At 65.7% G+C, this 45,623-nt stretch carries 40 protein-coding genes and 1 tRNA gene (1 of these 41 only partly in view); 20 read left to right on the top strand and 21 right to left on the bottom strand.

From position 1 onward, the window contains the following. The 3 genes in view from CXQ90_RS18260 to CXQ90_RS18270 are tightly spaced (at most 54 nt apart) and all read left to right on the top strand, a layout consistent with a single transcriptional unit that may run on beyond the window. On the top strand, positions 1–39 hold the end of the coding sequence (locus CXQ90_RS18260) for a carbohydrate ABC transporter permease (RefSeq protein WP_104140772.1). 933 nt of this gene lie to the left of the window's left edge; 39 of the gene's 972 nt are visible here — the last part of the coding sequence; its start codon lies beyond the left edge, outside the window; it ends in the stop codon at positions 37–39. Beyond that, positions 36–947, top strand: a complete 912-nt coding sequence (locus tag CXQ90_RS18265; RefSeq protein WP_104140773.1) for a carbohydrate ABC transporter permease — start codon at positions 36–38, stop codon at positions 945–947. Before CXQ90_RS18260 ends, CXQ90_RS18265 begins: the two co-directional genes overlap by 4 nt. 54 nt (positions 948–1,001) lie before the next feature. Further along, entirely contained in the window at positions 1,002–1,784 is a 783-nt protein-coding gene (locus CXQ90_RS18270; RefSeq protein ID WP_104140774.1) for a DeoR/GlpR family DNA-binding transcription regulator, read from the top strand. A gap of 6 nt (positions 1,785–1,790) precedes the next feature. Here CXQ90_RS18270 and CXQ90_RS18275 read toward each other — a convergent pair whose 3' ends face one another. Beyond that, complete coding sequence (locus CXQ90_RS18275; RefSeq protein WP_104140775.1) at positions 1,791–2,819, bottom strand: LacI family DNA-binding transcriptional regulator; 1,029 nt, start codon at positions 2,817–2,819, stop codon at positions 1,791–1,793. A gap of 5 nt (positions 2,820–2,824) precedes the next feature. Beyond that, on the bottom strand, positions 2,825–4,027 hold the full coding sequence (locus tag CXQ90_RS18280; protein WP_104140776.1) for a Gfo/Idh/MocA family protein: 1,203 nt from the start codon (positions 4,025–4,027) through the stop codon (positions 2,825–2,827). A gap of 234 nt (positions 4,028–4,261) precedes the next feature. On the opposite strand from CXQ90_RS18280, the gene CXQ90_RS18285 reads away from it, so the two are divergent. The 6 genes from CXQ90_RS18285 (at position 4,262) to CXQ90_RS18310 (ending at position 11,524) form a co-directional block, all read left to right on the top strand. Further along, a complete protein-coding gene (locus tag CXQ90_RS18285) occupies positions 4,262–5,209 on the top strand; it encodes a carbohydrate ABC transporter permease (RefSeq protein ID WP_104140777.1) in 948 nt (315 codons plus the stop codon). Positions 5,210–5,219: 10 nt separating this feature from the next. Beyond that, positions 5,220–6,146: a carbohydrate ABC transporter permease gene (locus CXQ90_RS18290; RefSeq protein WP_104140778.1), complete on the top strand. Its 927-nt coding sequence runs from the start codon at positions 5,220–5,222 to the stop codon at positions 6,144–6,146. Between the two features lie 54 nt (positions 6,147–6,200). Continuing rightward, positions 6,201–7,544 (top strand): sugar ABC transporter substrate-binding protein, encoded by a 1,344-nt coding sequence (locus CXQ90_RS18295; protein WP_104140779.1) that lies wholly within the window; start codon positions 6,201–6,203, stop codon positions 7,542–7,544. 144 nt (positions 7,545–7,688) lie between these two features. Then, positions 7,689–9,869, top strand: a complete 2,181-nt coding sequence (locus CXQ90_RS18300; RefSeq protein WP_104140780.1) for an alpha-galactosidase — start codon at positions 7,689–7,691, stop codon at positions 9,867–9,869. A gap of 138 nt (positions 9,870–10,007) precedes the next feature. Next, complete coding sequence (gene aroQ, locus CXQ90_RS18305) at positions 10,008–10,484, top strand: type II 3-dehydroquinate dehydratase (protein ID WP_104140781.1); 477 nt, start codon at positions 10,008–10,010, stop codon at positions 10,482–10,484. A 2-nt stretch (positions 10,485–10,486) separates the two neighbouring features. Beyond that, positions 10,487–11,524: a DUF2332 domain-containing protein gene (locus tag CXQ90_RS18310; protein WP_104140782.1), complete on the top strand. Its 1,038-nt coding sequence runs from the start codon at positions 10,487–10,489 to the stop codon at positions 11,522–11,524. 77 nt (positions 11,525–11,601) lie between these two features. Here the strand turns inward: CXQ90_RS18310 and CXQ90_RS18315 are convergent, their stop codons facing one another. Beyond that, the gene (locus tag CXQ90_RS18315) at positions 11,602–12,786 is read right to left on the bottom strand and encodes a MarP family serine protease (RefSeq protein WP_104140783.1); all 1,185 of its coding nucleotides are present in this window, start codon (positions 12,784–12,786) and stop codon (positions 11,602–11,604) included. Positions 12,787–12,977: 191 nt separating this feature from the next. Here CXQ90_RS18315 and CXQ90_RS18320 point away from each other — a divergent pair, with 191 nt between their 5' ends. Next, positions 12,978–13,655, top strand: coding sequence for a Crp/Fnr family transcriptional regulator (locus CXQ90_RS18320; protein WP_056634704.1), 678 nt, complete (start codon positions 12,978–12,980; stop codon positions 13,653–13,655). Positions 13,656–13,951: 296 nt separating this feature from the next. Here the strand turns inward: CXQ90_RS18320 and CXQ90_RS18325 are convergent, their stop codons facing one another. From CXQ90_RS18325 to CXQ90_RS18335, 3 genes are read right to left on the bottom strand one after another with little or no spacing between them, the layout of a single operon-like run. Then, positions 13,952–14,863, bottom strand: a complete 912-nt coding sequence (locus CXQ90_RS18325; protein WP_104140784.1) for an NUDIX hydrolase — start codon at positions 14,861–14,863, stop codon at positions 13,952–13,954. 16 nt (positions 14,864–14,879) lie between these two features. Next, positions 14,880–15,413, bottom strand: a complete 534-nt coding sequence (locus CXQ90_RS18330) for a RidA family protein (protein ID WP_104140785.1) — start codon at positions 15,411–15,413, stop codon at positions 14,880–14,882. 1 nt (position 15,414) lies between these two features. Further along, the gene (locus tag CXQ90_RS18335; protein WP_009359196.1) at positions 15,415–15,570 is read right to left on the bottom strand and encodes a DUF4177 domain-containing protein; all 156 of its coding nucleotides are present in this window, start codon (positions 15,568–15,570) and stop codon (positions 15,415–15,417) included. Positions 15,571–15,607: 37 nt separating this feature from the next. Here CXQ90_RS18335 and CXQ90_RS18340 point away from each other — a divergent pair, with 37 nt between their 5' ends. The 5 genes from CXQ90_RS18340 (at position 15,608) to CXQ90_RS18360 (ending at position 23,541) form a co-directional block, all read left to right on the top strand. Next, positions 15,608–17,929 (top strand): transglycosylase domain-containing protein, encoded by a 2,322-nt coding sequence (locus tag CXQ90_RS18340; protein ID WP_104140786.1) that lies wholly within the window; start codon positions 15,608–15,610, stop codon positions 17,927–17,929. A gap of 2 nt (positions 17,930–17,931) precedes the next feature. Then, a complete protein-coding gene (locus CXQ90_RS18345) occupies positions 17,932–18,879 on the top strand; it encodes a metallophosphoesterase (protein WP_104140787.1) in 948 nt (315 codons plus the stop codon). A gap of 83 nt (positions 18,880–18,962) precedes the next feature. Further along, the gene (locus CXQ90_RS18350) at positions 18,963–20,843 is read left to right on the top strand and encodes an ABC transporter ATP-binding protein (protein ID WP_104140788.1); all 1,881 of its coding nucleotides are present in this window, start codon (positions 18,963–18,965) and stop codon (positions 20,841–20,843) included. After that, a complete protein-coding gene (locus tag CXQ90_RS18355) occupies positions 20,840–22,714 on the top strand; it encodes an ABC transporter ATP-binding protein (protein ID WP_104140789.1) in 1,875 nt (624 codons plus the stop codon). Before CXQ90_RS18350 ends, CXQ90_RS18355 begins: the two co-directional genes overlap by 4 nt. Positions 22,715–23,277: 563 nt before the next feature. Continuing rightward, a complete protein-coding gene (locus CXQ90_RS18360) occupies positions 23,278–23,541 on the top strand; it encodes a hypothetical protein (protein ID WP_104140813.1) in 264 nt (87 codons plus the stop codon). Between the two features lie 172 nt (positions 23,542–23,713). Here the strand turns inward: CXQ90_RS18360 and CXQ90_RS18365 are convergent, their stop codons facing one another. The 3 genes from CXQ90_RS18365 to CXQ90_RS18375 form a co-directional block, all read right to left on the bottom strand. Continuing rightward, entirely contained in the window at positions 23,714–24,280 is a 567-nt protein-coding gene (locus CXQ90_RS18365) for a hypothetical protein (RefSeq protein ID WP_104140790.1), read from the bottom strand. A 14-nt stretch (positions 24,281–24,294) separates the two neighbouring features. Then, positions 24,295–25,443, bottom strand: coding sequence for a zinc-dependent alcohol dehydrogenase (locus tag CXQ90_RS18370; RefSeq protein WP_104140814.1), 1,149 nt, complete (start codon positions 25,441–25,443; stop codon positions 24,295–24,297). A gap of 155 nt (positions 25,444–25,598) precedes the next feature. Further along, the gene (locus CXQ90_RS18375) at positions 25,599–26,099 is read right to left on the bottom strand and encodes a DUF2243 domain-containing protein (RefSeq protein WP_104140791.1); all 501 of its coding nucleotides are present in this window, start codon (positions 26,097–26,099) and stop codon (positions 25,599–25,601) included. 130 nt (positions 26,100–26,229) lie between these two features. Here CXQ90_RS18375 and CXQ90_RS18380 point away from each other — a divergent pair. Then, positions 26,230–26,306: transfer RNA gene (locus CXQ90_RS18380), tRNA-Pro, on the top strand. Between the two features lie 57 nt (positions 26,307–26,363). On the opposite strand, the gene CXQ90_RS18385 is transcribed toward CXQ90_RS18380, so the two are convergent. Both CXQ90_RS18385 and CXQ90_RS18390 read right to left on the bottom strand, forming a co-directional pair. Beyond that, the gene (locus CXQ90_RS18385; RefSeq protein ID WP_104140792.1) at positions 26,364–26,708 is read right to left on the bottom strand and encodes a hypothetical protein; all 345 of its coding nucleotides are present in this window, start codon (positions 26,706–26,708) and stop codon (positions 26,364–26,366) included. A gap of 129 nt (positions 26,709–26,837) precedes the next feature. Continuing rightward, complete coding sequence (locus tag CXQ90_RS18390; protein ID WP_104140793.1) at positions 26,838–27,023, bottom strand: hypothetical protein; 186 nt, start codon at positions 27,021–27,023, stop codon at positions 26,838–26,840. A 130-nt stretch (positions 27,024–27,153) separates the two neighbouring features. Here CXQ90_RS18390 and CXQ90_RS18395 point away from each other — a divergent pair, with 130 nt between their 5' ends. Then, positions 27,154–28,416: a helix-turn-helix transcriptional regulator gene (locus CXQ90_RS18395; RefSeq protein ID WP_104140794.1), complete on the top strand. Its 1,263-nt coding sequence runs from the start codon at positions 27,154–27,156 to the stop codon at positions 28,414–28,416. 79 nt (positions 28,417–28,495) lie between these two features. Here the strand turns inward: CXQ90_RS18395 and CXQ90_RS18400 are convergent, their stop codons facing one another. After that, positions 28,496–29,407, bottom strand: coding sequence for a phosphoribosylaminoimidazolesuccinocarboxamide synthase (locus CXQ90_RS18400; RefSeq protein WP_104140815.1), 912 nt, complete (start codon positions 29,405–29,407; stop codon positions 28,496–28,498). 44 nt (positions 29,408–29,451) lie between these two features. After that, positions 29,452–30,783, bottom strand: coding sequence for a phosphoribosylamine--glycine ligase (gene purD / locus CXQ90_RS18405; RefSeq protein ID WP_104140795.1), 1,332 nt, complete (start codon positions 30,781–30,783; stop codon positions 29,452–29,454). A gap of 168 nt (positions 30,784–30,951) precedes the next feature. On the opposite strand from purD, the gene CXQ90_RS18410 reads away from it, so the two are divergent. Both CXQ90_RS18410 and CXQ90_RS18415 read left to right on the top strand, forming a co-directional pair. After that, positions 30,952–32,529: a molybdopterin-dependent oxidoreductase gene (locus CXQ90_RS18410; RefSeq protein ID WP_104140796.1), complete on the top strand. Its 1,578-nt coding sequence runs from the start codon at positions 30,952–30,954 to the stop codon at positions 32,527–32,529. Between the two features lie 58 nt (positions 32,530–32,587). Continuing rightward, a complete protein-coding gene (locus tag CXQ90_RS18415) occupies positions 32,588–33,604 on the top strand; it encodes an asparaginase (RefSeq protein ID WP_104140797.1) in 1,017 nt (338 codons plus the stop codon). 91 nt (positions 33,605–33,695) lie between these two features. Here CXQ90_RS18415 and CXQ90_RS18420 read toward each other — a convergent pair whose 3' ends face one another. The 4 genes from CXQ90_RS18420 to CXQ90_RS18435 are packed head-to-tail and all read right to left on the bottom strand — an operon-like array spanning position 33,696 to position 39,487. Continuing rightward, positions 33,696–35,126, bottom strand: a complete 1,431-nt coding sequence (locus tag CXQ90_RS18420) for a UDP-glucose/GDP-mannose dehydrogenase family protein (protein WP_104140798.1) — start codon at positions 35,124–35,126, stop codon at positions 33,696–33,698. A 58-nt stretch (positions 35,127–35,184) separates the two neighbouring features. After that, positions 35,185–36,300, bottom strand: coding sequence for a nitrous oxide reductase family maturation protein NosD (locus CXQ90_RS18425; protein WP_258064594.1), 1,116 nt, complete (start codon positions 36,298–36,300; stop codon positions 35,185–35,187). Between the two features lie 8 nt (positions 36,301–36,308). Next, positions 36,309–38,165: a right-handed parallel beta-helix repeat-containing protein gene (locus tag CXQ90_RS18430; RefSeq protein ID WP_181038620.1), complete on the bottom strand. Its 1,857-nt coding sequence runs from the start codon at positions 38,163–38,165 to the stop codon at positions 36,309–36,311. Then, complete coding sequence (locus tag CXQ90_RS18435) at positions 38,162–39,487, bottom strand: glycosyltransferase (protein WP_104140817.1); 1,326 nt, start codon at positions 39,485–39,487, stop codon at positions 38,162–38,164. Before CXQ90_RS18435 ends, CXQ90_RS18430 begins: the two co-directional genes overlap by 4 nt. Positions 39,488–39,884: 397 nt before the next feature. Here CXQ90_RS18435 and CXQ90_RS18440 point away from each other — a divergent pair, with 397 nt between their 5' ends. Further along, the gene (locus tag CXQ90_RS18440) at positions 39,885–40,274 is read left to right on the top strand and encodes a sterol carrier family protein (RefSeq protein ID WP_104140800.1); all 390 of its coding nucleotides are present in this window, start codon (positions 39,885–39,887) and stop codon (positions 40,272–40,274) included. Positions 40,275–40,403: 129 nt separating this feature from the next. Here CXQ90_RS18440 and CXQ90_RS18445 read toward each other — a convergent pair whose 3' ends face one another. From CXQ90_RS18445 to CXQ90_RS18460, 4 genes are all read right to left on the bottom strand, one after another. Then, positions 40,404–41,882 (bottom strand): cation:dicarboxylase symporter family transporter, encoded by a 1,479-nt coding sequence (locus tag CXQ90_RS18445; protein ID WP_104140801.1) that lies wholly within the window; start codon positions 41,880–41,882, stop codon positions 40,404–40,406. 224 nt (positions 41,883–42,106) lie between these two features. Then, on the bottom strand, positions 42,107–42,868 hold the full coding sequence (locus tag CXQ90_RS18450) for an SDR family oxidoreductase (protein ID WP_104140802.1): 762 nt from the start codon (positions 42,866–42,868) through the stop codon (positions 42,107–42,109). A gap of 25 nt (positions 42,869–42,893) precedes the next feature. Beyond that, positions 42,894–43,637, bottom strand: a complete 744-nt coding sequence (locus CXQ90_RS18455; protein ID WP_104140803.1) for an aspartate/glutamate racemase family protein — start codon at positions 43,635–43,637, stop codon at positions 42,894–42,896. Between the two features lie 30 nt (positions 43,638–43,667). Continuing rightward, a complete protein-coding gene (locus tag CXQ90_RS18460; RefSeq protein WP_104140804.1) occupies positions 43,668–45,236 on the bottom strand; it encodes an NCS1 family nucleobase:cation symporter-1 in 1,569 nt (522 codons plus the stop codon). Positions 45,237–45,623: the final 387 nt, after the last annotated feature.

Raw genomic sequence — 45,623 nt, forward strand, 5'->3', positions numbered from 1 at the left:
TACCTCAGCCGCACCTTCGGCAAGGAGAACAAAGCATGAGCACCACGGCAACGCGCGCAGGCTTTCCCACCGCAGAGCGGCACCGTTCCGGCAGCAGGCCGAAACGTCACTACGGAACGCACATCTTCCTCACGGCCATGGCGGTCATGTGGCTCATCCCGTTGGGATGGGCGCTCTTCACGGCCCTGCGGCCCATCGCCTCCACCAATGAACACGGCTACTTCAGCATCGCCGGCGAGTTCAACTTCGACAACTTCGTCCAGGCCTGGACGCAGGGCGGCATCGCCAAGTACTTCTGGAACTCGGTGATCATCTCCGTTCCGGCCGTCCTTCTCGTGCTCTTTCTTTCGTCCATGATGGCGTTCGCCGTCAGCCGGGTGAGCTGGAAGTTCAATGTCACGCTGCTCATCATGTTCACGGCCGGCAACCTGCTGCCGCCCCAGGTTCTGGCGGCCCCGCTGTTCGAGATGGCCAAGCACTTCGAGGTGCCGTATGCCTTCAGCGATTCGGGCAACATGCTCAACACCTACATTGTGGTCATCGCCGTGAACACCGCCTTCCAGATGGGCTTCTGCACGTTCGTCCTTTCCAATTACATGAAGGCGCTGTCCCCGGACCTGACCGAGGCCGCGCTGGTGGACGGGGCGGGCATCTGGCGCCAGTACCGGGAGATCATCATGCCGCTGTGCCGGCCGGCCTTTGCCGCCCTCGGCACGCTGGAAGTCATCTTCATCTACAACGACTATTTCTGGCCGCTTATTTTCATCCAGAGCGGCGACAGGCTCCCGGTCACCACGGCCATCAACAACCTCCAGGGCGAATTCCTGAACGACTACAACCTGCTGGCCGCCGGAGCCGTCATCACCGTGATTCCGACGCTGATTGTCTACCTGCTCCTGCAGCGGCAGTTTGTTGCCGGGCTGACTCTCGGTTCCAGCAAGGGGTAGGCGAAGATGGTAGGAGCAGCCACACCGCCGCCGTCACCGCTTGAGAGGATTCCCATGCTTCCCGCAGCCCGCCACCAGTCCATCGTGGATGCCGTCCAGCGCGAGCGCGTGGTCCGGGTCTCTGACCTCGCCCAGCATCTGGGCGTCTCCCTCATGACCGTGCGCCGGGACATCGAGATGCTGGAGGAAAGCGGGCAGGTGGAGCGGATCCACGGCGGCGCCAAGCTGCCCGGGGACGCGAGCACCCACGAGCCCGGGTTCGAGCTCAAGTCCACCCAGCTGACCCTCCAGAAACGCGCCATTGCCGTGGAGGCCGCCACCATGGTTCATGAGGGCATGGCAGTGGCCTTGAGCGCCGGTACCACCACCTGGGCGCTGGCCAAGGAACTGGTGAACGGGCCGCGGATCACCGTGGTGACCAACTCGATCCGGATCGCCGACCTCTTCCATCACGGGGCAGCGTCAGGCGGCCCGCGGCACAGCTCGACGGTGATCCTCATCGGCGGCGAGCGCACGCCGTCGGACGCCTTGGTGGGACCCATCGCCACCGCGGCGCTCAGGCAGCTGCACCTGGACCTGCTGTTCCTCGGCGTGCACGGCATGGACGCCGAGGCCGGCTACACAACCCCCAACCTGCTGGAGGCTGAAACCGACCGCGCCTTCGTTGCCGCTTCCCGCAAGGTGGTGGTCCTGGCCGACCACAGCAAGTGGGGCACTCAGGGCATCAGCACCATCGCGAAACTCGAGGAAGCCGACGAGGTAATCAGTGATGCCGGCCTGTCCGGCGAAGCCCAGCGGCTCCTCAGCGACCGGGTGAGCCGGCTCCGGCTCGTCTAGAAGCCCTCAGCCGCAGCCGCAGGACTGCCTGACCAGCAGCTGCGTCGGAAAGACGCGGTGCTGCGGGGGTTCGGCACGGTCGGCGCCGACAAGCGCGCGCACTGCGGCCTCCGCCATTGCGCGCACGGGCTGTTCCACGGTGGTCAGCGGCGGCCACGAATACTCCGCCTCCACAGAGCCGTCGAAAGATGCCAGCGCCACGTCGCCGGGAACTGACAGCCCCGCTTCGTGGAGGGCCCGGAGTATGCCGATCGCCTGCATGTCGGAGCTGGCAAAGATGGCCGTTGGCCGGTTTGCCGAGGCAAGGAGGCGCTTGCCGGCCGCGTAACCCCCGACCCTGGTGAACGCGCTGCGCGCTATCGGCCCTTCCGGCAGTCCGGCGTCCTCGAGGGCCTGCAGCCACCCGTCCTCACGCGCGTCCCCTTCGTTGCCTGTGGTGGTACCCATGGCCAGGCCGATGTTGGTGTGGCCATGCCCGATCAGGTGCTCCACGGCCGTGCGGGCTCCTTCAGCCAGGTCCACACCCACCGTGGTGAAACTTGCGGACCTCTCGCTGTGACTCAGGAGCACGGACGGTATCTCCGCAGCCTGCAAGTCAGCCAGATCCGGGTCCAGGAGCACACTCGCCAAGACCACGCCGTCCACCTGCCGGGCGGCGAGGTTCCGGATATTCCGGCGCTCCTTGGCCAGGTTCCCGTCCGAGTTCGTCAGGAACAGTGCGAAGCCCAGCTCTGCCGCCGCGTCCTCCACTGCATGGGCCAGCAGGGAGAAGAAGGGGTTGCTGTTATCAGGGATGATGAGGCCGATAGTCTCGGTTGACCCCAGCTTCAGCGCCCTCGCGGCCGCGTTGGGGCGGTAACCCAGCAGCCTGATGGCCTCCTGGACCTTGGCTTCGGTGGCCGGCGCCACCTTCTTGGGCCCGCCGTTGACCACATAACTGACGACGGCGGTGCTCACCCCGGCGTACCGGGCAACATCCTTGCGGGTCACCTGGGTTCGCGGGGCGGGCACTGCCGGAATCGTCATGGTGTCCATGCTAGCTACAGCACCGCCGGAGCATCGCCAAAGTCGCGGATGGCCAGCCGTTCACCGTTGCGCAGGGCCGAATCGTGGGCCACGATCCCCGGCAGCGTAAAGCGGGCGGCGACCCAGGCGTTGACCGGCGGAAGCGTTCCGGTGTTGACCGCCGTCACGAAGTCGTCTACGAGGAACTGGTGGCTGCCCTCGTGCCCGTTGGGGGCTCCCCGGAACTCGTCCGGAAGGCGCTCGAGGTCGTGCACGGGGGCCAGGCCGGAGATGAACGCGTCCCGCAGTTCGGGGGCGACGTCCGCCAAAGACGGGTCATCGAGCGGGATGCTCGGCCGCGTCTCCACCTGCTCGGAGATGTCGTGAACGTTCTGCTTGTCCTGCCACACCGTCACCTTTGCCAGCTGCTCAAAGCTTGCCTCGGTGCCGAAGAACCGGAAACGGGACTCGCGGATGTGGGACGGATAGCCGACGCGGCGCATCTCGTTGGTGCGCATCACGCCGCCGTCGTTCAGTTCAAAAAGCGCCGTGGCGTTGGAGAAGTCGTTGCCAAACATACTGACATCCTTGTCGAACACGCCGTCCTGGCGGTCGTCCTTCACGCCCACGCAACTGACGCTCACGGCGTGGGCGGGCACCGCACCAAGCACGCCGCCGATCGCATGGGTGGGGTAGAGCATGGGCGGGTAGCTGGCGGTTTCCTTCCAGCGCTCGCCGCCGCTGTACTCGTACGCGTCGTAAAAGCCCAGGTCCATGTCGTGGACGTAGTCGCCTTCGCTGTAGAAGATCCGGCCGAACTTTCCGGCCGCGTGCTGCTGGCGGGCATAGACCGTGGCCGGGTTGTAGTAGCTGGTCTCCCCCATCGCGTAGACGAGCCCAGTCTCCTGGACGGCCTCCATGATCTGCTCGATCTCGGCCTCGGAGATCGCCATCGGCACGGCCGAGTACACGTGCTTGCCGGCCCGGAGGGCCTGCACCACGAGCGGGCCGTGCGTCCAGCGCTGGGTAAAGATGGCGACGGCGTCGACGTCGGACGCCAGCAGTTCGTCCAAGCTGGCCAGGGTTCCGTCCAGGCCCCATCTTTCCTGGGCGGCCGCGGCCCGCTCGGCGCGCTCGTCGACGACGAACACCTCGCTCACACCGGGGTGGAGCTTGAAGAGATGGGCGAAGTGGCCGCCGAACTGGCCGACGCCAACTACTCCGATGGAAAACGTCATTGTCTAGTGCCTCTCGTGGTTCCGGATGTTTGGGAACGTGGCGTTCCGACGAGCCCCAAAGCGGAGCAGCTCGCTTGTGGCACAGTCTTCCACTCGAATCTACACGAGTCAACGAGTTGGACATCGGATCGAAGAAATTCCTACAAACCAGGAAATTTTCCTTGCCACCTCAAATCTACTCGTGTAGATTCAGTGGCGATTGTTAGTCACATCACACATCAGGAAGGGTCGACGATGACCACCCTTACCAAGAACCCCCCGGCAGCGGCGGACAAGCAGCCGCCGCATTCCAGAAGGCGCCGCCCTGCGATGGCAGGCCTGGGCGATCTGAGGATCGCGCTGCTGTTCATCCTCCCGGCCATGATCGGCTTCGTCTTTTTCTACGTCGTTCCCACCATCCGCGGCGTGTACCTGAGCTTCACGGAGTACAACATCCTCGGAGACCCGGAATGGGTGGGGCTGGACAACTACACAGCGATCGCCAAGGACCCGCTCTTCTGGAATTCCCTGGCCGTCACCGGCCAGTACGTCCTGATCAACATCGCCCTACAGACAGCACTGGCACTGGGCCTCGCCCTCCTCATGCACCAGGTAGCGAAATCCACGCTCATCCGCGGCGCCCTACTCCTGCCCTACCTGATGTCAAACGTCATCGCGGCGCTGCTCTGGTTCTGGATGCTCGATTATCAGATCGGTGTCGTCAACCAGTTCATCGAGTGGGCGGGCATGTCCCGCGTAGCGTTCTTCGGCAGCGAGGAGTGGGCAATCCCCACCCAGGCCCTGATTAACACTTGGCGCCACATGGGGTACACGGCGCTGCTGATCTTCGCCGGCCTTCAGGCCATCCCGCAACATCTCTATGAAGTTGCAAACCTGGACGGCGCTACGCCGTTCCAGACCTTCCGCAAAATCACCCTCCCCCTGCTGCGTCCGGTCATGGTCCTGGTTCTGGTCGTGACAGTGATCGGCTCATTCCAGGTCTTCGACACCGTGGCCGTGACCACCCAGGGCGGACCGGTCAACGCCACCCGCGTCATCCAGTACTACATCTACCAGCGCGCCTTCACCGAGTCGGACTTCGGGTACGGATCCGCCATCGCCGTCATTCTCTTCCTCATCCTCGCTCTCGTGGCCTTCATCCAGATGAAGTTCCTCAAGGGCAACGAGTCGGACCTGGACTAAGGAGTCCCGCATGACCACCACCACAAGCCGCGCACCGCAGCCGGCCGCAGCCCGCCGCCGTCGTTCGTTCAACCCCCGCCGAGCGGGTGCATGGGCCCTCCTGGTCCTGGCCATCGCAGTCTCCGTGCTGCCGTTCCTCTGGGTGCTGCGCACGGCGCTGTCCACCAACGGGGCGCTGGCTTCCCAATCAGCCAGCCTGCTTCCCGCGGACTTCACCTTCGGCGCCTTCATGCGTGTCTTCGGGCTGCAAAGCCCGGCCGACGCAGTCGCCGAGGGCGGTTCCGGTGCCGCCATCGACTTCTGGCTCTACCTGCGGAACTCCATCATCTTCTCCTCCATCACCACAGCCGGGGCCGTCTTCTTCAGCGCTATGGCTGCCTACGCCTTTGCCCGGCTGCGCTGGAAGGGCCGGAACGCGGTATTCAGCCTTTTCCTGGGCACCATGCTGGTCCCGCCGATCTTCACGGCCCTGCCCAACTTCCTGTTGATCAAGAACCTGGACCTGCTCAACACGATGCTCGGCATGGTCCTGCCTTACGTCTTTATGACGCCGTTCGCCATCTTCTTCCTTCGTCAGTTCTTCCTGAACATGTCCCGCGAGGTCGAAGAAGCAGCCATGCTCGACGGCGCCAAGCACCTGCGCATCTTCTTCCAGATCGTCCTGCCGAACGCCGCGGCGCCGCTGGCCACCCTGGCGCTGCTGACCTTCATCGGCCAGTGGAACGAATACTTCTGGCCGCTGCTCGTCGGATCCCAGGATGATGTGCGCGTACTGCAGGTGGGGCTCGGCGTCTTCAAGTCCCAGTCCCCGCAGGGCGCCCCGGACTGGTCCGGCCTCATGGCCGCCACCCTCGTTTCGGCGCTGCCGGTCCTGGTCCTCTTCGCCGCTTTCGGCAAGAGGATCGTGAACTCCATCGGCTTCTCCGGCATCAAGTAATCCCGTTTTCCGATTCCAACCAACGCACCCTCCTGCACATCTGAAAGGTAAATCATGAAGAAATCCATCGGCGCCGTCGCTGCCGCCGCAGCAATCGCCCTTTCCCTGTCCGCCTGTGGCGGCGGATCCTCCGCCACATCCGCCAAGGCCAAGGGAGAAATCAACTACTGGCTCTGGGACGCCAACCAGCTCCCGGCATACCAGCAGTGCGCCACGGACTTCACCAAGGCCAACCCGGACATCAAGGTCAAGATCACTCAGCGCGGGTGGGACGACTACTGGAGCACCCTCACCAATGGGTTCGTCGGCGGTACTGCGCCGGACGTCTTCACCAACCACCTCGGACGCTACGGCGAACTCGCTGAGAACAAGCAGCTGCTGGCCATTGACGAGGCTGTGGAGAAAGACAATGTCGACCTGGCAGCCTACAACGAGGGCCTCGCCGACCTCTGGGTGGGCCAGGACGGCAAGCGCTACGGACTGCCCAAGGACTGGGACACGATTGCCCTCTTCTACAACAAAACAATGCTCGCCAGCGCAGGTGTCTCCGAGGACGAGATGAAGAATCTCACCTGGAACCCGGAGGACGGCGGCACATACGAGAAGGTCATCGCCCACCTCACCGTTGACAAGAACGGCAAGCGCGGGGACGAGGCCGGCTTCGACAAGAACAACGTCGCCGTCTATGGCCTCGGACTCAACGGCGGCGGCGATTCCTCAGGCCAGACGGAGTGGAGCTACCTCACCAACTCCACGGGCTGGTCCCATACGGACAAGAACCCGTGGGGCACGCACTACAACTACGATGACCCGAAGTTCCAGGCCTCTATCGCCTGGTTCGCCGGGCTGGTTCAGAAGGGCTACATGCCCAAGCTTGAGACCACTGTCGGTGCGAGCATGGCCGATACCTTCGCAGCCGGGAAGTCTGCCATCAACGCTCACGGGTCCTGGATGATCGGCCAGTACACCGGCTACAAGAACGTTAAGGTGGGAATCGCCCCCACACCCGAAGGTCCGGAAGGCAAGCGCGCCAGCATGTTCAACGGACTTGCCGACTCCATCTGGGCCGGCACTAAAAACCCCGTCGCTTCAGTCAAGTGGGTCGAGTACCTCGCATCGGCTGCCTGCCAGGACGTCGTCGCTTCCAAGGCGGTTGTCTTCCCGGCACTCAAGGCCTCTTCCGACAAAGCCGCGGCAGCCTTCGAAGCCAAGAACGTGGACGTTTCGGCCTTCACCGAACACGTCAAGAACAAGACCACGTTCCTGTACCCCATCACGGACAACACCGCCAAGGTCAAGGGCATTATGGAGCCTGCGATGGACGCCGTGGTGTCCGGTAAGGCTCCCGCCAGCTCCCTGACCCAGGCCAGCGAACAGGTCAACTCGCTCTTCAAGTAGGGCCGAATCCGGGCTAAACCAAAGCCCAGGCGTCCACTGCAGCACCGCGTCCGCGGGGCCGGCACCAGCACAGGCTGTGCGGTGCCGGCCCCGCAGCGACTTTCCTTACCTTCCGCTTTTGCTCCTCACGAAAGAGAATTACTTATGGATCCCTTGCATCTCCGTTCCGCCGGCACCAGCCTGGTGATCGGCTTCAGCAGCGGGGAGGCCGAGGTCATCCATTGGGGTTCCGACCTTGGCCCCAAACTCCCGGACCTCGCCATCCTCGCCGAGCCGATCCCCCACTCCGCCATCGACGCCACCGTTCCTGCCGGGCTTGTCCCCCAGGCCTCCTCGAGCTGGCGCGGCCGGCCGGGGCTGCGCGGCCACCGCATCGCCGACGGCGTCCCCGGCCTCGACTTCTCCGCCCGCCTGCGCGCGGTGCATGCCGCCGTCACGGGCAACTCAGCAGTCCTGGTCCAGGAGGATGCCGAAGCCGGCATCACCGTGGAGTCCACGCTCGCACTGCACGACGGCGGCCTGCTGGAGCTGCGCCACACCGTCACGAACTCCGGGACCTCGCCCTTCCAGCTGGACGAATTGGCCACGGTCCTCCCGGTGGCGCCGGACGCCGTCGAACTTCTGGACCTGACCGGGCGCTGGTGCCGGGAACGGCACCCGCAGCGCCGGCCCATCCAGCAGGGCACCTGGGTGCGCACCGGACGCCATGGCCGCACCGGCCACGATTCCTCGCTCCTGTTCGCCGCGGGCACCGCCGGCTTCGGCAACCGCCACGGCAGGGTCTGGGCCACCCACCTGGCCTGGAGCGGCAACCACGAACAGTTCGCGGACACGCTTGCCGACGGGCGGACCATGATCGGCGGTTCCGAGCTGCTGGGACCCGCCGAGGTGGTCCTCGGACCCGGCGGCCGCTACACCACGCCCGCCCTCTTCGCGGCCTACTCCGACCGCGGCCTCGACGGAATCAGCGAGGCCTTCTACAGCTGGTTCCGCTCACGCCCGCACCATGTGCTGCCGGCCGCGGGCGGCGGAAAGCCGCGCCCCGTGGTGCTCAATACATGGGAGGCCGTGTACTTCGACCACGACCTCGGCACCCTGACCGAGCTCGCTGACTCCGCCGCCGACCTCGGCGTGGAGCGCTTCGTCCTGGACGACGGCTGGTTCCGCGGGCGCCGCGACGACAAAGCCGGCCTAGGCGACTGGTACGTGGACGAGACCCTGTGGCCGGACGGGCTGACTCCCCTCATAGAGGCCGTCACCTCCCGGGGCATGGAGTTCGGACTGTGGGTGGAACCCGAAATGGTCAACCTCAATTCCGACGTCGCCCGCGCCCACCCGGACTGGATCGTCGGCCCCGCCGCGGCCTCCCACAAGGACGGCGGACGGCTGCCGCTGCAATGGCGGAACCAGCACATCATCGACCTGGTCAACCCGGAAGCCTGGCAGTACATCTTCGACCGGATCGATGCCCTGCTGCGGAAGAACAACATCAGCTACCTCAAGTGGGACCAGAACCGGGACCTCACCGAACACGGCCACGCCGGCCGCCCGTCCGTCCACGAGCAGACGCTTGCCGCGTACCGTCTCTTCGACGAACTGCGAAAGGCCCATCCGGGCGTCGAGATCGAAAGCTGCTCCTCCGGCGGCGCGCGCGTGGACCTCGGGATCCTCGAACGGACGGACCGCATCTGGGGCTCGGACTGCAACGACGCCCTGGAACGTCAGACCATCCAGCGCTGGACCGGCGTGGTGGTTCCGCCGGAGCTGGTGGGCGGGCACATCGGTCCCACCACATCCCACACCACGGCCCGCACCCACGATCTGTCCTTCCGCGCCATCACGGCACTGTTCGGCCACTTCGGGATGGAATGGGACGTCCGCGAGGTCCAGGGCGCAGAGCGCGAGGAGCTCAAGCGTTTCATCGGGATCTATAAGGAGCACCGCGGGCTCATCCACAGCGGCAGGATGGTCCGTGCGGACGTTCCCGATGACTCGTTCATGCTCCATGGCGTGGTGGCCGGCGGTGAAGCTTCCCCCGGGGACACCGCAGCCCTGTTCGCCCTGGTGAGCACACGGACATCGTTCGCCGAACAGCCCGGACGGATCACTGTCCCGGGGCTGGACGCAGGCCGCAGCTACCGTCTGGAGGCCGTGTTCCCGGCACCCGGCGACGCCGACTACGCCCACACATTCACGCAGATTCAGGCTCCGGCCTGGCTTGCCTCCGGGGCGGAAGCCAGCGGCAAATTCCTGGCCGAGGTGGGCCTGCCCATGCCCAACCTGAACCCGGAGCACGCGCTGCTCCTGCAGGTCACGGCCCTCTGACAAGTGAAGTCGGCCGGTTGAACCTGGCCGGCGGCGGGTTGCTTCCGCCGCCGGCCACGGGTTTGTTCACGCGGGAATGGCGTAACCGAAATCCCCTGCAGGGGTGGACCGGCAGCACGACGCGATAGATTTGCATCCATGACTGAAGCCCCCTCCGCCACCGAAGCCGGCCGCGGCACAATCCTTGTCCTCAATGGCCCCAACCTGAACCTCCTCGGCACCCGCGAGCCCGAGAAGTACGGCACCGCAACGCTTGCCGACGTCGAACAGCTGGCAAAGGACGCCGGAGCGGCGCACGGGCTGGACGTCGAGTGCTTCCAGTCCAACCACGAGGGCGCGCTGGTGGACGCCATCCACGCGGCCCGGGGCAAGGCGATCGGCATCGTGCTCAACGCGGGCGCCTACACCCACACGTCGGTGGCGATCCGGGACGCCATCTCCGCGGTGCAGTTGCCCGCCGTCGAGGTCCACATCACCAACGTGCATGCGCGCGAGGGGTTCCGGCACCACTCGTACCTCTCGGACATCAGCAAGGCCGTCATCGCCGGGGCCGGGATCATGGGGTACCGGTTCGCGGTGGAATACCTCGCCGACCTGAATGCCGGCAAGGCCTGACAGTGGCCGGCGCGGTCCTCGGCACCTCAGACTGGTACCGGCATTTCGGCACCGTTGACGCTCCCGGTTCCTCAGCCTGCTATGCCGACTGGTCCCTGCACATCGCCGATGATCCGGCCCTGATCGCGCGGATCGACCGGTGGCCCCACAACAAGAGACAGCCTCTGCTGCTGCTGGCGGCTGCCCGCTACCTGGGCGCCGAGGTGTCACCGTACGGCAAGTTCAGGAACTTCCTGGACGAGCACTGGGCGGACGTGTCCCGGACCGTCCTGTCCCGCGCCACGCAAACGAATGAGGTGGGCCGCTGCGCGACGTTACTGCCGTCGTTCGCGGCCATCTCGGCCGCCGAGCAAAAGCCTCTCGCGCTCATCGAGGTGGGTGCCTCCGCGGGACTCGCCCTGTTCCCGGACCGCTACAGCTACGAGTACGACGACGGCACGACAGTCACGCGGCTGTCTGCGGAGCCCCGCCCTGCGGGTCAGCTGGCGGCACCCGAGCCGCCAGTCCTGCGGTGCGCCGTCTCCGGCGCAATTCCCGTGCCGGCCAAACTTCCGGACGTGGTGTGGCGCGCGGGAATCGACCTGAACCCCCTCGACGTCGCCAATAACGACGACGTCGCTTGGCTTGAAGCGCTGATCTGGCCGGAGCAGGACTTCCGCCGCAAACGGCTCCGCCAGGCGATCGGCATTGCCCGTGAAGACCCTCCGCTGTTGGTTGCCGGCGACCTCAACGAACAGCTGATGTCCCTGGCCGGCCAAGCGCCGGCGGACGCGGCGCTGGTGGTGTTCCACAGCGCCGTCATGGGCTACCTCAGCGCCGGCGGCCGGTCACGGTTCCGCAGTACCGTGCAGGACCTGGCCGCCAGCCGCGGGTGCCACTGGCTGTCCAACGAGGGCGAAACGGTGATTGTCCAGGAGGACGGTTCAACCGTGGTGCCGGAGATGGCGGCTGGCAGGCTCAGGGGAAACTTTTTGCTCCTCCACAACGGTCGGCCGGTGGCCATCACCGGCCCCCATGGGCAGAGCCTGGACTGGCTCTAGCAGCTCGGCACGTCACCCGCTGAGTGAACACGTATAAGCAGGCGCCTGTGGCCTGATGAATCGTCGGCCGGAAGCGCTTACTGCTGGATGCACTGCCCTGGCGACACCGCGTTGCTGAGGCTCGGTGCCCGCTCCGCGACGGGCCTAAGGTCGATCATGGGGATGGCGAAGCCCATTGCAGTGTTGGACGTGGCCTTGGCGAAGATCACTCCGGCCACCTGCCCTCCGGTGGTCAGGAGCGGGCCGCCCGAGTTTCCAGGCTGGACGTCGCCTGCGAGCCTATAGACCTCGTCCGGGACGGGGTTGTTCCCGTAGATGTCCGGCACCAGCACCGTGGAGATGCCCTGCACCGTGGCGGGCTTGGACTGGAAGGGACCGCCATGGGGGTAGCCGGCAAACGCGGCGGTGGTGCCTGCCGGCAGGTCCGGGCTCAGGGCCAGCGCCGCGGTGGACAGGCCGTCGACGGCGAGGACGGCGAGATCGCGCTTGCCATCGAAGTAGACCACGCGGCCGGGCATCGCTCCGCCGCCCGGAACCTCCACGACGGGCTGCGACACGCCCGCCACGACATGCGCATTTGTGACAACCCTGCCAGGCGAGACAACGAAGCCCGTGCCGGTCTGGTTCTGCCCGCACTGAAACGCCGTACCGGCGATTTTCAGGACCGAACCGGCGGCCCTGTTCAGGGCGGGGGTGTCTGTGTTGGCATTGGGAACAGGCACCTGCTGTTCCTGCCCGATGCCCTCGATCAGCCTGGGGATCCCGTCCCCGATCACCGCCGACCGCAACTGGGCCATGGTGGTCTTCACCGGGTTGGGCGTGAGCCCGTCGATGTAGCGGATGACCCTGGATTCTGCCAGCTGTTGCGAGACGAACGGGACGCCGAGGGAACTGATACTGAAAGCCAGCATGGACATGACCAGCGCTGCCACGACGAGATTAACCGCACCGCCAACCATCCTGTCCACGGCGCGAAGCGGTTTCAGCCGGACGGCGCTGCGGATGCTGCGGCCGATCATGGTGCCCAGGGCGTTGCCGAGCACCACCAGCACGACGGCGGTGCCGATGATCGCCGTCAGCCTCCAGTTGCTGTCTTCCACGAAGTTGCTCACGAGCGGCACCGAAAGGAACGCGGCGATGGCGCCGACAGCAAAGCCCGCCAGGCCGCCGAGGGTGACCAGGAACCCGTTGCGCAGGCCATAGATCAGGTAGGACAGGAGCGTCAGGATCAACGCAAGGTCCAGAACGGTCAGGCCAAACACCGGGTCTCCTCACAGGCAGCTTCGCCATGATTCTACTGGCGGAGTCTGACAATTTGCCGTGGACCGCAGGCGTCCGCCGCAGCTCCCTAGCCCCATTTAGGGGGTTTCAGCTGCCAAGTACGTCACAGATCGTTCAAAATTCTGAAACAATGGCACAAGCGCCCCCAGACGACACTTAATCAGGAGAATTCATGGACATCGAGGTATTGCGCCGCGCACCCCTTTTCGCCACGCTGGACGACGAAGCTTTCCGTCTGCTGACGGACGAGCTGACCGAAGTCGACCTGTCGCGTGGGGCATCCGTTTTCCGCGAGGGTGACCAGGGTGACCAGCTGTACTTCATTGTCTCCGGCAAGGTGAAGCTCGGCCGCACCTCCCCCGACGGCCGCGAATCCCTCCTGGCCATCCTCGGCCCGGGTGAGCTCTTCGGCGAGATGGCACTGTTCGATCCCAGCCCGCGCACCGCCACGGCCACAGCCGTCTCGGAAACGCGCCTGGCCGGGCTCAAGAACGAGAGCCTGAACTCCCTGCTCCGCACCCGTCCGGAGGTCTCGGCGCAGCTGCTGCAGGCATTGGCACGCCGCCTGCGCCGCACCAACGACTCCCTCTCCGACCTCGTCTTCTCCGACGTGCCCGGCCGCGTGGCCAAGGCCCTCCTGGACCTGGCGGACCGCTTCGGCCGCCCCGCCACGGACGGCGTCCTGGTGGCCCACGAGCTCACACAGGAAGAGCTCGCCCAGCTGGTGGGCGCCTCCCGCGAGACGGTCAACAAGGCCCTGGCCGAATTCGTCCAGCGCGGCTGGCTGCGCCTCGAAGCCCGCGCCGTGGTCATCCTGGACATGCAGCGCCTCCGCCAGCGCTCCCGCTAAGCCAAATAACAAGTGCCGCCCTGGTATCTACCGGGGCGGCTTTTGTTCTTCAGTCACCAACGGCGCGAGAGGGTCACAGAAAAACCGACGGGAACTGAGGGAGCGTCGCAGAAAAAGCAGCAGGAACCGCGAGAGCGTTGGGACGTATCCGAGAGCCGGGCGGCGGTTCTTCGCGAAGGAGCGCATCGCGGCGCATCGGGCTCTGGAGGTCGCTCCGCGACCGCAGGTGCCCACATGCGCGTCGTGTCTAAGCGACGGCGAAGGGCCAGTGCCCGGCGTCAGCACCGGCGAAGAGATTAGCGTTCCCGCTGGGGCTCTCCGGCTACGGTCTTTGCGGCCTCGACCTCGAGCATCAGGGTGCCGTCTTCTTCGACCAGTTTGGGCTGGTACACGTGGGGGGTGCGCTTGTAGCTGAGGTAGGCGATGCAGCCGTTGGCCGCCGCCATCTTCTCGAGCATGATCTCCGAACCGGGCACCAGGAGTTGGCCGAGCTTGAGGCCGACGGTGTTTTCCTGGCCCACTTCATCGCCCAGGGCGGTTGTGTCGCGCTCGCTGACCACCTTGGTGACGCACACCCACCGCCCCCAGACGCCCTTGCTTTCGAGCAGGCTGGGATGCTGGTTCATCGGAACGGTCGCAGCGAAGTACCGCGTGTTGAAGCGGTGATGGGCGAAGTCGGGGCTAAGCCAGTTCACGAGGGACTTGAGCAGGTCGGTCCGGATGGAAAGCCCGCGTTTTGCCAGCACCTCGGTGAACGACTTTTCCTGGGAAGCGACAGCCTCGCGCGCCTTCATCCACTCGGACGTGGACGTGGCTTCCACGGTGGAAGACAGGTCCGGTCCGGCCAGGAGCACGCCGGTCTCCTCGAACAGTTCGCGGATGGCACCCACCACGTGGCGGCGCGCCAGCCCGACGTCGTCCGTCCCCATCTGCTCAGCCCAGTGCTGGGCTGAGGGGCCCAGCCAGCCGACGGGGTCGTCGTCGGGCGCATCCAGGGAGCCGCCCGGAAAGGCGAGTACGCCCAACGGCGAAGACCCCGGCCGGTACCCCAGCCACGTCTCCAGGCCGGTGGGCGAATCACGGAGGAGGACCACCGAGGAAGCCAGCCGGGCTGCGCGCGGCGTCCGTTCGCCGTGTTCGACCCAGCTTTGTGCTGCCCCTTCGAGTTCGGGCGGCAGTACAAACAGGCGACGTGCTAGCTGGGGCAAAGGAAGCGACCGGTCCTTAGCTGAATTCGGCGATCAGTTCGACTTCTACGGGAGAGTCGAGCGGCAGGACGGAAACACCGACGGCGGAGCGGGCATGCTGGCCCGCGTCACCCAGGACCCGGCCAAGGAGCTCCGACGCGCCGTTGATGACGCCCGGCTGGCCGGTGAACGACGGATCCGAGGACACGAAACCCACTACCTTGACGATCCGGGTGATCCGGTCGAGGTCGCCGATGACGCTCTTGACGGCCGCCAAGGCATTGACGGCACAGACGGCGGCGTATGCCTTGGCGTCTTCCGGCGACACAGTGGGCTCGTCGGAAGTTCCTTCCGTTCCGGAGGACACCTTGCCCGTGGCTTCGAGCTTGCCCCCGATGAACGGCAGCTGGCCCGAGGTGTACACGTGGTTGCCGCTGATGACGGCCGGCACGTAGGCGGCCACGGGGGCGGCCACTTCCGGGAGCGTCAGCCCAAGCTCGGCGAGGCGCTGTTCGACGGCGGAAGAAGGCGCCGCCGCAGCGCCGGAAGCGGTTTCCTGAGGCGTGGTCATGCTACTGCTTCTCCCTCTTGAGGTAGGCAACCAGACCGTTGCCGTCGGGGCCGGGGACTACCTGGACGAGCTCCCAGCCGTCCTCTCCCCACTGGTCCAGAATCTGCTTCGTGGCGTGGATGATGAGCGGAATCGTGGCGTACTCCCATTTGGTCATGAACTAAAGCCTAGTACTTGCCGGTAAACTGGAGAACATGGCGATTCGTAGGAACCCCTTATTCGACACGGCCACCACCCTCGGAAAGATTTTAGGCTTCCTTGGCGTGAGCGCTATTTGCGGTGTCTTGGTGGCCGGCCTTCTGGTTCCGGCCGCCGCTGTTTCCGGCAGCACTGCCAGTGGCTCGATCGAATTCTTCGACACCCTCCCGGCGGAGCTGCAGGTGGACCCGCCCAGCCAGTCCACCAAGATCCTGGCAGCGGACGGGAGCGTCATCGCCAACCTTTACGCGGAGAACCGCACCCGCGTACCGCTGGACCAGATCTCCCCGTACATGAAGGACGCGGTGATCGCCATTGAGGACACCCGTTTCTACGACCACGGCGGCGTCGACACCACAGGCATCCTTCGCGCCCTGGTCAGCACCGCGCGCGGCAACAAGCAGGGCGCGTCCACTATCACGCAGCAGTACGTCAACAACGTCCTGAACGCCTCCCTCGAGGCTGAGGGCCGCGGCGAGGACATCAAGCTCAACGGTGTCAACAAGGGCGTCGGTGACAAACTGCGCGAGATGAAGCTCGCCATCGCGCTGGAGAAGAAGTTCACGAAGGAACAGATTCTCGAGGGTTACCTCAACATCGTGTTCTTCAACCGCGACGCTTACGGCATCGAAGCTGCCTCGAAGTTCTTCTTCAGCACCTCAGCGAAGGACCTCACCCTTCCCCAGGCCGCTCTGCTGGCCGGCCTGGTCAACAGCCCTTCGGCCTTTGACCCCATCACCAATCCGGAGAACGCCAAGGCCCGCAGGGACCTGGTGCTGAACTCGATGCTCGGCCAGGGCAAGATCACCAAGGCCGAGCACACAGCCGCTATCGCCACCCCGGTCGCACCCAAGGTCACGCCGGCGCGCCAGGGCTGCGCGTACTCGCCTACGGCGCCCTATTTTTGCGATTACGTCCTGCACCTGCTGCTCAACAACCCTGCCTACGGCGCGGATGCCACCGAGCGTGAAAAGAAGATTTTCCGCGGCGGCCTGACCATCAAGACCACCCTGGACCCCAAGGCACAGAAGGTCGCCCAGGACCAGGTGAATGCCTCCGCGGGCGCCAACCCGGACAAGTGGGGCGCGGCGCTCGTTTCAGTCGAACCGGAAACCGGCAAGATCACCAATATGGCCCAGAACACCACGTGGTTCGCGGGCAAGGGCAAGTTCGACTCGCAGATCAACTTCAACGTGGATCAGTATGACGATCAGGGCAACGACCTGAATGGCCTCGGCGGCGCGCAGCCTGGCTCCACAATGAAGCCGTTCACCTTCGCCGAATGGCTCGAAGAGGGCAAGCCGATGAACAGCATCGTCGATGCATCACAGCGCCGGTATCCGCAGGACTTCCCGTGGCGGAACACGTGCTCCACGCCGACGGTCGGCTGGTATGACAGCAGCAACGGTGACTCCACCGACCTCCAGAACGCCGAAGAGGGCTACTACCGGCCCATGACAGTGCTGGACGGCCTGAAGAACTCCATCAACACGGCTACCTTCGCCGCAGCCGCCCAGCTTGACCTGTGCGGCATCCAGAAGATCGTGGATGCCGTGGGGCTGCACGAAGGCCTTCCGACGCGGGACAAGGAAACCAACGCCGTGGTGGATCCGAATCCGAAGATCACCATGACCACCATTGGCAACCTGCTGGGTTCACGGCAGACGGCCCCGCTGACCATGGCCAGCGCCTTCGCCACGTTCGCGAATGACGGCAAGTACTGCGCGCCCATCGCCATCACCTCGGTGACGGACCAGACCGGAGCGCAGCTGCCTGCCCAGTCGAGCGCCTGCCGGGATGCCGTCAAGCCCGACGTGGCCCGCGGAGTGAACTATGCGCTTCAGCAGGTCCTGAACGAGGGCTCCGGTTCACTTATTGAGCCGCGGATTTCCACCCGCACCACCTTCCCGATTGCGGCCAAGACCGGAACGTCCAACAACAACGGTTCTACCTGGGTGGTCGGCCACACCATGGGCCTCGCGACGGCGGCCTGGTTCGGTGATGCGCTTGGCTCCCAGAAGCGGGCGGGCCAGAACGTGACTGTGAACGGCAAGTTCTACACCGGCATTGACGGCTACATGATCGCCGGGCCGATGTTCTCCCAGTTCATGTCCCAGATTGCTCCCGCCTATGGCACGGAGCCCTTCCCCGAACCGCCGTCCAACCTGCTGTACGGCACGCCCCAGTTCGAGCCTTCGGTCCCCGCTCCGAATAACCCGCAGCAGCCGGCTCCGAATAACCCGCAGCCAGCGCCGACCGCCACCACCGGCAACGGAAACGGCAACGGCAACGGCAACGGCAACAAGGGGAATGACTGAGCGTGGTCGACACATCGCAGCTGGCTAGCCGCGTCCGTAGCATCGGGCGCGGCTTTGCCGTAACCGCCGGAGCAGGAGCAGTAGCAGCACTCGCGGCCACAGGGTACGGGCTCTGGGAGAAGAACCAGTTTGTGCTGCGGGAAGAATCCCTTCCCATCCTGCCGCCGGGCCGGGCCCCGTTCCGGATCCTCCACTTGAGCGACATCCACTTTGTTCCGGGGCAGAACGCGAAAGCGGAATGGCTCCGGTCGCTGGCCGGGCTAAAGCCTGATCTCGTGGTGAACACCGGCGACAACCTTAGCCACCCCAAGGCAGTGGATCCGCTGCTCACCGCGCTGACGCCGCTCATGGAATTCCCGGGCGTCTTCGTACCGGGCTCCAACGACTACTACGCTCCCCGGCTCAAGAACCCGGCGTCCTACCTGCTGGGCCCGTCCAAGGCCAAGCTGGACGAGCAGGAACTTGATTGGCCGCGCCTCCGGTCAGGCTTCGGCATGGGCGGCTGGGTGGAACTGACCAACCGGCACCAGTCGATTGTGCTGAGAGGCATGCGGTTCGATTTCTCCGGCGTGGATGATCCCCACCTCAAGCGCGAACGGTATGCGGGCTGGCCTAGGGGCACTCGGGGCCAGGACGCCACCGAGCACCTGCGTGTGGCCGTCATCCATGCCCCCTACCAGCGCGTGCTGGACCACTTCACCGAGGACGGCGCGGACCTGCTGTTCGCCGGCCACACGCACGGCGGCCAGCTCTGCATCCCCGGTTACGGCGCCATCATCGCCAACTGCGACATTCCCACCTGGCGCGCCAAGGGCCTCCACGACTGGCACAGCAACGGACATACGACGCCGGTGAACGTTTCGGGCGGCATCGGCACCTCGCGCTTCGCCCCCATCCGCATCGCCTGCAAGCCGGAGGCCGTACTGCTGACACTCACTCCCCGCTCCTGACTTCCGCCACCAGTGTGAACCGCGTTACCGATGGCATAGGGTAGTTGCTACGGGAAACTACATTCGCGAGTTGAGAAGCGGGCATGGCCAAGCAGAGTTCATTTTTCAGATCCGTCAGCCGACTGTACCCCCACGTTAAGCCAATCCTCCCCCGGCTGGTGATGGGGCTGCTATGCGCGCTCCTCGCCAGCGTCGTGGCACTCACCATTCCCCAGGTGCTGCGGGGCCTCATCAACGATTCCCTCAGGCCGGGCGCCACCGCGGCCGCCGTATGGTCCTCCGCCGGGCTCATCCTGGCCCTGGGCGTTGCCGAAGCCGCGCTGGTTGCGCTGCGCCGCACGTTCGTCATTAACCCGGCCACCACGGTGGAGACCAGGATGCGGGTCTCGCTGTACGGCCACCTGCAGGACCTCACCGTCTCCTTCCACGACCGGTGGGGGTCGGGACAGCTGCTCTCCCGCGCCATGACGGACCTGAACTTCCTCCGGCGCTGGATGGCGTTCGGCGCCATCATGCTGGTGGTGACCACGCTGACGGTGGTGATCGGCGTCGTCGTGATGTTCACCATGAGCTGGCAGCTGGCCCTCATTTTCCTCGCCGCGGCAGCACCCATCATGGTCTACGGCTTCCGCTTCAGGACACGCTTCAGCAAGGTGGCGCGGCGCAGCCAGGACCAGGCCGGGGACCTCGCCACGACGGTGGAGGAATCCGTCCATGGCATCCGCGTGCTGAAGGCCTTCGGCCGGAGCCGCGAAGCGCTGGAGACCTTCAACGGCCAGGCCGAGGAACTCCGCCAGACCGAGATCGCCAAGGCCAAACACCAGGCCACCTTCAGCATGGTGGTCACGCTCTTGCCGGAACTCGCACTGGGCGCCGGCCTGGTAGCGGGCGTCATGCTGGTGGCCGACGGGCAGCTCAGCATCGGGGCGCTCGTAGCATTCTTCGCCACAGCTGCCGTCATTGCGGCCCCCGTGGAATTCTCCGGCATGCTGCTGGCCATGGCGCTGACCGCCAAGAGCGCCCTGGACCGCCACTTCGAGGTCATGGATTCGGAGAACACCATCATCAGCCCTGCGGCACCGCGGCGGCCTGCCCAGCTGAAGGGTGCCCTGAGCTTCAACGACGTCACATTCGCCTATGACGATGCCCCGGACACGCCGATCCTCAAGGACATCCGGCTGGACATCCGGCCCGGCGAGACCATGGCGCTCGTGGGCATCACCGGAAGCGGAAAGAGCGCACTCCTCCAGCTCGTTCCCCGGCTCTACGATGTCACGGCGGGTTCCATCACCATCGACGGCGTGGACTTGCGCGACTTCAGTGTGGAGGACCTGCGCAGCGTGGTGGGCGTGGCGTTCGAGGACACCACGCTTTTCTCCAGCTCCGTCCGGGACAACGTGCTCCTCGGCGCCCGGACAGCGGAGGCCCCTACCGCGGGTGCCCGGACAGCGGAGGCACGGGCAGGCGCCGCCGGCGAGGACCCCGGTGACGGCCTCGAACAGGTCCTGGAGGAAGCGCTGGACACCGCCCAGGCCCACTTCGCTTACTCCCTGCCCGCCGGCCTGGACACGCTCCTCGGCGACGAGGGGCTCAGCCTGTCCGGCGGCCAGCGGCAGCGGATCGCCCTTGCCCGCGCCATCGCCGCCCGGCCCACGGTGCTGGTCCTGGACGATCCACTGTCCGCCCTCGACGTCAACACCGAAGAGCTCGTGGAACACCGCCTGCGGGAGGTACTCGCGGGCACCACCACGCTGATCGTCGCGCACCGGCCGTCCACCGTGGCGCTGGCGGACCGGGTGGCGCTGCTCGAAGAGGGCCGCATCGCCGCTGTCGGAACGCATGCGGAGCTGCTCGCCGGCAACGCCCACTACCGGTACGTCATCGCCAGCCTGGAGACGGAGCCGCGTGACCTGGACTCCGAACTGTCGGCCCTCGAAGACGAAGCAGAGGAACCCATCCGATGAGCAGCGCAGCATTCGGCACCGCCAACGAGGACAACGCCCACCTGAGCAAGAGCGACAGCAAGGCAGTTCGACGGCGGTCGCTCGCCTTGCTGGGGTCGCTGATCCGTCCCGTCCGGCTGCGGTTCTGGCTGACCATCGCCACGGTGGTCCTGTCGCAGGCGGCCCGCGTTGCCGGGCCTGCCCTGATTGCTTTCGGCATCGACCACGCGCTGCCGGCCCTGCGCACCGGCGACAACCTCCCGCTGGTGATCACCGGCGTCGCGTATTTCGTGGCGGCAGTGGCCGCATCCGTGCTGACGGCGCTGTATGTCACGTCGACGGCCAAGCTCAGCCAGGCGATGCTGCTGGACCTGCGGCTTCGGGTATTCCGCCACACCCAGCGGCTCAGCCTCGAATTCCACGAGAAGTACACCTCGGGCCGGATCATCGCACGGCAGACCTCTGACCTCGAGGCCCTCCGGGAACTGCTGGACTCCGGCATCAGCTCCCTGGCATCCGGGATGATCTTCATGGTGTTCACGGCGGTAACGGTCTTTGCCCTCGACTGGCGAAGCGGGCTGATTGTGCTCGCCGCCGGAGTGCCCATGTTTTTCCTTTCCCGTTGGTACCAGAAACACTCACAGATAGCATTCCGGGAATCCCGGGTGGTCTCTGCCCGGCTGATCGTCCACTTTGTGGAAACGATGACCGGCATCCGTGCCGTCAAGGCCTTCCGCAAGGAGCGCGAGAACGCCGCACGCTACGGGGAACTGGCCGACGAATACCGCAAGGTGACGGTCCGGTCCATCAACCTGAACGGCGTGTTCCAGCCCGGACTTGTCCTGATTGGCAACGTCTGTGTCGCCGCGGTTCTGCTGTTCGGCGGGTTCCGGGTGCTCACCGGTGACTTGGCCATTGGCGTGCTGTTGGCACTGATGCTGTCCACGAAGCGCTTCTTCCAGCCCGTGGACCAGATGGCTATGTTCTACAACTCCTTCCAAAGCGCCCAGGCCGCCCTCGAAAAGGTGTCCGGGCTGCTCGAGGAGGTTCCCACCGTCCGCCCGCCGCGGAACGCCGTCGAACTCCGCGACGCCCGCGGGACGGTCGAGTTCAAGGGCGTCGAATTCCGCTACGGCAGCGGACCGCTCATCATCCCGGCGCTGAACCTCACCATTCCGGCAGGCCAGACGGTGGCGCTGGTGGGCCAGACAGGCGCCGGGAAATCGACGCTCGCCAAACTGATCGCCCGCTTCTACGACGCCACGTCCGGCTCCGTGACGCTGGACGGCGTGGACCTGCGCCAGCTCGCCACGGCAGACCTGCGCCGGAACATCGTGATGGTCACGCAGGAGGCGTTCCTGTTCAGCGGCTCGGTGGCAGACAACATCGCCTTGGGCCGGCCGGAGGCATCACGTGACGAGATCGAGGCTGCCGCCCGGGCAGTAGGCGCGCACGAGTTCATCAGCGAACTCCCCGATGGCTACGACACGGACGTCAACAAACGCGGCGGCCGCGTATCCTCCGGCCAGCGCCAGCTGATCAGCTTCGCCCGGGCCGTCCTGGCGCGGCCTGCGGTCCTGATCCTAGACGAGGCGACGTCCTCGCTGGACATCCCTTCGGAGCGCCTTGTCCAGAGCGGCCTGGCCCGGCTGCTGCGGGGAACGGACGACGGCGGCCCTGCCGGCTCCGGCTCCGGCTCCGGTTCCGGTTCCGGCTCCGGGCGACGCACCGCCCTGATCATCGCGCACAGGCTGTCCACGGTGGAGACGGCAGACCGGGTGCTGGTCATCCACGACGGGCGGGTCGTGGAGGACGGAACCCCGGCGGAGCTCATTGGCGGCGGCGGGCGCTTCGCCCGTCTCCACGGGGCCTGGAAGGACTCGCTGGTCTGAGCCCTAGCCAAAACCTGGTCCGAGCACCGCCTCTTGAGTTCGATGAACGACGTAGCCCGTTGACCGCACCAAGGCGGCTTGGAAGTCACTCCTAGGGGCCGAGACTGCAGACAGCGGATATTACGCCAACCTACGCTTGGGGCTGGATGGCACCATGGCCAGATACTCCATCAGAAGACGGGCCGGCCGAGCGGCGGACCACCCGCCTGACGCTGGAGCAGACACTGCGCCAAACCCTCCACAGCCGCTTCCGGACCTGCGAGGGGTGGAGGGAAACTTTCCAGTGCATCCGGGCCTGTCCAGCCGTCCACGCTGACCTTTAGACTGAAGCTGTCGCCCCGGACCCCGGCTACTCATTCTTTGTTATGTCGAGGAGCAGCCAAATGTTTGGAAAACCAGAGCCCAAGAGCCCGCATCCGTTTCTTTTGCCTGGGCGGGGGCGTGGGCGGTGGCCAGACCCGGCGGTGCGGTCTGCGGCCGATTGGTTACGGCACCTAACCGAATCAGGCGTATGCGATCCCGGAGAGCGTCGGCCGCCGATGTCCGCGGTGTCGATGCACAAAATGACCACCAATGCACACTTTGACCGGTTTCTTACCGAAGCCATCGCTGCCGACCAGGAGGCAGGACCAGGGCTGGGGCCGGATGCACTGTACGGCCTGTACACCAGCTGGTGCCTGATCACCCACTCCCCTACGGCCCCTCCCAAGGTGCTATTTAGGGCGCTCAAGGACCTGCACGGCATCAGTCCCACGAGCAACGCCCTGGCCATGACCGGTCCTGCCGCGACCGACTACATCCTGGCCAGCGCGCCGAACGTCATCTGAATTTCGTGGCTCCAGGAGCCTTGTTGGGAGCCCATGAAAGGGCTTCTCGGATGATTTGGCGGGCGGGCCGGTGCCAGGCGCGGTTTTGATGAACGGCCCGGGCTGCGAGGTGGTTTCAGGCCCCTTGCAGGCAGGACGGGCGGCTGGTCGTTGGGCTACGGGAAGGCGCCTCCTAGGACCTGCGCCGGCCTAGGGCCCTAGCGATGGCGTACACGCCCGCGCCAGTGAGGATCCAGGGTCCCGCGACTATGGCTGGGTCAATCCACTGGTGGGCGAGATCGGCGCGTTTCCTGCCGAATCTCGAACGGACGCCATGCCCGGAGAACTCACTGAGTATCCCGGTTTCGGTGACAGGATTGTCCGGATGCAGCGAGATGAAAGACCCGAGGTGACCTTCCCACGCATTCACGCGGTCCGCGGCGAGCAGGATCAGCCAGTGAGCCGCCCTCCCCTCGCTGTACCGGTAGGCGAACTTCCGCATCATTCCGGAGAGGCCCGCGGGCGGAGTGGACGTACCGAAGACGGGGGTCAGGAACTTGTGCTCGACGGACCGTTCCCGTGGCCACTCCTCTTCCTGCCGCTCGGGGAACTCCCAGTGGGCGCCGGTGACGAGGTCGGTGCGTTCCCGCGGCACGGAGGGCCGGTCCTTCGGGTCCAGGTCTGCGCCCCATCCCGGGATGCGCGCGCGCAGCTGCTCGCTGGTTTCCTTGGGCTTCGGTTTGTCTGCTGTGTAGGGCATGGCGGCGGCTCCTTTCAGCTAGCGCTCGGGACGATGAGCGGCTTGATGATGTCATCGAGCTTGGCTGAGAACATGTGATACCCCTCGGCGATGTGTTCCAGCGGGATTCGGTGCGTGACGATGTCGCTGGGTTTGAGGTAGCCGTTTCGGACGTGCTCGAAGAGCCGCGGCCATTGGCGCTTGACCGGGCACTGGTTCATCCGTAGCGTCAGGCCCTTGTTCACGGCGTCGCCGAACTTGACGGCACTGAACATCGGACCGTAGGCCCCCATCACGGACACGGTTCCACCCTTGCGGACAGAGTCGATGGCCCAATTCAGCGCCACCGGCGACCCGCCCTGCAGCTTCAGCAGGGAGGACGTGACGTGCTGCGTGAGGTTGCCGTCCGCTTCTGCCCCTACGGCGTCGATCGCCACATCCGCGCCGAGGTAATCCGTGATTTTCTTCATGTGCACGACGATGTCGTCGTATTCCACGAAGTTGTACGTCTCAGCGTGGGCAAAGGTCCGGGCCTTTTCGAGGCGGTACTCGAGATGGTCTATGACGATCACCCGCCCGGCGCCCATCAGCCAGGACGACTTGGCGGCGAACAGCCCTACCGGGCCCGCGCCGAAGACCACCACTGTGTCGCCTTCGCTGATGTCGCCGAGCTGGGCACCGAAGTATCCCGTGGCGACGGCGTCCGTGAGCAGTACCGCGTCCTCTTCCTCCATCCAGTCCGGAATGAGGGAAGGCCCCACGTCCGCGAAGGGGACGCGAACGTACTCCGACTGCCCGCCGTCGTAACCGCCGCAGGTGTGGGAGTAGCCGTAGATCCCGCCCACGGCTGTCGCGTTCGGGTTCACGTTGTGGCAGTTGGAATACAGCCCCCGCGAGCAGAAATAGCACGAGCCGCAAAAGATGTTGAACGGGACCATTACCCGGTCTCCGGGCTTCAGGTTCTGCACCGAGCTTCCCACCTCATGGACCACGCCCACGAACTCGTGCCCGAACGTCATCCCGATGCGGGTATCGGGCATCATCCCGTGATAGAGATGCAGGTCCGAACCGCAGATTGCGGCCAGGGAAACACGCACAATCGCATCGTTGGGGTGTTCGAGCTTTGGAATGTCTTTTTCTTCCACTCGGACTTTGTACGGTCCGCGATACACCATTGCCTTCATCATTACCCCTCAGACGCTGGGCCGTTAGAGGGTCTTAGGCTTCCACCAGTCAGCGGCAGAGGTCAAGGACTTTTAGGCGTTGTGCTTTGGCCTGAGAGCACCCAGAATCCGTCGAGGCCCGCGCCCGGATCGAGTCCTTACCGAGTTCCGCCCCCTCATTCGAGTGAAGTCAGCCCACGCCTATGCAGCAGCCACCCGGCAACTATGAGCAACACGCTGACGACCAGGAACCCTAGATCCCAGGACAACGGGCCTCCCAGATCGTCCCGGACGTGGTGAATCTGGAGTATCTGGTGGTTGATGAGGCCTTCCACGACGTTGAAGATTCCCCATCCTGCGAGAACAAGGCCGAAGTGGAAGCTCCAGTTCGGCGCAAGCCGCCCTTGCCGCCAAGCACGAATGGTTGCGATATAGGCCGCGAGAACCAGCAGCCACATCACCAGGTGGAAGAACCCATCCACGAGCGTGTTCATTTCCAGGCCGGCTACCGTGTTGGTTGGGTGCTCGCCAGTGGCGCTCACCATGTGGTGCCACTGCAGGATCTGGTGCAGGACGATTCCGTCAACAAAACCGCCCAGCCCCAGCCCGAAGAGGATCCCTCCTGCTTTCGACGGCGGCCAGCCGGCTGCCCTGCCCTGCTGCCCCTGAGTCGCCATACGCGTACGCTACCGCCGGGGAAGGCGATGGGCAAAGGGAAATCCTGGCCGATGGACCAGGGGCCATGGCCTCGATTTCGCATGTGGAGCCTGCATCGGCTATCCTTGTAAAGTTGCTTTTGCAGCGGATCGGGATGTAGCGCAGCTTGGTAGCGCGCTTCGTTCGGGACGAAGAGGTCGCAGGTTCAAATCCTGTCATCCCGACCAAACAAAAGAGGGTCTCCCCACGGGGAGGCCCTCTTTTGCTCTTTGCTGCGGGCAGGCTCAGGGGCCCTGGTGGGTGATGTTCTGCCGTGCCTGCCCGTCCCCGAGCAGTGGCATCTGGATTCGGTTGGAGCCGTCGTCCGCCAGATAGTCGCCGCGGCTCTCGTACCCCTGGACCTGGTTCAGGTACCGGTGGCGAATCCGCAGGCCGAGAACGAAAAGTACCAGGGACTCGAGCAGCGCCGCGATGCCGATGATCCCCCAGACGAGAGTCCCGGCGTCGGCCGTTCCGCTAAGCACCTCGATGACCGATGCCCCGGCCACTGCGGCGACGATCAGCGACGTCCCCGCTATGGTCCACAGCAGGTACGCCCGCTGCAGCCCGCTGGCTTCGTGTCGGTTCATGTGATGCCCCTTCTCTGGTCCGTTCTTGATCCCGGCCTCAGATCCGGGCGGTAACAACGTGGGGAAAAGGAAAGGGCCCCGGGACATGGTTCGCGCATGTCCCGGGGCCCTGTTCCTGAGGAAAGCCTGCTACATAGGGTCAGGCCAGTTGCCGATGTTCATGTAGTTCGCGCTCATGGGGTCCGGCCAGTTGCCAATGGCAACAGTGGTCCCCGCGTGCTCAGCGGCGGGGCCAGCGGACAGAACGGCAGGGGCCGTGGCGGAGAATGCGAGGGCCCCGGCGAGTACGGCAGCGGCTGCAATCTTCTTCAACATGTGTGGTCCTCAATACGAGTCGGATTCGTTACAAAGTCAGCACTTTCCTTGTTGACATACATTGTAAAATGTTTTCCACAGGGCGTGTCAAGCATTGTGTACAAGACGTGTCCGGAATAAGGAGGATCCCGTGGGTAATGGATTCGGGGAGAAGCTCCGAGCAGAGCGGCTCGAGCGCGGCCTCACCCAGGCGGAACTGGGCAAGGACCTCTATTCCCCCAGCTATATTTCCTTGCTGGAAACCGGCCGCAGGGAACCCACAGCAGACGTCATCGAGGAGCTCGCCCGCAGGCTTGAGCTCGCGCCGAAGGCACTTGAAGCCTGGAGCCAGCCCATCTCCGTCAGCGACGCCGAATACGTGCTGGCGGGGCTGTACGCCCGGCAGGCCTGGGACCTGCGTGACTATGCCCTCGCCGCCGAACATGCCGCCACGGCCGCGCGCATTGCCTTGGAAGGCAAAAACACCAGCGCCTGGTGGAACATGACCTACATGCAGGCCGAGTGCCTTATGAAGCAGGGCCAGCTGAAGGAATGCCAGAGAGTCATGGAGCACCTGCTGGAGCACCCCATGGCCACGGAGTCCGCTGGGCTGGGGGTCCGTGCCCGCCAGATGCTCGCTGCACTGTGCCACGGGCAGGGCCAGTTGAGCGCCGCCGTCGAGCATGCCCAGAAGGCCGTGGAACAGTGCGCGCAGCTGCCCAAGGGTTCCACGCTGATCATCGGCGCGCTCCGGGCGCTGATCGGCGCCCTGGCGGAAAGCGGCCGGCTGGATGAGGCCTGGAAGTACTGCCAGGACATGAACGAGCAGATGGACGAGCACTCCATGTCCCAGCTGGCCGGCGAGGTGGCCTGGGTGATCGGGAACGTCGCGTTCATGCGGCACGACTACCCGGAAGGCATCAAGCACCACGAGCGCGCGGCCAAGCTGCTCTCCCCCGCGAACGACATCGACCTCTGGGCCCGCTTCAACAAGGCGTCGGCCGCGGTCCGGCTTTCCTCGGGGATCGTCGAACCCGAAACCCTGTCAGCCATCGAACGCGCCGAACTCGCGCTGTCCATCGTGGGCGGCAACAAGACGGACCAGCTCGAGGTGGCCTTCATCCGCGCCCGCTGGCTCTATCTCACCGGCGACATCGTGGCGGCAGTGCAGAAGCTGCGGGAGATCCATGCCGAGCGCGCCGCCCTGGCCAAGCACACGGCCGGCGAAGTGTCGCTGCTCCTGGGCAAGTCGCTCAAGGCAGCGGGCGAATCCGAGGAGGCGCTGGTCCTCCTCGAAGAGGCGCAGAAGGAGTTCAGCGCCGCCGGTGCGCAGGACCGCGTGCAGCAGGCCCTCGACGCCATGCTGGAGATCCGGCTCGCGCAGCGCCGGGCCGCCGCGGCCGAAGCAAGCTAGAAGAACGGAAGAGGCGCCCCCGGAACAGATCCCGGCGGGCGCCTCTTTTCGTGAGCTTCGTGAACTGGGTGAGCGTCAGCTAGCTGAAGGTCCGGCCGGTCAGCTTCTCGAACGCCTCGACGTAGCGGGCACGGGTGCGCTCCACGACGTCCGCGGGCAGGGCCGGAGGAGGCGTGTCCGAGGCCTTGTCCCAGCCGGACTCGGCCGAGGTCAGCCAGTCACGGACATACTGCTTGTCGTAGGAGGGCTGGGCCTTCCCGGGCTCGTAGGTTGCGGCGTCCCAGAATCGCGAGGAGTCGGGTGTCAGGACCTCATCGCCCAGCGTGATGGCGCCGGTCACCACGTCGTAGCCGAACTCCACCTTGGTGTCCGCGAGGATGATGCCGCGGTCGCGGGCCGTCCGCTCGGCCTTGGTGTAGATCTCCAGGGTCAGTTCACTCAGGCGCCCCGCGATGTCATCGCCCACCATGGACGCGACGGCGTCGTAGGTGATGTTTTCGTCGTGCTCGCCCACCTCGGCCTTGGCCGACGGCGTGAAGATGGCCTTCTCCAGGCGGGAGCCGTCCACCAGCCCCGCCGGCAGGGGGATGCTGCACACTGTGCCGGACTGCCGGTATTCCACGAGGCCGGACCCGGTGAGGTAGCCGCGGGCAATGCATTCGACCGGGAACATCTCAAGCTTCTTGCAGATCATGGCCCGGCCCTCAACGGCGGCGGGCACCCCGTCTTCCACCGTGGAGGCAAGGACGTGGTGCCCGACGTCCAGCTGGTCGAACCACCAGAGGCTCAACTGGGTCAGGATGCGGCCCTTGTCCGGAATTTCGCTGCTGAGCACATGGTCGTAGGCGCTGATGCGGTCGCTCGCCACCACCAGCACGCAGTCCTGCCCGAACTGCTCGCTGACGGACTCGTCGACTGGTTCGTACAGATCGCGGACCTTGCCCGAGTAGACGTGGTTCCAGCCCGGGAGTGCCGGGGGCACGGTGTCCAGTCCCCGCCTCGGCTCGCTGCTGTTGCTCTCACGTTCAGCCACTGTCATCCCTTTTCTTTAGGAGTGGAGCCGGCCTTGGCAGCCGACGCGGCGGCGGCACCTGAGGCCACCTTGATTTCACCGCGGGCGGCCTTGCCGCCGATGTCTGAACGGAACTGGGCGCCTTCCAGCTGAACCAGCTCCACGCCGTCGTACGCCTTTTCCCGGGCCTCGACGAGGTCCGAGCCCAGCGCCACCACGGCGAGCACGCGGCCGCCGGCGGAAACCACCTTGCCTTCGTCATCGAGCCTGGTCCCGGCGTGGATCACGTGGACGCCGTCCAGCTCGTCCACTTTCTTGAGGCCGCGGATGCGGTCGCCGGTCCGCGGGGTGTCGGGGTAGTTTTCGGAGGCAACGACGACGGCGACTGCCGTTTCCTTGGACCAGCGCAGCTCTTCCGCCTTGTCCAGTTCGCCCTTGGCGGCTGCCAGGAGCAGGGAACCAAGGGGCGTCTTGAGCCGGGCCAGGACGGCCTGGGTTTCGGGATCGCCGAACCGGACGTTGAATTCGATGACGCGGGTGCCGCGGGACGTCAGTGCGAGGCCGACGAACAGGACGCCCACGAAGGGGGTGCCGCGGTGGGCCATCTCGTTCACGGTGGGCTGGGCCACGCGGTCGATGACTTCCTGGACGAGGCCCTCCGGGGCCCACTCCAGCGGCGTGTAGGCGCCCATGCCGCCGGTGTTGGGGCCTTCGTCGTCGTCGTAGATGCGCTTGAAGTCCTGGGCCGGGGACAGTGCGACCGTGTTGCGGCCGTCGCAGAGGACGAACACGGAAACCTCGGGTCCGTCCAGGAATTCCTCGATCACCACGGTCCCGCCGGCGTCGAAGCAGCTCTGTGCGTGCGCGAGGGCATCGTCGCGGTTGTTCGTGACCACTACGCCCTTGCCCGCGGCCAGGCCGTCATCCTTGACGACGTAGGGTGCGCCGAAGGTGTCCAGGGCCGCTGCGGCTTCCTCGGCGTTGCCCGCCACGAGCGCCATGGCGGTGGGCACGCCGGCTTCGGCCATGATCTGCTTGGCAAAGGCCTTGGAGGCCTCGAGCTGGGCGGCCGCCTTGCTGGGGCCGAACACGGGAATGCCCGCTGCGCGGACGGCGTCGGAGACCCCCGCGGCGAGGGGCGCCTCCGGGCCTACGACCACCAGATCGACGTCAAGCCGGGTGGCGAGCGCCGCCACCGCATCGGGGTCGTTCGCGTCAATGGCGTGCGTGGGGACAAGCTTGCTGATGCCGGCGTTGCCCGGAGCCGCGTGGACTTCGGAAACGTTGGGGTCTGCAAGGAGGGAGCGGACAATGGCGTGTTCGCGGCCGCCGGGGCCAATGACGAGTACCTTCACAGTCTCCAAGCGTACTTTGTGGACAGCGCTGGCTCCTAAGCTGTGTCGGACCCCGGACGGCGGACCCCGGCCCCTGCCCGCTGCACTGCCGGCGGCCCGGCTGGCGGCCCGCCCACCGTTTCCGCCGCCGGGAACAATCCCCCGGACCCGCCGCTACGAACCCCGGTCATGAAGAAGCTCACGAAGTGGCTCAAGGGCCCGGCCCCGTTGGCGGCGCTGGCCGGCGTGGCGGCTGCCGCCGTCGTACTTTCCGTTGCGGAACTGATCGGCGCGTTCTTTACGGCGCGGGCCACCCCGCTGATCGCGCTGGGCTCAACGTTCATCGACTTCACCCCGCCGTGGCTGAAGGACTTTGCGATCGCCACGTTCGGCACCAATGACAAGGCCGCACTGTTCGTGGGCATGGGCCTGACCATTTTCCTGCTGGCCTGCGTGCTGGGCGTGGTGGCCTACCGGAAGTGGGCACTGGGCGTGGCCGGAGTGCTGCTGATGGGCGCCATCATCGTGGCCAGCGTGGTGACCCGTGCGAGCGTCAAGCCGGTGGATGCCGTGCCCACGCTCCTCGGAACCGTGGCCGGGCTCATCGTGCTGCGGCTCCTGGTCTCCAGGGTGTGGCGGCTGCAGTCCTTTCCCGATGCTCCGGCTGACGTCGGGGCAAAGGCGCCCGCCCGGCCGGCAACGACCCGGCGTGCCTTCTTCGCCGCAACCGGCCTGACCGCCGCGGCCGCGGGGGTCGCCGCGACCGGGGGCCGTTTGCTGAGCGCTGCCCGCAGCAACGTGGCGCAGGCCCGGGGGTCGCTCAGGCTTCCGTCGCCGGGCAAGGCAGCGGCTGCCGTTCCCGCCGGTGTGCAGTCCGCGGCGCCCGGCGTCACACCGTGGCTGACGCCCAACGGCGACTTCTACCGGATCGATACGGCCCTCAGTGTTCCCGAAATCAACGCCGACGAGTGGGAACTGCGCGTGCACGGCCTGGTGGAGCAGGAGGTCCGGCTGACGTTCCAGGACCTGCTCGACGCCGAGCTGATCGAGTCGCATGTGACCCTCACCTGTGTCTCCAACCCCGTGGGCGGCAGCCTCGCCGGCAACGCTAAATGGCTCGGGCTGCCCATCCGCGAAGTCCTCAAGCGTGCCCGGCCCAAGGAAGGCGCGGACATGGTGCTCTCCACGTCAATCGACGGGTTCAGCGCGTCCACTCCGCTGGAGGTCCTGCAGGATGACCGCGACGCCATGCTTGCCATCGGCATGAACGGCGAGCCGCTCCCGTTGGAACACGGCTACCCCGTCCGCATGGTGGTGCCCGGGCTGTACGGCTTCGTCTCCGCCACCAAGTGGGTGGTGGACCTCGAAGTGACCCGTTTTGCGGACAGCAAGGCCTACTGGACTCAGCGGGGCTGGTCCGAGCGCGGCCCCATCAAGACGATGGCCCGGGTGGAAGTCCCCAAATCCTTCGCTGTGGTGCCCGCCGGGCGGGTGGCGATCGGCGGAACTGCCTGGGCCCAGACAAGGGGCATCACCAAAGTGGAGGTCCAGATCGACGGCGCCGACTGGGCCCCGGCCGTGCTGTCCGAAGAGGCCTCCGTGGTCACGTGGCGGCAGTGGTCCTTCGACTGGGACGCCAAGCCTGGCCCGCACTACATCAAGGTGCGTGCCACGGACGGCACCGGCGAGGTGCAGACGGAGAAAAGGGCGGACCCGGTGCCGGACGGTGCCTCCGGTTGGCAGTCCGTCATGATCACGGTGGAGTAGGGCGGACCGGCCCCGTGGGGGTCCCGGGAATGCGAATCCGGCACCATAGACTTGGGCTATGCCACTACATTCGCATGCCACGTTCACTGTGGAGTCCGCCGTCGAACTAGCGGTCGTTGAACGGAGCGGATTCGTCGAATCCCGGCACATCGGAGCAGCAGTGGTCCTCGCCGCGGACGGCATGGTGGTCACGCAACTCGGTGATATCACCACGCCGATTCTTGCCCGCTCCACGCTGAAGCCCCTGCAGGCCCTCGCGGCCATGCAGTCCGGCGTTCCGCTGCGGGGCGCCCAGGTGGCGCTGGCCTGCGCCTCCCACACCGGCTCACTGGATCACATGGACGTGGTGGAAGGCATGCTGAAAGCCGCCGGCGTCAAGGAAGAGCAGCTTCAGTGCCCTGCCGCCTGGCCGCAGGACGAAACAGCCCGCACCTGGCTGACCCGCTCCGAGAAGGGAAAGTCACGGCTGGCCTTCAACTGCTCCGGCAAGCACGCTGCCTTCCTCTGGGCCTGCACGGAAAACGGCTGGGACACGCACAGCTACCTGGAGCCCAACCATCCGCTGCAGCAGCGCATCCGCACCGTGATCGAAGAGTATTCGGGCGAGCAGATCGCGCACCTGGGCATCGACGGCTGCGGCGCCCCCGTGGCCGCCATTTCCCTGACCGGCCTGGCCCACGCCTACTCCAAACTGGCGAAGGCGCCCGGCGACAAGAACTCCAACGCCCGGGCGGCCACGATCGCCACCTCGATGCTGGACTACCCGTGGGCCGTGCAGGGCCGGGGCGAAGCAAACACCATTGTGATGGAGGAGCTGGACGTCATTGCCAAGATCGGCGCCGAGGGGCTCCTGGTAATGGCAACGACGCAGGGCGTCTCGGTGGCGGTGAAGGTGCTGGACGGAAACCTGCGCGCCACCTCCCTGATCGGCCTAACCCTGCTGGCTGCCGCCGGCGCCGTGGATATTCCAGGCGTGTCCAGTGTGCTGGAAAAGGTGGTTGAGCCGGTCCTGGGCGGCGGCCGGCCGGTGGGCAGGATCCGCCTGGGGCACGCGGTTTCGGCCCTGCTGGACTAAGCCCAGCGCCTGCACCGCCCCCGCGGACCCTGCCCCGCCGGCTGTCCGACCGCCGCGCTGAAGCGACCGCCGCGCTGAAGCCGGCGCCGCCCTACAACGGAAGCTGCCGCGTGGCAGCCTTCTCCATGTCCTGGGGTGCCGGCACGTTCTCCACGCTCTGGGGCACCGGCACGGCGCGCTGGTACGGCCTGCCCAGCGCACGGTACTCCCACCCCTTAGACGTGTAGCGCTCCGGATCGAGGGCGTGGCGCCCGTCGAGGATGCGCCGGTGCCTGACCCTGGCGCCGAGGCTGTCCGGATCCGCCCGGCGGAATTCTTCCCATTCGGTCAGCAGTGCCACCACGTCGGCCTGTTCCACCGCTTCAGCCAGCGAACCGACGTAGTTGAGGTCCGGATAGAGGCGGTGGGCATTGGCGTTCGCCTCCGGATCATAAACCGTGACCACGGCGCCCTCCATGTACAGCAGCCGGGCCACGTCCAGGGCCGGGGCGTCCCGGACGTCGTCGGAGTTGGGCTTGAATGCCGCCCCGAGCGCGGCCACGCGCACGCCGGCGAGGTCGCCGCCGGCCAGTTCCCGGATCAGGTCAACGGTCCGGACACGGCGGCGGTTGTTGATGGAGTCGACTTCGCCGAGGAACCTGACGGCCTGCCCCACCCCGAGCTCCTCCGCGCGGTGTTTGAACGCCCGGATGTCCTTGGGCAGGCAGCCGCCGCCGAAACCCAGTCCCGGCTTGAGGAACCGCCCGCCGATGCGGGAGTCCAGGCTCAGGGCATCCGCCAGCAGGCTCACGTCCGCGGATGTGCACTCGCAGACCTCGGCCATGGCGTTGATGAACGAGATCTTGGTGGCGAGGAACGAATTCGCCGCGACCTTGACGAGTTCGGCCGTGGCCAGATCGGCGACGATGAGCGGAATTCCTTCGTCCAGGAGCGGAAGGAAAGTCCGCCGAAGAACGGCCTCCGCCCATGCCGATGCCACACCAAACACCAGGCGGTCCGGATGGAGTGTGTCCTGAACGGCGTAGCCTTCCCGCAGGAACTCCGGATTCCAGGCGAGCTCCAGTTCCGGGCCGAGCGGTGATATTGCCTGCACCATCTTCGTGAGCCGGGCGGCCGTTCCGATCGGAACCGTGGATTTGCCCACAAGGAGAGCCTTGCGCGTGATGCGGGCTGCGAGTTCCGAGAAGGCAGCGTCGACGTAACTCAGGTTTGCGGCTGTGGAATCGGCCGACTGCGGGGTCCCCACGCAAACGAAGTGGACGTCGCCGAACTGCGCCACCTCATCCATGTTCGTCGTGAAGTGCAGCCGGCCCGATGCCAGCGCCTCGTCGAGCTTCTCCGGCAGGCCGGGTTCGAAGAAAGGGACTTTGCCGGTGCGCAGCTGCGCGATCTTGTGATGGTCGACGTCGAACCCGAGGACATCGAAGCCCAAGACGGCCATGGCAATGGCGTGGGTGGCACCGAGGTATCCGGTCCCGACCACCGTGATTTTGGGCGCGCTGAAGGAAGCAAGGTTGTTCATTGGTTTCTCGATTCAATCTGGAGCGAATGAAGTGGCCGGGCTGGCCCGGCTGTTTCCCCTAGTCCGAGCTGCAGGGTTGGTTTGAGAGACCCTGGCCGGCCTGGGTGGCCCTGTTGCTGCACTCGACGACGTTTCCGCGCACCGGTTTCAGCGAGTAGCCGAGTCCCGGGCCGTTGACTTCCGCGGTGTTGTTGCGGAAGACATTGTTGGTCCCCCAACCATCAATAATTTCGTGCGTCTGGAATCCATCCTTGGGCGAATTCCTGCCCGTATTGCCTTCGATGGTCCAGCCCCTGCCTTTGACGTCAACCCAGGAGTCGGCGTCGGCGAGTGAAGAACCGTCAAAGGTATTGTTGAACAGCACGCCGTCCGACGTGCCTTCCTTGATATCGATGCATTCCGCCGTGGTGCCGGAGATGGTGTTGCCGATTATCCGATTCCGATCGCTCCTATCTGGTTCGCAATTGCTGATGTCGCACCAGTTGCTCTCTGCGGTGCCGACGTAGATCCCTTCCCCGAACTTGGGTTTCCTCGAGCCGGCTCCGCGGATGGTGTTCCCTACCACCTCGTTGTCGGAGCTGAACCTGCGCAGATGGATTGCCTCGTCGCCGGTTCCGCTGACGGAGATGCCTTGCAGCAGGGAGTTTGTGGTTTCATCGGCCATGATGCCTTTCTGACCGTTCCGGACCGTGAAGCCCTTGACGATCCAATGTGAAGCCCGGTTGAGGTGGAGCACGTAGCCGTCCTCGGTTCCTCCGCCATCCAGCACGGCGCCCGCCGCTCCGCACAACGTGATGGGTTTTGCGGCGGTCCCCTTGCCCGTTGCCACGAAGTTTCCGGTGTAGACGCCGTCGGCAAGCCGTATGACGGCTCCGGGTTCGGGCTTGGCCAGGGCCGCCCTCAGTTCAGACGCCGTGGTGACGGTGACTGATGCGCGCGGACAGCCCGCCGGGGCCGGCAAAGGAGCCGTCCCCGTCGGCCTGGCCGACGCGCCCGGCCCTCCTGTGGCCGCCGGTGTGCTTTCCGTCGCGGGTGTACTTTCGGTGCCAGAGCTGGTCCCCCCGGTGGGCGGGATGCCCTGCTGGCTCAACGCGATCGTGGCGGCAACAGCGGCGGCCACCCCGGCAACCATCACGAGGCCGAGGATGATCATCCACCGAGGGGCAAACCACATGCGCGCCATCAGTGCGGCGGCCTGACGTCTTCAAGGGCGATGATCCCCCTCGTCAGGGACGTCAGCGGCACGCGGTCCGCGTACGGGCTGCGGAACACGTGGCGGGACCGCCGTCCCTTAGCGGCCGCCGTCACCAGCAACAGGGCGCCGAGCATGAGCCAGATGAAGGTGAGCGGCTGGAAGACGGAGTCCACCACCCGTTCCACGGTGTAGGCCGGAGCCCATCCTAAGAGGTCGTTCTCGCCCAGTTCCTTGGCAGTTGACTGTTCCTTCCAGATGGCGGTGGATCCATAGCCGGCGATCGAGTTACCCTCTACGGCTGTGTCCCTCACATCGCCGAGCAGTGTGACCGCGTGGTTGGAGATGTCGGTCAGCGTGTTGCCCGTGATCTCGGCGTGGGCGTCCCGCACGTAAATCCCGGTGTCGCCGCCGGCGATAGTATTTCGGGTCACGTTGGCCCGTGCCTCGGCATCACGGACAGCGACCGCCTGCCGCACTTGGTCGCGGAACTCGTTCCCGGCGATTGTCACGCCCGTGGCGCCGTTGTTCACCACCACGCCGACGTCGTTCTTCACCAGGACGCTGTCCGCGACTGTGAGGTTGCTGCCGCCGCTGAGCTCAACGCCGTAGCGCGCGTTCCGCTCGGCCCGGCTGCCCGTCACGCGGTTGCTGCCATAGGCGTCCACCGCGGTCCCAACGGCATTGGGCCCGTCGGCGAGTGGCCGCCCGTCGAACGTCATGCCGTTGCGCCCGTTGCCGCGGGCGTCCACGGTGTCAAGGGTGACGCGGGTGGTGGACCTGCCCACGCTGAAGCCGTCCACGGCGTTGCCGGAGGAACTGGTCCGGGCAATGGAGGCGTCCGCGACATAGCGGTGCAACACCAGGCCGTCGACGAGGCTCCGCGTAATCACCGTGTCGCGTATGGCGATGTCCCTGGCGTTGGTCACAAAGAGGCCGAAAGCATTCTTGTCCACTCGGAGGTTCTCGATTCCCGCAGTGACCAAACTGTAGTCCTGCGCCGACTGCTTGAACAGGGTGGTCAGCTCTTTGTCGGGGAGGAGGCGCGCTCCTGCCGAGGCTGCCGCTGTCTCCGCCGGCGTGGGGGGCTTCTCACTGAAGGTGCTCACGGCGTCCGTGCCCGTGAGCGAGAGGCCCCCGGTGTTACCGCTCCAGAAGCCGAGGTTGGACACGTGGGAATGCGAAATGGACGCGTGGCCGCCGATGACCCTGATGTAGGCGCGGCCGTCGGCTGTTACGGTGTCCGGCGCGCCCTTGGTGCTATCCCAGCTGGTGACGGTAGCGGTGGACGCCGCGGCGCCGCCGATCGCGAGCGAGCCGCCCAGGGTCACCACCGAGACAAAGGATTCGGGGCCGCTCTCCATCCGGAGCTTCAGTCCCTGGTCCGGCGCCGGTGCGTTCAGGATGAGCGTTGCGCCGGCCAGCACCACGACGCTCTCGGACAGCAGGTAGTGGCCGCCCGGCTGTGCCCGGAACGACTTGGGCGCGAGGGCCAGGAGGTCTTTGGTGGTGTAGGCCGCCTTCCGCGCAGGCAGGATGAGGGTATAGGCCGATCCCGTCCGCAAACGGTAGGGCCCTTCCAGTCCTTCGACGCGCCAGCGGGCTGCGGACGCGATGGTGCGGACGTAGACCAGGCGTTCATCCTCGCGCTCGACGAGGCTGGCTTCCGTGGCGGGGTTTCCGGTGTAGAGCCGCCCCTGCACGTTGCCGTTATCGGCAATTTCGTTCCGCCCCTTGGCGTCGGCGGCGCTGATGTTCCGGCTGTTTCCCACGTAGATCAACCCGGCCGCCACCGCCGCGACAACCAAGACCGAGAGAATGATCCACAGGGGCCTCCGGCCACTCATGCCGTTAGCCCCTTGGCGTCGATTGCCGTTCCGCCCGGGACTGTTGCGTCCAGAACCGTGGTATCGAGGGTCTTGGCGTCCTGGCCGTCCCCGCCCGTCTGGTCGGCGTGCCTGGTGAGCCATCCCTGTTTGTTCATCGTGGCGAAAGCATAGACCTTGATGGGGAGGGCCACCAGGATGACGGTGAAGGCCAGAACCGGCAAGATCAGGATGTCTCCTGGGTGGCGTCGCAGGTGGGAGATGCCGCGGACGGCGCGGCCCAGAAGCAGCCAGCAAAGCGCGGCCGTTGCCCCGAGCGGAGTCGGATCAAGCCTGTTGAAAATGAGGTAAAACAGCGTCAGTCCCATGGTGACCGGCGTCAGCAGGATCTGCAGGACAGTGACCTTAGTGACGAACGGAACCCGCCACAGCCACCCATTGGCTATCGCGGTCAGGTAGCAGCGGTACGAATTGCGGCTCCAACGGACCCGTTGCTTGACGAAGGCACGGAAGCTGGACGGGAACATGGAGACTGCCCGCGCCGTGGACTGGTGGACGGTCTTATAGCCGGACGCGAGCACCAGCCACGTCAGCCGCCCGTCGTCACCTGAGATGCAGCGGCGGCCCATGAAGTACTCGTTTTCGAGATGTTCCAGGACAGGAAGGACGGCGCTCTTCCGGTACACCGCTGTCCGCCCCGAGACGCACGGCACTGCCCCGGCCCGGCCCATGGCCGGCACGTAGTCGAGATACCGCAGGTTCACGAGCCAGTCGGCGACCCGGCGCCACACGCTTGAGTTCCGCTGGTACACGTTCTGGTGTGTCCCCACGCCGCCCACCGCGGGGTCCGCGAAGGGCATCTGCACGTTGGCCAGCAGCCCCGGCTGCCACCAGGTGTCGGAGTCCGTCAGCACCAGGATCTCGTACTTGGCCAGCCTCATGCCCGCACCCAGCGCAGAGCGTTTGCCAACATGGTGGAAGAGGACGGGCCTGACCGTGCTATCGCCCAGGGCGGTGATGCGCCGGAATGCTTCGAGATCCTCGACGTCAAGGACGATGATGATCTCATCCGGCCTCTGCCTCCGCCAGGACTCCAGCGCGCTCATCAGAATATCCGGGTCCTCGTGGAATGACGGGACGATGACCGAGGTTGTGGCGCGGAAATTGTTCCAAACCGGCCTTGCGCGCCGGGAAAGGACAAACCGGTAAACCCAAAGTCCCCACACGATGGCTCCTGCTACGGCCAAGGGGAAATAAGGCGAGACTTCGGTATAGAAGTCGCTGAGGCTCGCCCAGCTGAATTGGTTCAGGACATCAGTGATTTCGTGAGGAAGGGCGCTCATGATCGGTCCTTCGGTGTTTTGGATGTCGGAGGGAACGGCTGCCAGGGGTTTCGCCTGCAGATGTCCGTGCCGCCACCGGGGGTCCGGCGGCCGGCTGGGTCGTTCGTTGAGGCTCTGCGGAAGAAGTCGGCTGATGTTGCTGTCGATTCTCCGAAGGGCCTCACTAGAAAGCATGCTGGCCATCCCGTGGGCGGCGCTATGAGGCAAAACACCCGAATTTCCGAAACCGAGTACTCGATTTTCCCGGGGCCGGATACCTGCTTTCACTCGGGTGAAAGTTCGGAACCTACCCGCCCTACGCTGCGCGGGCCCCGGCCGGCAGGCCAGAACAGCTTGGATCCGGGGCAGGTGACGTAGGGTATTGACGGAAGAAGATCGAAGTGGAGGTGCCAGGCCGTTGGCTGTTTCCCGACGCCGGATTGACCCTGACCAGGGCCGCGCCGCAGTGGCCCAGTGGGCGGCCGGCGGCATGCCGCCGTCGGCATCTTCTGCCGCTGCGGAGGTCCCCCGGTCCGTGATCGCGACAGCGGTGCGGTACTCCCTCGAGGAAGTCACCGCCCGGGCACCCGGCAACTCCGTCGAGGTCCGGGTGCCGCCGTTCGGCGTCACCCAGTGCGTCGAAGGGCCGCGCCACACGCGCGGCACGCCGCCGAACGTCATAGAGTGCGACGCCGCCACCTGGCTTGCGATGGTGACCGGCCGGATGAGCTGGGCGGACGCCGTGGACGCCGGACGGGTTGCTGCCTCCGGGCTCCGGGCCGACCTGTCGGCGCTACTGCCTCTGTAACAACCGCACCTGTAAATGCCTCAGGGCCCGTAACGCATCAGCCCCCTAATGCGCGAAACTCCGCCCCGGGAATTCCGGGGCGGAGTTTCGCGGGCCACGCGCTGGAGGTGCGCCCAGTGTGCGGTCCGGTTATTCGTGGTTGATGGCCGCCGAGGGCTTGCTCATCTGGAACTCGGGGATCTGGTCGGCGGTCGGGCCGCCGCGGAACTTGGGTGACGGCTGCCCGCCCCCGCTGATCCGTTCAAGTTCCTGGTCTTCGAAGTCGTCCTCGACGCCGAGCATGATCGCCGAATCGTGGTTGGTGATCTCGCCCTTGAAGGCCCGGGCCATGACGCCACGGTCGAACTGGCCCTCCCACTTGGAGACCACGAACGTGGCCACGCAATTGCCCAGCAGGTTCACCACCACCCGCATGGAGTCCATCAGGCGGTCAGCCCCGAGGAGGAGGGCGACGCCGGCAACCGGGAACATGCCGAGGGCTGCGGCCGTGGCGGACAGGGCCAGGAAAGACGAACCGGGGACGCCGGCCATGCCCTTGGACGTCAGCAGGAGGACTCCCAGTGCCGCGAGCTGCTGCCCCAGGTCCAGGTTGTGGCCGAATGCCTGGGCCAGGAACAGCAGGGAAATCGAAAGGTAGATCGCGGCGCCGTCGAGGTTGAACGAGTAACCGGTGGGAACCACCAGGCCCGTGGTGGCACGGGAGCAGCCCGCGTTCGTCAGCTTGGTCATGATGCGTGGCATGACGGCCTCGGTGGATGCCGTGCCGAGGGCCAGGAGGAACTCCTCCCGCGTGTACTTCAGGAACTGCCACAGCGGGACGCGTGCGACCCCCCAGGCCACGAGGAACAGGAGGCCGATGAAGACGATGGCTGCGCCGTAGCAGGCGGCGATGAGCTTGGCGTAGGTTCCGAGTGTGTCCAGTCCGTATTGGCCGATGATGAACGCCATGGCACCGAACGCGCCGACCGGTGCCACCTTCATGATCCAGGACATGATCTTGAAGATCAGTTCCAGGACCGTCTCCATGAGGCTGACAACCGGCATGCAGCGCTCGCGGCCGATGACGACGATCGCCGCCCCGAAGAACACCGAGAAGAAGAGGACCTGGAGCAGGCTGTTGCTCGCGAAGGCGCCGATGACGCTGGTGGGAATGATGTCCAGGATGAACGATGCGGCATCCTTGGGCGCGGCGTGGCCGGTCTTGGCGTCGAGCGCTTCCTGCGACAGGGTGCTCGGATCGATGTTCAGGCCGGCTCCGGGCTGGACAAGGTTGCCGACAACCAGGCCAAAGACCAGGGCGAAAAGCGTGGCCGCTGTGAAGTACAGAAGTGCCTTGACTCCTACCCTTCCGACCGCCTTGACGTCGCCTACGGCCGAGATCCCGGTGACGATCACCAGGAAAATCAGCGGCGCGATGATCATTTTGATGAGCTGGATGAAGCCGTCACCGAGCGGCCTCAGTTGAGCGCCAAGGTGCGGCCAGAAATGCCCTATGAGAACACCTGCCACGACGGCGATCAGAATTTGGAAGAAGAGCGACCTATACAGGGGCTTCTTCTTCGACGGCGCCGAACTCGCCTTCAGCGCCGCGGAATCTGGGATCTTCATTGATCTGTACCTATTCAATCGGGGGACAGCCCCGGAATATCGGGGTCTGATTCCAAAGTAACCCCGCTCACATTATTCCGCAAGGGGATAAACTATTTCCATATTGCGGAATCAGGGCCCGCGTTCCGGGCACGCGAAAAATCCGCTGCGCTATCGGACATCCGCGCACGGGATCCCCGGTGCGGATGTCCGAAAACGTAGCGGAAGCGGTGCGGGAGCCGCTGCTAGCCGCGGCCGATGAAGGGCATGCCGGCGGCCGTGATCACCACCGAGCCGACGCTGGCTGATGGGGGCATGCCGGCCATCATGAGGACCGCGCGGGCGGCGTCCTCTACAGGGAACATGGGCTCGACCTTGCGCGTGCCGTCGGCCTGGAGGGCGCCGGAGCCCACGCCAATGGTGTCCATGATCTCGGTGGCGGTATTGCCGATGTCGATCTGGCCGCACGTAATGCCGAAGGCGCGGCCATCCAGCTCGATGCTCTTGGTCAGGCCCGTCATGGCGTGTTTCGTGACGGCGTAGGCCACGGTCCGCGGCCGGGGCGAATGCGCGGAGATGGAACCGTTGTTGATGATCCGGCCGCCCTGCGGGCTCTGCGTCTTCATGGCGCGGACGGCCGCACCGGCGCAGAGCAGCGATCCGGTCAGGTTCACGGCCACGGTGGCTTCCCAGTCCGGGAGGCTGATCTCATCCACCGACGCCGCCGGGCCGAAGACCCCGGCGTTGTTGAACAGCACATCCACTCTCCCCCACCTGCGGAGGACGGCGGCGAAAAGGCGCTCGACGTCGTCGGGCACGGTGACGTCGCAAGGCACCGCCAGCGCGTCCGGGTGGCCGCCCGCCGTTTCGAGCAGCTGTGCCTCGCGCCGGCCGGCCAGGGCCACGCGGTAACCGTCGGCGAGCATTTGGCGGGCCACCGCCCGGCCGATGCCGGACCCGGCCCCGGTTACGACGGCGACGGGTCCGGGCGTTGGCGTGGCGGTCATGCGGTACTCCTGCTGGTTTTCTGGCTTATTGGGTGGCGGGGACATCCGCTCCGACCAGTGGCCAGCCTATGACGGTCTTGGGCCGGGGCGTGGCGTAAGTCCGGACCTTGGACGTGGAGAGCCGCATCCGGACGAGCGATTCCGCAATGGTCACCGCGGCCGCCACGCCGTCCACCACGGGAACTCCAGCCCGCTGCCGGATCTGTTCGTCGAGGCCCGCCATGCCGCCGCAGCCCAGGACGATCACCTCGGCCTTGTCCTCGCGGACGGCAAGCAGCGCCTGTTCGATGATGGCCTCGACGGCGCGCTCGGGCTCCTCCTCCAACTCCAGGACGGCCATGCCGCTGGCCCGCACCGACGCGCACCTGGCATCGAGGCCGGCCAGCTTCAGCCGGTCCTCGATGAGCGGCACCGCGCGGTCAAGGGTGGTGACCACGGAGTACTTGTGGCCCAGGAACATCGCAGTGCTGGCAGCGGCCTCGGTGATGTCGACGACGGGCACGTCCAGCAGCTCCTGGAGCCCTTCCCGGCCATGTTCGCCGTAGCCGGCCTGGATGACGGCGTCGAACGGCTCAGGGTAGCTGACTACGCGGTCCATCACGGCGATCGCGGCGAGGTAGCTTTCAAAATTGCCCTCGCAGGAATCCGCGCCGAACCGCGGAGTGAGCCCGACGACCTCGGTGCCGGGCGCCGCGATCCTGCGGGCCTGCTCGGCGATGGAATCCGTCATGGACCGGGTGGTGTTGACGTTGGCGACGAGAATGCGCATGGAGTCCTCTTGGATTGCGTGGGTGGCGGGTCAGTGGGTGCTGGCGACGGCGATGGACTCGCCGTCGACGTCCTCGAACTGCTGCTTGCGGTCGGCGATCAGGTAGTACGTCAGGGCGCCGATCCCCGCGCCGAAGAACCAGGCAAACGGGGCCGCCGCTTCGAGGGCCGGCACAAAGGCGATGAGGATGGCGACGGCGGAGGCTGGCAGGAGCGCGATGATCGCCTTGGGATTCACGCCCTTCTTGTAGAAATACGCACCGCCGGGGTGCTCGCTGTACAGCTCGGGGACGTTGACCCTGCCGCGGCGGAGCAACCAGTAATCGGCCATGACCACGCCGAACAGGGGGCCGAGCAGGGCCCCGAGTCCGCCGAGGAAGTACACGATCACCAGCGGATTGTTGTAGAGGTTCCACGGCAGGATGACCAGGCCGATGGTGCCGCTGACCCAGGCGGCCTTGCGGAAGTCCAGATGCTTGGGGAAGAGGTTGGTCAGCGCGTAGACCGGGGCGACGAAGTTGGCCATCAGGTTCACGGCGATGGTCAGGATGAGGATCGCGAGGCAGGCCAGCACCAGGAAGAGCGTGCTGGGAATGCTCTCGACGATGTCCGAGGGCGTTTCGATGATGGTGCCGTTGATCTTGTACTGCCCGCCGGCCAGGACCACCACGATGGCGCCGAACAGGAGCATGTTGATCGGGATGCCCCAGAAGTTTCCGCGGACAATGGACTTCTTGGAGACGGCGGATCGGGTGAAGTCGCAGAAGTTGAGGACGAAGGTGCCGTAGATGGACACCCAGAGGGCGCCGCCGGCGAAGATGGTCCGCCACATGTCGCCGCCTTCAAGCCCACGGATGCCGGTCCACTGAATGGCGCCGCGGGCCTCGATGAAGACCCAGACGGCCAGCAGGACCATGGTCAGCAGGATGATGGGACCGGCGAATGCCTCGTATTTGCGGATCATCTCCATGCCGAAGCTGACGATCACCAGCTGCACGATCCACAGCGCCACGAACGCGATCCAGCCCAGCGTGGACAGGCCGAGGATGGAGTTGGTGTCCAGCTCGCGCAGTGATGGGACCATGGCCACGAGCATCACCCGGAGCACCACCGAGGCCAGGAAGGTCTGGATGCCGAACCATGCCACGGCCACCGCGCCGCGCAGCAGGCTCGCCAGCTGGGCGCCGCGGATGCCGAAGCTGATCCGGCTCATGACGGGAAAAGGAACGCCGGTTTTCTGGCCCATGAAGCCGGAAAAGCTGAGCAGCGCGAAGAGAAGGACTGCGCCGATGGCCAGGGCCATGAGGATCTGCCAGCCGCCGAGGCCGAGGGAAAAGAGTCCGACGGCGAAAGCGTAGTTGCCGAGGCTGTGGACGTCGTTCGCCCACAGGGTGAAGATGCTGTAGCCGGTCCACCGGCGGCCGTGCCGCTTGGTGGGAGCGAGGTCGGCGTTGTAGAGGCTGGGGCTGATGTCGCGGCCGGAGACGGCGCTGGCCGCCTCGCAGAGGGCGTCAACGCCCGTGGCAGGATGGACCGGCCGGCCCGACAACGCTGTCGGGGCGGGAGCCGTTTCGACGCCGACTGATGGGGTCGTCTGCATCTGGATCTCCAGTTCTGAAGGGAAGGGTGGGGCGGAAAGTCGATGTTTCCGTAAGTACCAATTCCGCTTAGCGGAAACTAGGTTTTGAAGAGTGGAATTACCCTATGACCTGGATCACCCCACCGTCAAGGCTGCTCCGCCTCGCCTGGCGGTCACAATCGGCACGAGGCCGCCATGAAGCCCTGATTCGAGCCCAACCCGGCGGCCCGCCTTGACCCGCTCCTCCTCCGCTGCCTAATCTCGAACAGCAAGAATGTTTTCTCACAATATGAAAACATGAGCCCAACATTCAAAGATGAAACGAGGCTGCCGTGGCTGCAGGAGAAGATACCTCCCATATCCTCAGCGGGTTGACTAACCAGCTGCCTGATCGTGATCCGGAAGAGA

The organism is Arthrobacter sp. ZGTC131 (assembly GCF_002929275.1).
In the GTDB taxonomy this organism is placed as follows: Bacteria; Actinomycetota; Actinomycetes; order Actinomycetales; family Micrococcaceae; genus Arthrobacter.

Coding starts and splice junctions, on each gene's coding strand:
- CXQ90_RS18265 (WP_104140773.1), top strand. CDS start 36: ATGAGCACCACGGCAACGCGCGCAGGCTTTCCCACCGCAGAGCGGCAC.
- CXQ90_RS18270 (WP_104140774.1), top strand. CDS start 1,002: ATGCTTCCCGCAGCCCGCCACCAGTCCATCGTGGATGCCGTCCAGCGC.
- CXQ90_RS18275 (WP_104140775.1), bottom strand. CDS start 2,819: ATGGACACCATGACGATTCCGGCAGTGCCCGCCCCGCGAACCCAGGTG.
- CXQ90_RS18280 (WP_104140776.1), bottom strand. CDS start 4,027: ATGACGTTTTCCATCGGAGTAGTTGGCGTCGGCCAGTTCGGCGGCCAC.
- CXQ90_RS18285 (WP_104140777.1), top strand. CDS start 4,262: ATGACCACCCTTACCAAGAACCCCCCGGCAGCGGCGGACAAGCAGCCG.
- CXQ90_RS18290 (WP_104140778.1), top strand. CDS start 5,220: ATGACCACCACCACAAGCCGCGCACCGCAGCCGGCCGCAGCCCGCCGC.
- CXQ90_RS18295 (WP_104140779.1), top strand. CDS start 6,201: ATGAAGAAATCCATCGGCGCCGTCGCTGCCGCCGCAGCAATCGCCCTT.
- CXQ90_RS18300 (WP_104140780.1), top strand. CDS start 7,689: ATGGATCCCTTGCATCTCCGTTCCGCCGGCACCAGCCTGGTGATCGGC.
- aroQ (WP_104140781.1), top strand. CDS start 10,008: ATGACTGAAGCCCCCTCCGCCACCGAAGCCGGCCGCGGCACAATCCTT.
- CXQ90_RS18320 (WP_056634704.1), top strand. CDS start 12,978: ATGGACATCGAGGTATTGCGCCGCGCACCCCTTTTCGCCACGCTGGAC.
- CXQ90_RS18330 (WP_104140785.1), bottom strand. CDS start 15,413: ATGACCACGCCTCAGGAAACCGCTTCCGGCGCTGCGGCGGCGCCTTCT.
- CXQ90_RS18335 (WP_009359196.1), bottom strand. CDS start 15,570: ATGACCAAATGGGAGTACGCCACGATTCCGCTCATCATCCACGCCACG.
- CXQ90_RS18340 (WP_104140786.1), top strand. CDS start 15,608: ATGGCGATTCGTAGGAACCCCTTATTCGACACGGCCACCACCCTCGGA.
- CXQ90_RS18350 (WP_104140788.1), top strand. CDS start 18,963: ATGGCCAAGCAGAGTTCATTTTTCAGATCCGTCAGCCGACTGTACCCC.
- CXQ90_RS18355 (WP_104140789.1), top strand. CDS start 20,840: ATGAGCAGCGCAGCATTCGGCACCGCCAACGAGGACAACGCCCACCTG.
- CXQ90_RS18360 (WP_104140813.1), top strand. CDS start 23,278: ATGACCACCAATGCACACTTTGACCGGTTTCTTACCGAAGCCATCGCT.
- CXQ90_RS18365 (WP_104140790.1), bottom strand. CDS start 24,280: ATGCCCTACACAGCAGACAAACCGAAGCCCAAGGAAACCAGCGAGCAG.
- CXQ90_RS18370 (WP_104140814.1), bottom strand. CDS start 25,443: ATGAAGGCAATGGTGTATCGCGGACCGTACAAAGTCCGAGTGGAAGAA.
- CXQ90_RS18375 (WP_104140791.1), bottom strand. CDS start 26,099: ATGGCGACTCAGGGGCAGCAGGGCAGGGCAGCCGGCTGGCCGCCGTCG.
- CXQ90_RS18385 (WP_104140792.1), bottom strand. CDS start 26,708: ATGAACCGACACGAAGCCAGCGGGCTGCAGCGGGCGTACCTGCTGTGG.
- CXQ90_RS18390 (WP_104140793.1), bottom strand. CDS start 27,023: ATGTTGAAGAAGATTGCAGCCGCTGCCGTACTCGCCGGGGCCCTCGCA.
- CXQ90_RS18410 (WP_104140796.1), top strand. CDS start 30,952: ATGAAGAAGCTCACGAAGTGGCTCAAGGGCCCGGCCCCGTTGGCGGCG.
- CXQ90_RS18415 (WP_104140797.1), top strand. CDS start 32,588: ATGCCACTACATTCGCATGCCACGTTCACTGTGGAGTCCGCCGTCGAA.
- CXQ90_RS18420 (WP_104140798.1), bottom strand. CDS start 35,126: ATGAACAACCTTGCTTCCTTCAGCGCGCCCAAAATCACGGTGGTCGGG.
- CXQ90_RS18425 (WP_258064594.1), bottom strand. CDS start 36,300: ATGTGGTTTGCCCCTCGGTGGATGATCATCCTCGGCCTCGTGATGGTT.
- CXQ90_RS18430 (WP_181038620.1), bottom strand. CDS start 38,165: ATGAGTGGCCGGAGGCCCCTGTGGATCATTCTCTCGGTCTTGGTTGTC.
- CXQ90_RS18435 (WP_104140817.1), bottom strand. CDS start 39,487: ATGAGCGCCCTTCCTCACGAAATCACTGATGTCCTGAACCAATTCAGC.
- CXQ90_RS18445 (WP_104140801.1), bottom strand. CDS start 41,882: ATGAAGATCCCAGATTCCGCGGCGCTGAAGGCGAGTTCGGCGCCGTCG.
- CXQ90_RS18450 (WP_104140802.1), bottom strand. CDS start 42,868: ATGACCGCCACGCCAACGCCCGGACCCGTCGCCGTCGTAACCGGGGCC.
- CXQ90_RS18455 (WP_104140803.1), bottom strand. CDS start 43,637: ATGCGCATTCTCGTCGCCAACGTCAACACCACCCGGTCCATGACGGAT.
- CXQ90_RS18460 (WP_104140804.1), bottom strand. CDS start 45,236: ATGCAGACGACCCCATCAGTCGGCGTCGAAACGGCTCCCGCCCCGACA.